Origin of the sequence: Nocardia sp. NRRL S-836, from assembly GCF_001279525.1 — a bacterium.
Classification (GTDB): Bacteria; Actinomycetota; Actinomycetes; order Mycobacteriales; family Pseudonocardiaceae; genus Lentzea.
In genome coordinates, this window is sequence record NZ_LGDY01000002.1 from 195,481 (window position 1) to 249,209 (window position 53,729).

Annotated in this window: 54 protein-coding genes (1 of these 54 running past the window's edge); 20 read left to right on the plus strand and 34 right to left on the minus strand. The window is 70.6% G+C overall.

Going from position 1 to position 53,729, the window contains the following annotated elements:
• From ADL03_RS02990 to ADL03_RS49330, 3 genes are all read left to right on the plus strand, one after another.
• Positions 1-418, plus strand: the final stretch of a protein-coding gene (locus ADL03_RS02990; RefSeq protein WP_082372831.1) for an ABC transporter ATP-binding protein. It extends 1,355 nt beyond the left edge of the window; the window shows 418 of its 1,773 coding nt (coding positions 1,356-1,773); its start codon lies beyond the left edge, outside the window; its stop codon occupies positions 416-418.
• Positions 415-2,256 (plus strand): ABC transporter ATP-binding protein, encoded by a 1,842-nt coding sequence (locus tag ADL03_RS02995; protein WP_053731794.1) that lies wholly within the window; start codon positions 415-417, stop codon positions 2,254-2,256. The genes ADL03_RS02990 and ADL03_RS02995 overlap by 4 nt, the downstream gene beginning before the upstream one ends.
• 555 nt (positions 2,257-2,811) lie before the next feature.
• Positions 2,812-3,426: a DUF2537 domain-containing protein gene (locus ADL03_RS49330; protein ID WP_053731795.1), complete on the plus strand. Its 615-nt coding sequence runs from the start codon at positions 2,812-2,814 to the stop codon at positions 3,424-3,426.
• A gap of 9 nt (positions 3,427-3,435) precedes the next feature.
• On the opposite strand, the gene ADL03_RS03005 is transcribed toward ADL03_RS49330, so the two are convergent.
• Entirely contained in the window at positions 3,436-4,227 is a 792-nt protein-coding gene (locus ADL03_RS03005; RefSeq protein ID WP_053731796.1) for an RNA methyltransferase, read from the minus strand.
• A 209-nt stretch (positions 4,228-4,436) separates the two neighbouring features.
• Between ADL03_RS03005 and ADL03_RS03010 the strand changes: the two genes are divergently transcribed.
• Positions 4,437-5,933, plus strand: coding sequence for a glutamate--cysteine ligase (locus ADL03_RS03010; RefSeq protein WP_053731797.1), 1,497 nt, complete (start codon positions 4,437-4,439; stop codon positions 5,931-5,933).
• Positions 5,934-6,014: 81 nt separating this feature from the next.
• On the opposite strand, the gene ADL03_RS03015 is transcribed toward ADL03_RS03010, so the two are convergent.
• Entirely contained in the window at positions 6,015-6,425 is a 411-nt protein-coding gene (locus tag ADL03_RS03015) for a hypothetical protein (RefSeq protein ID WP_030467775.1), read from the minus strand.
• Positions 6,426-6,429: 4 nt separating this feature from the next.
• Positions 6,430-8,073, minus strand: a complete 1,644-nt coding sequence (locus tag ADL03_RS03020) for an ABC-F family ATP-binding cassette domain-containing protein (protein ID WP_053731798.1) — start codon at positions 8,071-8,073, stop codon at positions 6,430-6,432.
• A gap of 91 nt (positions 8,074-8,164) precedes the next feature.
• Here ADL03_RS03020 and ADL03_RS03025 point away from each other — a divergent pair, with 91 nt between their 5' ends.
• A complete protein-coding gene (locus ADL03_RS03025) occupies positions 8,165-8,785 on the plus strand; it encodes a superoxide dismutase (RefSeq protein WP_053731799.1) in 621 nt (206 codons plus the stop codon).
• A 125-nt stretch (positions 8,786-8,910) separates the two neighbouring features.
• On the opposite strand, the gene ADL03_RS03030 is transcribed toward ADL03_RS03025, so the two are convergent.
• The 3 genes from ADL03_RS03030 to ADL03_RS03040 are packed head-to-tail and all read right to left on the minus strand — an operon-like array spanning position 8,911 to position 10,826.
• Positions 8,911-9,675 carry an ABC transporter permease gene (locus tag ADL03_RS03030; RefSeq protein ID WP_053731800.1) on the minus strand — a complete coding sequence of 255 codons (765 nt, stop codon included), beginning with the start codon at positions 9,673-9,675 and terminating at the stop codon, positions 8,911-8,913.
• Between the two features lie 9 nt (positions 9,676-9,684).
• Complete coding sequence (locus ADL03_RS03035) at positions 9,685-10,452, minus strand: oxidoreductase (RefSeq protein WP_053731801.1); 768 nt, start codon at positions 10,450-10,452, stop codon at positions 9,685-9,687.
• The gene (locus ADL03_RS03040) at positions 10,449-10,826 is read right to left on the minus strand and encodes a nuclear transport factor 2 family protein (RefSeq protein ID WP_053731802.1); all 378 of its coding nucleotides are present in this window, start codon (positions 10,824-10,826) and stop codon (positions 10,449-10,451) included. Before ADL03_RS03040 ends, ADL03_RS03035 begins: the two co-directional genes overlap by 4 nt.
• Positions 10,827-10,911: 85 nt before the next feature.
• Here ADL03_RS03040 and ADL03_RS03045 point away from each other — a divergent pair, with 85 nt between their 5' ends.
• Positions 10,912-11,502, plus strand: a complete 591-nt coding sequence (locus tag ADL03_RS03045) for a TetR/AcrR family transcriptional regulator (RefSeq protein WP_053731803.1) — start codon at positions 10,912-10,914, stop codon at positions 11,500-11,502.
• 9 nt (positions 11,503-11,511) lie between these two features.
• On the opposite strand, the gene ADL03_RS49335 is transcribed toward ADL03_RS03045, so the two are convergent.
• The gene (locus ADL03_RS49335; protein ID WP_053731804.1) at positions 11,512-11,775 is read right to left on the minus strand and encodes a DUF2530 domain-containing protein; all 264 of its coding nucleotides are present in this window, start codon (positions 11,773-11,775) and stop codon (positions 11,512-11,514) included.
• A 16-nt stretch (positions 11,776-11,791) separates the two neighbouring features.
• On the opposite strand from ADL03_RS49335, the gene ADL03_RS03055 reads away from it, so the two are divergent.
• From ADL03_RS03055 to ADL03_RS03065, 3 genes are read left to right on the plus strand one after another with little or no spacing between them, the layout of a single operon-like run.
• Positions 11,792-13,225: an NCS2 family permease gene (locus ADL03_RS03055; protein WP_053731805.1), complete on the plus strand. Its 1,434-nt coding sequence runs from the start codon at positions 11,792-11,794 to the stop codon at positions 13,223-13,225.
• A 39-nt stretch (positions 13,226-13,264) separates the two neighbouring features.
• Complete coding sequence (locus tag ADL03_RS03060) at positions 13,265-13,690, plus strand: MarR family winged helix-turn-helix transcriptional regulator (RefSeq protein ID WP_053731806.1); 426 nt, start codon at positions 13,265-13,267, stop codon at positions 13,688-13,690.
• Between the two features lie 58 nt (positions 13,691-13,748).
• Positions 13,749-14,999, plus strand: a complete 1,251-nt coding sequence (locus ADL03_RS03065; protein WP_063798445.1) for an MFS transporter — start codon at positions 13,749-13,751, stop codon at positions 14,997-14,999.
• 197 nt (positions 15,000-15,196) lie between these two features.
• Here ADL03_RS03065 and ADL03_RS03070 read toward each other — a convergent pair whose 3' ends face one another.
• From ADL03_RS03070 to ADL03_RS03080, 3 genes are all read right to left on the minus strand, one after another.
• Positions 15,197-15,487, minus strand: coding sequence for a DUF3349 domain-containing protein (locus ADL03_RS03070; RefSeq protein WP_197288029.1), 291 nt, complete (start codon positions 15,485-15,487; stop codon positions 15,197-15,199).
• A 77-nt stretch (positions 15,488-15,564) separates the two neighbouring features.
• A complete protein-coding gene (locus tag ADL03_RS03075) occupies positions 15,565-18,336 on the minus strand; it encodes a sacsin N-terminal ATP-binding-like domain-containing protein (protein ID WP_053731808.1) in 2,772 nt (923 codons plus the stop codon).
• Entirely contained in the window at positions 18,333-19,061 is a 729-nt protein-coding gene (locus ADL03_RS03080; protein WP_231641389.1) for a DUF3027 domain-containing protein, read from the minus strand. Before ADL03_RS03080 ends, ADL03_RS03075 begins: the two co-directional genes overlap by 4 nt.
• A 58-nt stretch (positions 19,062-19,119) precedes the next feature.
• On the opposite strand from ADL03_RS03080, the gene ADL03_RS03085 reads away from it, so the two are divergent.
• From ADL03_RS03085 to ADL03_RS03095, 3 genes are read left to right on the plus strand one after another with little or no spacing between them, the layout of a single operon-like run.
• On the plus strand, positions 19,120-19,872 hold the full coding sequence (locus ADL03_RS03085) for a glutaminyl-peptide cyclotransferase (RefSeq protein ID WP_053731809.1): 753 nt from the start codon (positions 19,120-19,122) through the stop codon (positions 19,870-19,872).
• Positions 19,873-19,876: 4 nt separating this feature from the next.
• Positions 19,877-21,391 (plus strand): MFS transporter, encoded by a 1,515-nt coding sequence (locus ADL03_RS03090; RefSeq protein WP_053731810.1) that lies wholly within the window; start codon positions 19,877-19,879, stop codon positions 21,389-21,391.
• Between the two features lie 10 nt (positions 21,392-21,401).
• The gene (locus ADL03_RS03095; RefSeq protein ID WP_063798446.1) at positions 21,402-21,857 is read left to right on the plus strand and encodes a DUF2771 family protein; all 456 of its coding nucleotides are present in this window, start codon (positions 21,402-21,404) and stop codon (positions 21,855-21,857) included.
• Here ADL03_RS03095 and ADL03_RS03100 read toward each other — a convergent pair.
• Together ADL03_RS03100 and ADL03_RS03105 are read right to left on the minus strand one after the other, a co-directional pair.
• Positions 21,854-22,438 carry an HD family hydrolase gene (locus ADL03_RS03100; RefSeq protein ID WP_053731812.1) on the minus strand — a complete coding sequence of 195 codons (585 nt, stop codon included), beginning with the start codon at positions 22,436-22,438 and terminating at the stop codon, positions 21,854-21,856. The two genes, ADL03_RS03095 and ADL03_RS03100, sit on opposite strands and share 4 nt — an antisense overlap.
• A gap of 13 nt (positions 22,439-22,451) precedes the next feature.
• On the minus strand, positions 22,452-22,841 hold the full coding sequence (locus ADL03_RS03105; protein ID WP_053731865.1) for a cold-shock protein: 390 nt from the start codon (positions 22,839-22,841) through the stop codon (positions 22,452-22,454).
• A gap of 124 nt (positions 22,842-22,965) precedes the next feature.
• On the opposite strand from ADL03_RS03105, the gene ADL03_RS03110 reads away from it, so the two are divergent.
• A complete protein-coding gene (locus ADL03_RS03110; protein WP_053731813.1) occupies positions 22,966-23,166 on the plus strand; it encodes a hypothetical protein in 201 nt (66 codons plus the stop codon).
• Here ADL03_RS03110 and ADL03_RS03115 read toward each other — a convergent pair.
• Entirely contained in the window at positions 23,141-23,755 is a 615-nt protein-coding gene (locus ADL03_RS03115) for an HAD family hydrolase (protein ID WP_157527874.1), read from the minus strand. The genes ADL03_RS03110 and ADL03_RS03115 overlap by 26 nt on opposite strands.
• A 52-nt stretch (positions 23,756-23,807) precedes the next feature.
• Between ADL03_RS03115 and ADL03_RS03120 the strand changes: the two genes are divergently transcribed.
• Positions 23,808-24,350 carry a TetR/AcrR family transcriptional regulator gene (locus ADL03_RS03120; RefSeq protein ID WP_053731814.1) on the plus strand — a complete coding sequence of 181 codons (543 nt, stop codon included), beginning with the start codon at positions 23,808-23,810 and terminating at the stop codon, positions 24,348-24,350.
• Positions 24,351-24,417: 67 nt separating this feature from the next.
• On the opposite strand, the gene ADL03_RS03125 is transcribed toward ADL03_RS03120, so the two are convergent.
• Positions 24,418-25,365: a Gfo/Idh/MocA family protein gene (locus ADL03_RS03125; RefSeq protein WP_053731815.1), complete on the minus strand. Its 948-nt coding sequence runs from the start codon at positions 25,363-25,365 to the stop codon at positions 24,418-24,420.
• Positions 25,366-25,387: 22 nt separating this feature from the next.
• On the opposite strand from ADL03_RS03125, the gene ADL03_RS03130 reads away from it, so the two are divergent.
• Positions 25,388-25,762, plus strand: a complete 375-nt coding sequence (locus tag ADL03_RS03130; protein WP_053731816.1) for a YccF domain-containing protein — start codon at positions 25,388-25,390, stop codon at positions 25,760-25,762.
• A gap of 12 nt (positions 25,763-25,774) precedes the next feature.
• Here the strand turns inward: ADL03_RS03130 and ADL03_RS03135 are convergent, their stop codons facing one another.
• From ADL03_RS03135 to ADL03_RS03150, 4 genes are read right to left on the minus strand one after another with little or no spacing between them, the layout of a single operon-like run.
• Positions 25,775-27,370, minus strand: coding sequence for an AMP-binding protein (locus ADL03_RS03135; RefSeq protein ID WP_053731817.1), 1,596 nt, complete (start codon positions 27,368-27,370; stop codon positions 25,775-25,777).
• Positions 27,371-27,384: 14 nt separating this feature from the next.
• Positions 27,385-28,191 carry a metallophosphoesterase gene (locus tag ADL03_RS03140; RefSeq protein ID WP_231641392.1) on the minus strand — a complete coding sequence of 269 codons (807 nt, stop codon included), beginning with the start codon at positions 28,189-28,191 and terminating at the stop codon, positions 27,385-27,387.
• Positions 28,192-28,223: 32 nt separating this feature from the next.
• Positions 28,224-29,015, minus strand: a complete 792-nt coding sequence (locus ADL03_RS03145; RefSeq protein ID WP_197288031.1) for an HAD-IIA family hydrolase — start codon at positions 29,013-29,015, stop codon at positions 28,224-28,226.
• A 4-nt stretch (positions 29,016-29,019) separates the two neighbouring features.
• Entirely contained in the window at positions 29,020-29,466 is a 447-nt protein-coding gene (locus tag ADL03_RS03150; RefSeq protein ID WP_053731868.1) for a MarR family winged helix-turn-helix transcriptional regulator, read from the minus strand.
• A 115-nt stretch (positions 29,467-29,581) separates the two neighbouring features.
• Between ADL03_RS03150 and moaA the strand changes: the two genes are divergently transcribed.
• Entirely contained in the window at positions 29,582-30,640 is a 1,059-nt protein-coding gene (gene moaA, locus ADL03_RS03155; protein WP_053731819.1) for a GTP 3',8-cyclase MoaA, read from the plus strand.
• Positions 30,641-30,648: 8 nt separating this feature from the next.
• Positions 30,649-30,906, plus strand: coding sequence for a MoaD/ThiS family protein (locus ADL03_RS03160; RefSeq protein WP_369808920.1), 258 nt, complete (start codon positions 30,649-30,651; stop codon positions 30,904-30,906).
• A 182-nt stretch (positions 30,907-31,088) separates the two neighbouring features.
• Here the strand turns inward: ADL03_RS03160 and ADL03_RS03165 are convergent, their stop codons facing one another.
• Positions 31,089-33,524, minus strand: coding sequence for a tetratricopeptide repeat protein (locus ADL03_RS03165; protein WP_053731821.1), 2,436 nt, complete (start codon positions 33,522-33,524; stop codon positions 31,089-31,091).
• Positions 33,521-35,953 (minus strand): tetratricopeptide repeat protein, encoded by a 2,433-nt coding sequence (locus ADL03_RS03170; RefSeq protein ID WP_053731822.1) that lies wholly within the window; start codon positions 35,951-35,953, stop codon positions 33,521-33,523. Before ADL03_RS03170 ends, ADL03_RS03165 begins: the two co-directional genes overlap by 4 nt.
• 412 nt (positions 35,954-36,365) lie before the next feature.
• On the opposite strand from ADL03_RS03170, the gene ADL03_RS03175 reads away from it, so the two are divergent.
• On the plus strand, positions 36,366-37,013 hold the full coding sequence (locus ADL03_RS03175) for a transglycosylase family protein (RefSeq protein WP_053731823.1): 648 nt from the start codon (positions 36,366-36,368) through the stop codon (positions 37,011-37,013).
• A gap of 140 nt (positions 37,014-37,153) precedes the next feature.
• On the opposite strand, the gene ADL03_RS03180 is transcribed toward ADL03_RS03175, so the two are convergent.
• From ADL03_RS03180 to ADL03_RS03205, 6 genes are all read right to left on the minus strand, one after another.
• The gene (locus ADL03_RS03180; RefSeq protein ID WP_053731824.1) at positions 37,154-38,629 is read right to left on the minus strand and encodes a DUF4185 domain-containing protein; all 1,476 of its coding nucleotides are present in this window, start codon (positions 38,627-38,629) and stop codon (positions 37,154-37,156) included.
• A gap of 119 nt (positions 38,630-38,748) precedes the next feature.
• The gene (locus tag ADL03_RS03185) at positions 38,749-39,174 is read right to left on the minus strand and encodes a molybdenum cofactor biosynthesis protein MoaE (RefSeq protein WP_053731825.1); all 426 of its coding nucleotides are present in this window, start codon (positions 39,172-39,174) and stop codon (positions 38,749-38,751) included.
• The gene (locus ADL03_RS03190) at positions 39,171-39,641 is read right to left on the minus strand and encodes a molybdenum cofactor biosynthesis protein B (protein ID WP_231641395.1); all 471 of its coding nucleotides are present in this window, start codon (positions 39,639-39,641) and stop codon (positions 39,171-39,173) included. The genes ADL03_RS03185 and ADL03_RS03190 overlap by 4 nt, the downstream gene beginning before the upstream one ends.
• On the minus strand, positions 39,638-40,111 hold the full coding sequence (gene moaC, locus ADL03_RS03195) for a cyclic pyranopterin monophosphate synthase MoaC (RefSeq protein ID WP_053731827.1): 474 nt from the start codon (positions 40,109-40,111) through the stop codon (positions 39,638-39,640). Before moaC ends, ADL03_RS03190 begins: the two co-directional genes overlap by 4 nt.
• A 48-nt stretch (positions 40,112-40,159) precedes the next feature.
• Complete coding sequence (locus ADL03_RS03200) at positions 40,160-41,542, minus strand: NAD-dependent malic enzyme (RefSeq protein ID WP_053731828.1); 1,383 nt, start codon at positions 41,540-41,542, stop codon at positions 40,160-40,162.
• A gap of 108 nt (positions 41,543-41,650) precedes the next feature.
• A complete protein-coding gene (locus ADL03_RS03205) occupies positions 41,651-41,836 on the minus strand; it encodes a hypothetical protein (protein WP_053731829.1) in 186 nt (61 codons plus the stop codon).
• An 85-nt stretch (positions 41,837-41,921) separates the two neighbouring features.
• On the opposite strand from ADL03_RS03205, the gene ADL03_RS03210 reads away from it, so the two are divergent.
• Positions 41,922-44,174 (plus strand): helicase-associated domain-containing protein, encoded by a 2,253-nt coding sequence (locus tag ADL03_RS03210; protein ID WP_053731830.1) that lies wholly within the window; start codon positions 41,922-41,924, stop codon positions 44,172-44,174.
• 99 nt (positions 44,175-44,273) lie between these two features.
• On the opposite strand, the gene ADL03_RS03215 is transcribed toward ADL03_RS03210, so the two are convergent.
• The 4 genes from ADL03_RS03215 to ADL03_RS03230 all read right to left on the minus strand — a co-directional run bounded on the left by ADL03_RS03215 (position 44,274) and on the right by ADL03_RS03230 (position 49,421).
• Entirely contained in the window at positions 44,274-44,879 is a 606-nt protein-coding gene (locus tag ADL03_RS03215) for an ATP/GTP-binding protein (RefSeq protein WP_030470877.1), read from the minus strand.
• Entirely contained in the window at positions 44,860-45,597 is a 738-nt protein-coding gene (locus tag ADL03_RS03220; RefSeq protein WP_231641400.1) for a DUF742 domain-containing protein, read from the minus strand. Before ADL03_RS03220 ends, ADL03_RS03215 begins: the two co-directional genes overlap by 20 nt.
• Positions 45,598-45,660: 63 nt before the next feature.
• Entirely contained in the window at positions 45,661-46,080 is a 420-nt protein-coding gene (locus ADL03_RS03225) for a roadblock/LC7 domain-containing protein (protein ID WP_030470879.1), read from the minus strand.
• On the minus strand, positions 46,077-49,421 hold the full coding sequence (locus tag ADL03_RS03230) for a nitrate- and nitrite sensing domain-containing protein (protein ID WP_197288032.1): 3,345 nt from the start codon (positions 49,419-49,421) through the stop codon (positions 46,077-46,079). The genes ADL03_RS03225 and ADL03_RS03230 overlap by 4 nt, the downstream gene beginning before the upstream one ends.
• 524 nt (positions 49,422-49,945) lie before the next feature.
• On the opposite strand from ADL03_RS03230, the gene ADL03_RS03235 reads away from it, so the two are divergent.
• The gene (locus ADL03_RS03235; RefSeq protein ID WP_197288033.1) at positions 49,946-50,881 is read left to right on the plus strand and encodes an ABC transporter substrate-binding protein; all 936 of its coding nucleotides are present in this window, start codon (positions 49,946-49,948) and stop codon (positions 50,879-50,881) included.
• Positions 50,882-50,935: 54 nt separating this feature from the next.
• On the opposite strand, the gene ADL03_RS46535 is transcribed toward ADL03_RS03235, so the two are convergent.
• From ADL03_RS46535 to ADL03_RS03255, 4 genes are all read right to left on the minus strand, one after another.
• Positions 50,936-51,802, minus strand: coding sequence for a hypothetical protein (locus ADL03_RS46535; RefSeq protein ID WP_157527882.1), 867 nt, complete (start codon positions 51,800-51,802; stop codon positions 50,936-50,938).
• A gap of 89 nt (positions 51,803-51,891) precedes the next feature.
• The gene (locus tag ADL03_RS03245) at positions 51,892-52,437 is read right to left on the minus strand and encodes a hypothetical protein (RefSeq protein ID WP_053731835.1); all 546 of its coding nucleotides are present in this window, start codon (positions 52,435-52,437) and stop codon (positions 51,892-51,894) included.
• 108 nt (positions 52,438-52,545) lie between these two features.
• Positions 52,546-53,022, minus strand: a complete 477-nt coding sequence (locus ADL03_RS03250; RefSeq protein ID WP_053731836.1) for a hypothetical protein — start codon at positions 53,020-53,022, stop codon at positions 52,546-52,548.
• A 43-nt stretch (positions 53,023-53,065) separates the two neighbouring features.
• Complete coding sequence (locus ADL03_RS03255; protein ID WP_053731837.1) at positions 53,066-53,647, minus strand: hypothetical protein; 582 nt, start codon at positions 53,645-53,647, stop codon at positions 53,066-53,068.
• Positions 53,648-53,729 lie beyond the last annotated feature (82 nt).

The following is a 53,729-nucleotide window of genomic DNA, read 5'->3' on the forward strand; positions in this document are numbered from 1 at the left end:
GGCGCTGCGGGTGGCGAAGGCCGAGGAGTTCGCGGACGCGCTGCCGTGGGGGCTCGCGACGCGCATCGGCGAGCAGGGCCTGTCGCTGTCCGGTGGCCAGCGGCAGCGGCTGGCGCTGGCCCGCGCGGTCGTCGGCAGGCCGGCGGTGCTGGTGCTGGACGACCCGCTGTCGGCGCTGGACGTGCACACCGAGGCCGAGGTCGAGGCGGCGTTGCGCCGGGTGCTGCACGGGGTGACGGCGCTGGTCGTCGCGCACCGGCCGTCGACGGTGCAGCTGGCCGACCGGGTCGCGATGCTGGTCGACGGCAAGATCGCCGCGGTCGGCCTGCACCGGGAGCTGCTGGAGACGAACGACGAATATCGGCGCCTGCTGTCCAGCACGGACGACGAACTGATCGAAGAGGAGGTGGCGTCGTGAGTGATGTTGCTGTTGCCGTGCAACAGGAAGAGGAGTGGCGCGGCGTCGCCGCCGAGGAGATCGAGGAGCTGTCGCACTCGACGGGCCTGCGCCTGCAGGCCCGGTCGCGCCGGCTGCTGGGGTCGTTGCTGCGCCCGCACGTGAAGCGCGCGTCGCTCGCGGTGGCGGCGGTGTTCGGCGGCAACCTCGCGAACCTGGCGGGTCCGCTGCTGATCGCCGCGGCGATCGACCAGGGCATCCCGGCCGCGATGGACGGTGGCGCGTCGATCCTGGTGTGGTGCGTCGCCGGGTACGCGGTCTGCGCGGTGCTGACGACGTTCCTGCGCTGGGCGTTCCTGCGGATCTCCGGCCGGGTCGGGCAGGACCTGCTGCTCGACCTGCGCGGGCGGATCTTCGAGCACTCGCAGCGGCTGTCGGTCGGCTTCCACGAGCGGTACACGTCCGGCAAGGTCATCTCCCGGCTGACCAGCGACGTCGACGCGATGCAGGACCTGCTGGAGGAGGGCCTCGACAGCCTCTTCAACGCCGCGCTGTCCGTGGTGGGCATCGCGGTGGTCCTGCTGTGGCTCGACGCCCCGCTGGCCACGGTCGTGCTGGCCGGCTTCCTGCCCGCGTACCTGATCTGGCGCTGGTTCCGCCGCCGCTCGATGGAGGCCTACCGCGGCACCCGCGGCGCCATCGCCAAGATCATCGTGCAGATCGTCGAGTCGATGAACGGCATCCGCGCGGTCCAGGCGTTCCGCCGCCAGCCGCGCAACGAGCAGATCATGACGGGCCTCAACGCCCAGTACCGCGACGCGAACACCGACGCGCTCGGCGTGATGGCGGCGTTCACCGCGACGATCCGCACGATCGGCAACGTGTCGCTGGCCGTGGTGCTGGCGTGGGGCGCGTACCGGGTGACGTCCGGCTCGCTGGAGCTCGGCGTGCTGGCCGCGTTCACCCTGTACCTGCGCCGCTTCTACGACCCGTTCGACGAGCTGGCGATGTTCGCGAACTCCTACTCGGCGGCCGCCGCGGCGCTGGAGAAGATCTCCGGCCTCCTGCAGGAGGAGCCGTCGGTGCCGGAGCCGGAGACCCCGGTCGCCCTCCCGCACGCGCGCGGCGCGATCCGGTTCGCCGGGGTGGAGTTCGCCTACCCGTCGACCTCGCGGGTGGTGCTGCCGAAGTTCACGCTGGACGTGCCCGCCGGCCAGACCGTGGCCCTCGTCGGCGCGACCGGCGCCGGCAAGACCACGCTCGCCAAACTGGTGGCCCGCTTCTACGACCCGTCCGCGGGCGCCGTGCTGCTCGACGGCGTCGACCTGCGCTCGGTCGCCGACGTGGACCTGCGTCGCGCCGTCACGATGGTGACCCAGGAGAACTTCCTGTTCTCCGGCTCGGTCGCCGACAACATCGCCCTGGGCCGCCCCGGCGCCACCCGCGCCGAGGTCGAAGCCGCCGCCGCCGAGGTCGGCGCCCACGAGTTCATCGCCGCCCTCCCCGAGGGCTACGACACCGACGTGCGCAAACGCGGCGGCCGCCTCTCCGCGGGCCAACGCCAGATGGTCGCCTTCGCGCGCGCCTTCCTGGCAAATCCCGCGGTCCTGGTCCTCGATGAGGCAACATCATCCCTCGACGTCCCCACCGAACGCGCCGTCCAAGCCGCCCTGGAAACCGTCCTGGCCGACCGAACGGCGTTCATCATCGCCCACCGCCTGTCCACGGTCCTGATCGCCGACCGCGTCCTGGTCCTGGATGGTGGCATTGTGGTGGAAGACGGCTCCCCCGCGGAGCTGATCGGTGAGCGGGGGCGGTTCGCCGCCCTGCACACGGCCTGGCGCGACTCGCTCGCGTAGGTCTGGGTCGCGTTCGCGCCAATGGGGATCTGGCGCGAACGCGATCCCACGACTGGGGGTCGCGTCGGGGGTTCGGTTTGGGTCCGTGGTCTGTCGCCTTAGGGGCGGGGTTGGGTTGCGTCCGTTGTCTGTCGCCTTGGCACCGTGGTTGATCAGGCAGGGACGGCGTTGTGGGTTCATCGCCGCTTCGCGACGATCGCGATTGGGGCTTGACTTCGAGCCTCTAGCGGGGCGATGAGTCGGCCTTAAAAAGCCGGGCATAAGGAGCCCGGCCGATCCCTACCAGGATATCGCCCCGCCCTCAAAGTCAAGCCCCAATCGCAAAACGAAGGCCTTGATACCGGTACCCGTCAAGGGAAGGTAGAAACGCCTCGCTTCGCTCGACGGGTGTTGAATGCCTGAGGTCAGGGAGGGTCGTCTCGCTTCGCTCGATCAGGGCCGTCGTCCGTGGCATCCCGCTCCTGAGGCCGAACGGCAAAGCTGCCGGGTGCAACTCGTTCTCCCTTCCCGGTCCTGTCCGATAGGTTTTGCGCCGAGACCACCGGAGGAGAATCAGTGGAGTTGCGAGTCCGGGATGGGCGCGCCGTGCTCGCCGGGGAGGACGAGACCGGCGAGCGTGAGGTCGATCCGCACACCCTTCCCCTTGGTGCTGACCTGGCTGAGGCCCTGCACGAGTGGGCGAAGGTCGCTGATGCCGTTGTGCGCAGCGAGACGCCTGCGGATGGGGTGGCCAGTGCGTTGGTCATGCGGCGGGGGAAGCAGCTTGCCGGGCGGCTTGCGGCGGTCATGAACGCGCCCGTGCGGTACCTCGATCCGGTGAGTGGTGAGCGGGTCAGCGTTGAGGCGCCGGAGGAGGAGCCGCGGGCGGAGGTCGAGGCGGAGGCCTCGGTCGAGGTGCCGGAGGAGGAGCCGGAGCCGACGCCCTGGGGGACTGGGCTCACGGTCAGCTTCATCACGGCGGCCATCGTCACCGTGACGGTCGTGTCGTTGTCGCTTGGCCTTGGGGAGACCAGCCGGTGGCTGGCGCTCGTCGCCAACGTGTTGGTGGTGGGCGGGCTTGCGCCGAGTGTGTGGCTTGGGCGCAAGGTGCCGGTGTGGCGGTGGGTGTCGTACGGCGTCGTCACCGGGGTGCTGGTGGCGTGGGTCGTGTTGATCTTGACCCTGCTCTGACGGCAACGGTTAGAGCAGGGCGTAGAAGGCCACGGCGCCCGCGGTCGCGACGTTCAGGGAGTCCACGCCGGACGACATCGGGATGCGCACGGCCAGGTCGGCGGCGGCGATGGCCTCGTCGGTCAGGCCGGGGCCTTCCGAGCCGAGGAGGACGGCCACGCGGCGGCCGCGCAAGTTGGCGTCTGCAAGATGCAGTGCGGAGGGGCGCGGGGTCAGGGCGGCAACTGTGAAACCCTTGTTCCGCAACATGTCCAGCGCCGTGGGCCACTCTTCCGTGGTAGCGAACGGCACGCGCAGGACGTGGCCCATCGACACGCGCACGCTGCGGCGGTACAGGGGGTCGCTGCAGCCTGGGCCGAGCAGGACGCCGTCGACGCCCAGGGCGGCGGCGTTGCGGAAGATCGAGCCGAGGTTCTCGTGGTCGCCGACGCCTTCGAGGACGGCGAGGCGCCGGGCGCCGGAGACCAGTGCGTCGAACGACACGGCCGGGGCGCGGTCGGCGGCGGCGAGGACGCCCCTGTTCAGGTGGAAGCCGACGACTGACGCCATGACCTCCGCTGACGTCACGTAGGCGGGAACGTCCAGGTCGGAGAGGTCGAGGGCCTCGACGCGGCGGCGGACGCCGAGCAGGCCGCGGACCGGGTACGGGGAGGTCAGCAGGCGTTCCACCACGACCACGCCCTCGGCGATCACGAGACCGCGTCCGCCCGGCCGGTCGGGCCTGCGGTCGGCCGTCGACAGGTCGCGGAAGTCGTCCAGCCGGGGGTCGGCGGGGTCGTTGATCTCGATCACTGTTGCCACGCCGGAAGTTTTGCACCCGGCCTGATGTGGAACAGGCCGGGTAGTCCGGAGGGCGGAACGCCACACGCCCGACCAGCGGATGATCGCTGGTTGTTACTCCGACGTGACAGAGAGCACCGATTTGGGCGATGTCAACCTGGTTACCGCTGTGTCACGTTGGGCGTTCCGCCTGGCCCGCGCCCACCGGCGCCGAGCGAAGGGGTAGCGGCATGGGAAGCGAAGTGTCCAGCCGCACGTTCACCAGAGACGATCGTCAGCGTTACCGCTCGAAGATGCAGCGGAGTCTGGACGCCTTGGCGACAATGCTCGCAGAAGACACGTTCTCGTTCCCCCGCAGGCAGATGGGGCTGGAGATCGAGCTGAACCTCGTCGACGACGCGATGCGGCCGGCCATGGCGAACTCCGAGGTGCTTGAGAAGATCGACGACCCCTCGTACACGCTGGAGCTGGGGCAGCAGAACCTGGAGATCAACGTCCCGCCGCGCGAGCTCGCCGGCGGTGAGATGCTCGGGCTGGAGGAGGAGCTGCGCTCGTCGCTCGACAGCGCGGACGCCAAGGCGCAGGACGTGGGCGCGAACCTCGCGATGATCGGGGTGCTGCCCACGTTGCGGCAGCGGCACTTCGACAAGAGGTGGCTTTCGGACAGCCCGCGGTACGCGCTGCTCAACGACACCATCTTCGCCGCGCGCGGCGAGGAGATGGTGCTGCACATGGAAGGCCCGGCGATGCCGGGCAAGGGTCCGGAGAAGCTGCTGAGCTACGCGGAGTCGATCCTCCCGGAGGCGGCGTGCACGTCGGTGCAGCTGCACCTGCAGGTCGAGCCGACGCACTTCGCCGCGCACTGGAACGCCGCGCAGTGCCTGGCCGGTGTGCAGGTCGCGATCGGCGCGAACTCCGCTTTCCTGCTGGGCAAGGCGCTCTGGCACGAGACGCGGATCCCGTTGTTCCAGCAGGCCACCGACACCCGCCCGGACGAGCTCAAGAACCAGGGCGTGCGGCCGCGGGTGTGGTTCGGTGAACGGTGGATCACGTCGATCTTCGACCTGTTCGAGGAGAACGTGCGCTACTTCCCCAGCCTGCTGCCGGAAACCGACGACGAGGACCCGATCGAGACCCTCGAAGCCGGTGGCGCGCCTCGGCTTTCCGAGCTGCGCCTGCACAACGGCACGATCTGGCGCTGGAACCGGCCCGTCTACGACGTCGTCGACGGCGTGCCGCACCTGCGGGTCGAGAACCGGGTCCTGCCCGCGGGTCCCACGGTGCTCGACACGATGGCGAACGCCGCGTTCTTCTACGGCACCCAGCGCGCGCTCACCGCACAGGAACGTCCACTGTGGACGCAGATGTCGTTCCAGGCGGCCGAGGAGAACTTCTACACCGGCGCGCGGCACGGCATGAACGCCCAGCTGTACTGGCCGGGCATCGGCTGGATCCCGCCGGACGAGCTGGTGCTGCGCCGGCTGCTGCCGATGGCGCACGAGGGCCTGCGCGACTGCGGTGTCTCCGACGAGGCCCGCGAACGCTACCTCGGCGTGATCGAGCAGCGCTGCCTCGCCCGGCGCACCGGGTCGTCGTGGCAGCGGGAAACCGTTGCGCTGCTGGAGGAACGCGGCATGTCCCGGGACGCGGCGCTGTCCGGGATGCTCAAGCGGTACATGGAGCTGATGCACGCGGGTGAGCCCGTGCACGCGTGGCACATCGGCTAGCAGCGCACGAAGCGGGCTTCCGGAGGGCCGGCGTCGGCAACGGCGCCGGCCACCTGATCGGTTCGCCGTGCGGCGGCTGGGCTAGCGGCGGCGGCCCGCCTTCAACGGCGCCACGTCGGCGCCGTCGTGCGAGATCCGGCACTCGTCCGGCGTCACGGCCTCGACGGCCAGCGTCAGCTCGCCCTTCACGCCCGTGTAGATCGACTCGCCGCGCGAGGCCAGTGAGGCGTGCACGCGGTTGGAGTCGGTGAAGTCGCGCTCGTCCTTCACCCGCTTCTTCCCGGTCTCCTCCGGGCGCGTGGCGCTGCGCAGGTTGACCTCGAGCCAGGCGGCGACCTCGGCGGGCGAGGTCAGCACCTCCTCGGGCGTGCGCTCCAGGCGGACCTGGCGAGGGGAGGCGTGGTCGAGCGAAGTGTGCTCCACATAGGCGTGCCAGTGGGTGTTGCGCATCGACCAGGTCTGTTCGACCGGCCAGTCCTCCTCGGTGGTCATGCTCCTATCTTCCACCCTTAGCGCGTGGAAACGTGAGGAGGTCACGCACGTTGATCTCGTGGTCCACCCGCACGGCCGAAGCGAGCCGCCGATCGTGGGTGACCAGCAGCAACGTGCCCGCGTAGGTGTCCAGCGCCTGTTCGAGCTGGTCGATAGCCGGCAAATCCAAGTGGTTCGTCGGTTCGTCGAGGACCAAACAGTTCGTGCCGCGCGCTTGCAGCAACGCCAAGCCCGCGCGGGTGCGTTCGCCGGGTGAGAGCTCGCGGGCGGGCCGCAGCACGGCGTCCGCGCCCACCCGGAACTTCGCGAGCAGCGTGCGCACCTCGACGTCCGGCAGTCCGGTCGCGTCGGCGACGATCCGCAACGCCGTCCGGTCGGCGGCGAACTCCGCGCGCAGCTGGTCGACCTCGCCGACCACGACACCGGGTCCCATCGAGCGTTCGCCGGAGTCGAGCGGGATGCGGCCGAGCAGGGCGCCCAGCAACGTCGACTTGCCCGACCCGTTCGGGCCGGTGATCCGCCACCGCTCCCCCGCGCCGATCGTGAGGTCGACCGGCCCGAGCGTCACGTCGCCGCGGCTGACGACGGCCCCGCGCAACGTGAACGTGTCGAGGCTGCCACGCCCGGCCGAGGGCAGCGACAGCCGCAGCTCCCACGCCTCGCGCGGCTCGTCGACCTCGTCCAGCCGCGCCAGCCGGCGGTCCACAACGGACGCTTTGGCGGTCAGGTTCTCGGCCGACTGCTTGCGGGCCTGGCGCAGCGGCTTGTCCGGTTCGTCGTTGCGCGCCTTGGCGCTGGTGGCGCGCCGCACGCCCTGCCGCGACCACTCCTTGACCTGCCGGCCGCGCTGCACGAGCGAGTCGCGCTGGGCGACGTAGGCCTCGTACTCCTCACGGGCGCGGCGTTGCGCGGTCGCCTTCTCCTCGACGTAGGCGTCCCAGCCGCCGCGGAACACGGTGAGGTGGTGGGTGAACTCGTCCAGCTCGGCGATCGCGGTCGTGGTGCGCGCGAGGAACTCCCGGTCGTGGCTCACGAGCACGATCGCGCCGGGGTGGCCGCGCACGTGCGACTCCAGGAGGTCGAGCCCGGCGGCGTCCAGGTCGTTGGTGGGCTCGTCGAGCAGCAGCACGTCGGCACGCGTGAGCAGCACCGCCGCCAGCCGCAGCCGCGCCTGCTGGCCGCCGGACAGCTCGTCGGGCGCACGGCCGTCGAGCAGGTCGGCGGGCAGGCCGAGGCGCTGGCAGACCGCCTCGGCGCGGTCGTCGAAGTCACCGGCACCGATGGCGGTCCAGTGGTCGAGCGCGTCCGGGTAGTCGGCGCCGCCACCGTCGGCCAGCTGCTCGGCGGCGCGCTGCAGCCAGGCTTCGGCGGCGGCGACACCGGTGCGGCGGGCGAGGTGGTCGCGCAACGACTCCCCGGCGTGGTGGAGGGTCTCCTGCGTCAGGTGCGCGACGGTCCCGGTGGCGGAGACGGTCCCGGTCTCCGGCGGGAGCTCGCCCGCGAGAACGCGCAGCAGCGTGGACTTGCCGACACCGTTCGGCGCGCTCAGGCCGACGCGGTCACCAGGCGAAACATCGAGATCGACCTCCGAGATCACGGTCCTCGGACCGAACGACAGCGACACGTTCCTGGCTGTCAGCACGGACACGCTTTCGACGGTACGGGCCCCCGCAACTGGTTAACTCGACCTTGTTGCTAGTAAGTTGCAAGAACCAATCGATTGCAATTGGGGAGATGTCATGGCCCAGTACGTGCTGCCGGATCTCGACTACGACTACGGCGACCTGGAGCCGGCGATCATCGGCGAGATCAACGAGCTGCACCACGGCAAGCACCACGCGGCCTACGTCAAGGGCGCGAACGACACGCTGGAGCAGATCGAGGAGGCCCGCGACAAGGAGAACTTCGGCGGGATCGTCGGCCTGGAGACCACGCTCGCGTTCCACCTGGCCGGGCACGCGCTGCACCAGGTGTGGTGGAAGAACCTGAGCCCGAACGGCGGCGACAAGCCGGTCGGCGAGCTGGCTGCCGCCATCGACGAGCACTTCGGCTCGTTCGACCGGTTCCGCGCTCAGCTCAACGCCGCCGCGTCGTCGATCCAGGGCTCCGGCTGGGGCATCCTCGCGTGGGAGCCGATCGGCCAGAAGCTGGTCACGCTGCAGCTCAAGGACCACCACTCGAACCTGTCGATCGCGACGACGCCGCTGCTCGCGTTCGACATCTGGGAGCACGCGTACTACCTGCAGTACCGCAACCTGAAGGCGGACTACATCAGTGCGCTGTGGAACGTCGTGAACTGGGAGGACGTCTCCGCCCGCTTCGAGGCCGCCCGCGCGGGCCAGAACGGCCTGCGGCTCTGAGGACTTCGGCGGTGGATGCTCCGACAAGCCCCGCTGCCGAACACGACGAGGCCCCCGCTCTGCCCAGAGCGGGGGCCTCGTCCGTTCCCGAACTGACTGCCGCTCCCACCACGAAGCGACGAGACTTAGGTTAGCCTAACTTCTTCTTCCTGGGAAGTCCTGCGCACCAGTCCCCTCGCGACCAGCTCGACCACGGTCGCGACGGCGGCCACCTCGACCGCGAGCAGGGCCAGGAGCACCAGCAGCTGCAACGCACCCGCCTGCCACACCGGCGCCCCGCCCAGGAGCATGCCGACGAACGCGCCCGGAAGGGTGACCAGTCCGACCGTCCTGGTCTGGTCGAGCGGCGGCAGCAACGCCTCGGCCGCCGGCTTGCGGATCAGGAACCGGACCGCCGTCGGCTCGATGAACCCGAGCGCCAGCGCCGCCTCGTACTCACCGTTGCGGTCCTTGAGGGTGTCGAGCGCCCGTCGCACGGACAGCGTGGTGGTGGTCATGGCGCCACCGATGAGGATTCCCCCGATCGGGACCAGCGCGATGCCCTTGACCGGCACCAGCCCCAGCCCGATCAGCAGGCCGAGCGCCGGCACCGTGCCGACCAGGACCGCTGCCCCCACCCAGATCCCCTGCCAGCCGGTCTTCGTGCGCGCGGCCGCCGTCGCCGTGGCCACGGTCGCCATCACCACCAGGAACGCGCCGGTGAGCCCCAGGTTGGTCAGGACGACCGTGATCACCGCGCTGACCGCGGCGAGCTGGACCACGGCGCGCAACGCCGCCTTGACGAAGGGCTTCGGCGTGGTGAGGCCGGTGGCCCAGGCGACCCCGGCGGCCGCGGCCGTGAAGACGACGCAGACGACCAGCAGCCGGACCCAGTCGGTGGTGATGACCATGCAGGGGATTTACCACCGGTCGCGGTGCGCGGCCACGAACGCCCCGAACGACCTGGGTGAACGCCCGGTGACGTCCTCGACCGTGCTGGTCACCCGGTCCTCGGCGCCGCCGGCGATGGCCTCGTCGAGCGCGGCGAGCATGACCGCGAACTCCGCCGGCACGACGCCCGCGAAGCGTTCGGCCATCTCGGCCGCGCTGACGGCGCGGTGGCGGACCGGGACGCCGGTGTGCCCGGTGATGATCGCGGCGGCGTCGGCGTAGCTGAGCGCCTCCGGGCCGGTGATCACGTGCTCGGTGTTGTGCGGGTCCCCGGTGAGCGCCGCGACGGCCACCGCGGCGATGTCATCGGCGTCCACGAACGCGACACGGCCGTCACCGGTGGCCGTGACGATCTCGCCGGCACGTACGCCGGTGGCCACCGGGTGGGTGTCGTCGACGAAGTTCTGCATGAACCACGACGGGCGCAGCACCGTCCACTCCGGCAGCTGCCTGACCAGGCGGGCGTTCGGGTCGTCCTGGACGGCGGAGGAGCTGAGCAGCACGACCCTGCGGTCGCCGGAGACGTCGAGGAAGCGCTCGACGTGCGGTGCCGGGTCGATCTCGCCGACCGGCGGGATGAGGTAGACGGCACGCGTCCCGTCGAGCACCGGCGCGTACGTCTCCGGGCGGTACCAGTCGAACCCGGTGCGACGCGAGGCGATGCGGGCCTCGGCGCCGAGCCGGTGCGCGACGCGGCTGCCGGTCGTGCCGGTGCCGCCGATGACGAGGACGGTCACGACAGCTCCGCCGCGGCCAGCGGGTTCCAGTAGTCGCGCCACTCGGCGATCCGGCCGTCGCGTTCGGTGATCACCACGACGTAGCGGTTGCGGAACGGCCTGCCGGTCGCGACGAGCTCGCCGGTCAGGTCGAACTCGGCCACCGTGACGTCCGGGTCGGCCGTCCGGTGAACGAGCCGCCAGGGGACCTCGTGGACGTCGATCATCAACGGGTAGTCGCGCAGGTAGTCGTGGACGGCCTCGCGGCCGTTGACCTCCTTCGGCCAGCCCTCGGGGGCGAACGGGAACTCCATCCGGCCGTCGTCGGCCCACAGGTCGGCGAACCCGGCCATGTCCTTCTTCAGCAGCAGGTCAAGCGCTTGGTCCAAGAGCATGTCAGGGACTTCCTCGGTCAGGACGATACGGTCACGTCTCGACCAGATTAGACGGGACGGGACCGTATCGTCCACACTTGGGTCCGTGACCAAACGCGCCCCGACCGGAGCCGCCGTCCTGCAACCGCACGTCACCGCCGCCATCTCGGAGGCGGTGCTGGACGAGCTGGCCGCGTGCGGCTACGGGCGGCTGTCGATGGAGGCCGTCGCAAAACGCGCGGGCGTCGGCAAGAGCGCGCTCTACCGGCGGTGGCCGTCCAAGCAGGACATGGTGATCGCCGTGCTGGCGGAGCTGAGCGTGCCCGCGGCGGAGGTCCCGCACACGGGATCGCTGCGGGCCGACCTGCGCGCGATGCTGCGGGCGGTGCACGACTGGCTGACGCACCACCGGATCGCGGCGATCCTGCCCGACCTGATCGCCGAGGGCGGGCGCAACCCGGCGCTGTCGGACGCGATCGCGACCGGGGTGGGGCAGCCGCGCAGGGACATCGCGTCGGAGACGCTGACGCGGGCGGTGGAGCGCGGGGAGCTGCGCGCCGACCTCAACGTGGACGTGGCGCTGGACGTGCTGGCGGGGCCGATCTACTGGCGGCTCGTGGTGCGGCACGCGCCGGTGGACGACCGGTACCTGGACGAGCTGGCGGAGTTCCTCCTGCGGGCGCTGGGCGCGGACTAGCCGCCCGGCTCAGACGTCGTCGAGGCCCTGCTGGGCGGTACGTGACCCTCGCCTCGCCGCGCGGCGTTGCCAGTAGAAGACTCCGTACCCGATGATCCCGAGCAGACCGCCGCACAGGGTCGTCCAGAGCAGGACGCCGTTCGAGCGGTCGGCGACGAGCACCACGAGAAAACCGAGGAACCACAGCGCCGTTCCCCCGAGCACAACGGGCACGGGGTCGGCCAGCCGGTGCGGCAGCGGCGGCGGGCTGGGGGCGGAGTCGCGTTCGGACACGGGGTTAGGAGACCAGATGCTGGACGGGTTCTTCAAGATTTCGGAGCGCGGCTCGACCGTGGCGCGCGAAGTGCGCGGCGGCGTCGTGACGTTCTTCACGATGGCGTACATCGTGGTGCTGAACCCGTTGATCATCGGCAGCTTCGCCCCGACGGGGCCCGGTGCGCACCCGGACGTGCTGGGCAACATCCTCCCGGTCGGCCAGGTGGCGGCGGTGACGGCGCTGGTCGCCGGCGTGATGACCATCCTGTTCGGACTGATCGCGAACTACCCGTTCGCACTGGCCACCGGCCTGGGCATCAACTCGTTCGTGGCGGTCAGCGTCGCGGCGAAGGTGTCGTGGCCGGAGGCGATGGGGCTCATCCTCGTCAACGGCGTGGTCGTGCTGCTGCTGGTCCTCACCGGCGTGCGGACCGCGGTGTTCAACGCCGTGCCGAACGAGCTCAAGGCCGCCATCGCCGTGGGCATCGGTCTCTTCATCACGTTCATCGGCCTCGTCGACGCCGGGTTCGTGCGCCGGCTGCCGGACGCCGCCAACACCACCGTGCCGGTCGGGCTGGGCATCAACGGGTCGATCGCGAGCTGGCCGACGCTGGTGTTCGTGGTCGGGCTCGTGGTCACCGGCGTGCTGTTCGCGCGCAAGGTCAAGGGCGCGATCCTGATCGGCATCGTCGGCACGGCGATCTTCGCGATCGTGCTGGAGGCGCTGGTCAAGGCGGGCCCGTCGGCCGGGACGAACGCCAAGGGCTGGAACCTCGGCTACCCCGCGCTGCCCGACAAGGTGTTCGGCGTCCCCGACCTGTCGCTGCTCGGTGACGTGTCGTTCGGCGCGTGGACGCGGCTCCCGGCGCTGGCCGCGGCGCTGATCGTCTTCACGCTGGTGCTCACGGACTTCTTCGACACCGTCGGCACGATGACCGGTCTGGGCAAGGAGGCGGACCTCATCGACGAGGACGGCCAGCTGCCGAACGTGAGCAAGGCGCTGTTCGTCGACGGCCTGGGCGCGGTGGCCGGTGGCGCGGCGTCGAGCTCGTCCAACACCGTCTTCATCGAGTCGGCGTCGGGCATCGCGGAGGGCGCGCGGACCGGTCTCGCGAACGTCGTGACGGGCGTGCTGTTCCTGCTGGCGATGTTCTTCACGCCGCTCTACGAGGTCGTTCCGATCGAGGCGGCCGCACCGGCGCTGGTGGTCGTCGGCGCGTTGATGATGATGCAGATCCGCGAGATCGACTTCGGCGACTTCACGGTGGCGCTGCCCGCGTTCCTCACGATCGTGGTCATGCCGTTCACCTACTCGATCGCGAACGGCATCGGCGCGGGCTTCGTCAGCTACGTGCTGATCAGGGCGCTGACCGGCCGGGCCCGCGGCGTGCACCCGCTGATGTGGGTCGTGGCGGCCGCGTTCATCGTCTACTTCGCACTCGGGCCGATCCAGGGCCTGCTCACCTGACGTTCGGCGTGAAACTATTTCGTGAGGTACGCTAACTACGTGGCGAACGAACAGCACGGTCTGGCGAGCAGGCTTCGGCTTGCCGTCGTGCGCCTCAACCGCCGGTTGCGGGCCCAGCGCACCAACTCGGCCGTGTCGCTGACCCAGGTGTCCGCGCTGTCCACACTGCACAAGTGCGGACCGCTGACGCCGGGCGAGCTGGCCGCCAAGGAAGGCGTGCAACCGCCGTCGATGACGCGCGTGATCGCCGCGCTGGAGGAGTTCGGCTTCGCCACGCGCAGCCCGCACCCCACCGACGGCCGTCAAGCCATCGTCGAGCTGACCGGCGAAGGCTTGTCGTACCTCGAAGACGAGATCACCGCCCGCGAGGCGTGGCTGGACAAGCGGCTGGCGGAGCTCCCCGCGGAAGAGCGGGAACTGCTCTCGAAGGCCGCCGAGATCATCGACAGGATGGCGGGGCAGTAAGGACGTGTCGGGCTACGCGGGTGGTGGAGCGGAGACTTCGTCACCTCGGCGTACCGGAATGTTCTCTTCGCTTCGCATCCACAACTACCGCCTCTACGCCTCCGGCCAGATCATCTCGCTGGTCGGCGTGTGGATGCAGCGCGTCGCCCAGGACTGGCTGGTCCTGGAGCTGACCGACGGCTCCCCCGTCGCACTCGGCTTCGCCGCGTCACTGCAGTTCCTGCCCGTCCTGCTGCTGTCCATGTGGGGCGGCGTCCTCGCCGACCGCCTGGACAAGCGCCGCCTGCTGCTGTGGCTGGAGTCCGCACTCGGCCTGTGCGCGCTGGCCCTGGGCCTGCTGGACGTGTCCGGCGTGGTCGCGCTGTGGCACGTCTACGTGCTGTGCTTCCTGCTCGGCTGCTTCTCCGCCGTGGAGACACCGGTGCGGCAGTCGTTCGTGGTCGAGATGGTCGGCCGGGAGTCGCTGACGAACGCCGTGGCCCTGAACTCGATGATGTTCAACCTGGCCCGGATCATCGGCCCCGCGATCGCGGGCCTGGCCGTGGTGGCCATCGGCACCGGCTGGGTCTTCATCGCCAACGCGGTCAGCTTCGTCGGTGTCGTGCTCGGCGTCTGGCTGATGCGGACGTCGGAACTGCAGCGGTCCGCTCCGGTACCGCGCTCCCGCGGCCAGCTGCTGTCCGGCCTGCGGTACGTGCGCAGCCGGCCGGACCTGATGACCGTGATGCTGCTGGTCTTCTTCATCTCGACGTTCGGGTTCAACTTCTACCTGACCCTGGCGATCCTGGCCCGCAACGTCTTCGGCGGCGACGCCGACGCCTACGGGTTGCTGTCGACGCTCATCGCGGTCGGAACCCTGGCCGGTGCGACGCTGGCCGCGCGCCGCAAGAAGCCGCGGATGTCGGTGTTCATCGGCTCCGGGGTGGTCTTCGGGGTGCTGGAGGTCGTGTCCGGGCTGATGCCGACGATGCTGCTGACCGGGTTGATGATGATCCCGGTCGGCGTCGCGATGATGACGTTCAACACCATCGCCAACGCGACCGTGCAGCTGGCCGTCGAGCCCGAGATGCGCGGGCGGGTGATGGGGATCTACATGCTGGTGTTCCTGGGAGGGAACCCGGTGGGCGGGCCGTTGATGGGCTGGCTCGGGGAGGTCAACGGGCGGGCGCCGGTCATCGTCGGCGGGGTGGTGTCGGTGGTGGTGACGGCGACCGCCTGGGTGATCCTGGTGCGGCGCGGGGACATCGGGCGGCCTCGGCTGCGGCGGGGGCGTGCGGAGGCGGCTGAGGGCGTGGACGTGGCCGCTTGAGTGGGTGGCCGCGACGGGGCGCTGTCGCCTGATCGGGTGAAGGTTGTCCGGAATGGGCGGGGTTGGCGTCTCTTTGAGGTCTTGAAGTAGTGGTCGTCTTCGCCCGCAGATGAGGAAACGCGTGGGGCGCCGACACGTGACGTGGATGACCCGCGACGGCACAGGCCAGGCAGGCGGTGCCGACGTCGGCCCGGTGATCAGGGTGCGTCGGGGTCCCAGCCGTGCTCGGCCAGCGCCGCGTGCACCCAGGCAACCCGCTGCCGTTCGCGTGAGGCGGTCCGCGCGGCCGCGACGACGTGGACGCCGTACGCCACGTGCCGGTCGACGCCGGTGAGGGTCTCGACGACCAGTGCGAAGTTGCGGTCGCTGCAGCCCTCCCACAACGCCGCCAGCACCACGTCGAGGTCGCCGTCCGGGATGCCGCCGGGATAGGCCGCCCGCACCTGGGCGAGCGTCTCCCGCAGCCACTGCGGTTCGAGGGCAGGCACGGTCGGCAAAGCCTTTCGAAGGTCGGCACGCGAACCCGCAGACCGACACGCTGGCCGGTGACCTGGGAGCGGTCACGTCAGCCCAGCAACGTCGCCGCCGTCGGCTCGGTGATCAGGGCGGCGAACGTGTGGCGGTCCGCCCAGCGGCCGGTCACCCACGCCAGGGCTCTCGCGAGGCCTTCCGGGGTGTCGGTGGCGTGGGGGACGTCGGCCATCCACCAGTCGACGGCCACGCCGTCGACCAGGAGGGCGTCGTGCACCACGACCACGCCGTCCGGGAGGGGGACCTCCAGCAGCTCGCAGGCCATGCGGACCGCGGCGAGGTCGTGCCACCCGACGATCTCGCCGATGTGGTCGGGCGAGCCCTCGAACTCCTCGGAGGCGAGAGCCAGGTCGAGGAGGTCGGCGAGGTCTTCCGACCCGTCGGCGAGCAGGACGCGGGACGGGGGGACGACGCCGAGGAGCCAGGGGTGGTCGAGGACCACCACGTCGTCGGCGGGGACCACGGCGCCGGAGAGGACCCGGACGTGGGTGGGTGGGGCGAAGTCGCCGTCGGGGAGGGCGGCGTGGGCGCGCAGGACCACGGCGTCGGCGATGGTGCGGGCCGGGTCGGCCAGGCGGTCCAGGACCAGTTCGGCGTCGTCGTCGTCCGCGATGTCCAGGGTGGCGCGGACGCCGGCGGCGCGCAGGACGTGCTCGGGGAGCCCGAGGTCCGGTGCCGGGTCGAAGAGGCCTTCGAGGAGGGTGGCGTCGGGGAGGCGGTACTCGCGCGGGGGCTTGCCGGCCAGGGAGGCGTGGCGGGCGATCCACCAGCCGGTGTAGCCGTCGGGTTCGGTGACGGCGCGCCAGGTCAGCGGGTCGGCGGCGAGCAGGCGCAGGGCCGCGGGCCAGTCGGCGACCAGGTCGAGGTCGCGGACGGCGAGCACGCGGGCAGGTTCGTCCGGTGCGGACGACCACCAGGCCGGTTCGTCGGCGAGGTCGTGGTCGGGGCCGGCCGGTTCGTCGTCGACCACCAGGGAGAAGCCGTCGACCACGCCGAGCGCGACCAGGGCGGTGCGCGGGTAGGTGTCGGCGACGTCCTTGGACAGCACCGGGAACGCGTCGGGCTCCAGGACGCCGACCAGCGGCGAGTCCGGGAGCAGGAGCTCGTCGGCGCGGTGCCACTCGCCGGAGGCGTCGGGCAGGGCCAGTGCGCCGAGCCACGGTTCCTCGCCCGCGCGCAGGGCGGCGCGGTCGACCAGGCGCAGGACGGTGTCGATCAGGTCGTCGGCGTCGAGGCCCGCTTCGGCGTCCTCCAGGGAGCGGGCCACGTTCTCGCGCAGCGACGGGTCGGCGAGCAGCTCGGCGGCGCCTGCCTCGACGGCGCCCAGGCGGACCAGCAGCGGGTGGACGGCGTCCGGGTGGACGACGCGCAGGCCGGGCAGGGGGTCGTCGGCGATCAGGGTGGTGCGCGGGCCGGTCACCGTGCGGCCGTCGGCCAACGGCACGGGCAGCGACTGGAGGGCCTCGCGGACGTCCGGGTCGACCTCGGCCAACGGGGCGAACGCCGCGTAGACGTCGTGCCACCAGCCGGGGTCGCCGTCGACGCCCGCCAGCGCGGACACCACCTCGGTGATCGAGACGCGCGGGACCTCCAGCGCCGCCAGGGCTTTCGCGTGCACGGGCGCGGACAGCTCGGCGTCCAGCAGGCCGGGCAGCGCGTCCTCGACGAGCTCGACCAGCTCCTCGGAGCCGACGTCCAGGACGCGGGCGCGGGCGGGTGCGATCCACTCACCGGACGCCAGCGGCAGCCATTCGGCCTCCCGCAACGCGCGCAGCACGGCGGTGCGCAGCCGGTCGTCCACTTCGGACAGCGGGAAACCGGGCAGCGGCACCAGCGCCGTGCGCTCGATGGCGGGAACGCGGGCGACCAGGGCCGGGTAGAGCGCCGCGGCCGACTCCAGCACCGACCACGCGGCGGCACCGGGCAGCACGCGGCGGCGCGAGGGTTCGACGGGCACGGTCGCGATCAGGCGGGCGGGCAGCGAGAGGCGCTCGTCGGTCGGCGTCGGGGCGTGCAGCACGTCCTCGCCGAGCCCGGTGTCGAGCGGGTACGCCCAGGTCGCGGTCCACTGCGGACGGTGTTCGACGCCCTGCACCAGTGCCGGCGGCAGCTCGCCGGAGGCCTGTTCGACCAGCCAGCGCGCCGAGCCGACGGTCACCACGCCGTCGGCGGTGACGAAGCGCTCCCACGACTGGGAGCCGATCTCGATGCGGCGCAGGCCGGGCAACGCCAGCAGCAGGTCCGGCACCTCGGCGGCGAGGTCGTCCAGGGACAGCTCGACGGTCAGCGGCAGCCGGACCTCGGTCGTGAACCCGTCCGGCACCGGCTCGGCGCACGGCCACACCAGGCGCAGCACCGGCACGTCGCCGCCGCGTTCGGCGGCCAGCTCGGGGACCTCCAGGCGGGTCCGGGCGGCGGAGAACTCCACGCCGCCGGACGTCGAGACGACCCGCGGTGCGTCGGTCACGGCCAGCACGGCCGCGAACCCGACGCCGAACTGCCCGACACCTGACTCCTTGGCCGACGCCCGCAGCGACGCCAGCGCGGCCACGCCCGCGGCGGTCAGCGGCGCGCCGGTGTTCGCGGCCCGCAGCTCACCGTCCACCAGCGTGATCCGCAACACACCCGGCGTCGCACCGGCCGCGTCGGCGGCGTTCTGGGCAAGCTCGACCAGCAGGCGGTCACGGTAGCCGCCGATGCGGAGGTCCTCCTCCGCGTTCGCGTCCTCGCGGAAGCGGGTGGGCGAACCACGCCACGCGGCGAGGACCGAGGTGCGCAGGGCCTCGGTCCCGAACGGGTCGGTCACTCCGAGACGTCCAGCTGCGCGTCGTCGTAGACCAGGTCGGCGACCGGGACCATCGGGCTCATGTCGACCTCGACCTGGGAGTGCGCGCCGCAGCCGTACTCGACGTGCACGACGTGGCCGTCGGCCGGCGCGATCTCGTTCGCGCAGACACCGAACGCGGCGCCGAACGCACCGGCCACGCGGGTGTAGAAGCCGCAGGTGCCGCAGTGCGCGGGGGCGGAGCGGGCCATGTCGGACCTCGGGCCGAAGTCGGAGGCCAGCCAGCGTTCGGCGGCGTCGAGGCGGCCCTCGCGGGACAGCACGCGCTCACGGCCGAGGCCGATCTCCAGCGCCACCTCCTCGACGGCCGGGTCGTCGGACCGGACGTGGCCGGAGACCAGGCGCGGGTCGTCCTCGCGGGCCGGGAACAGGTCGCCGACACCGAGGTCACCGGCGCGGACCCGTTCGCTCCAGGGCACCCACTCCGGCGCGACCAGCGCGTCCTGGCCGGGCAGCAGCACGACCTCGCTGACCGACACCGGGGAACCCTCGCCCGCGTAGGCGACGGTCACGGCCCAGTTCCAGCCGCGGTAGCCCGCGTGCTCGGCTTCGAAGAGGTGCGTCACCGAGAACTCGTCCTCGGCGGACACCCCGACATGTGCGCCGACGCGTTCCAACCCGGCTTCCTCCTGCGCGGCGGCGCGGGCGAGGTCAACGGCGTCGGCGAGCAGTTGCGTGGCGTTCACGAACTGAATTGTGCCGCAGGACTTCGCGCGGACGAAAACTCGTGCCACCCTCCGTGGGGTGCGCTCACCCGTCTGGCTGGTCCTCGTCGCGGTTCTCGCCGCCTGTTCGGCCCAACAGGAACCAAAACCGCAGGTAGAAGTTCTGCAAAAGATTCCGCACGACACGTCGGCGTTCACCCAGGGGTTGGAACTGGTCGACGGTGTCCTCTACGAGGGCACGGGCCTGGAGGGTCAGTCGACGATGCGGGCGCTCGACCCGGCGACCGGCGAGGTGCGCAAGAAGGTCGACCTGCCGCAGGAGCTGTTCGGCGAGGGCATCACGGTCGTCGGCGACACCGTCTGGCAGATCACCTGGCGCAACGGCGTGGCGATCGAACGCGACCGCCGGACGCTCGACGAGGTCCGGCGCGTGTCCTACGACGGCGAGGGCTGGGGCATCTGCCGTGACCAGTCACGGCTGGTGATGAGCGACGGCAGCGCGAAGCTGACGTTCCGCGACCCGAAGACGTTCGCGGCGACCGGAAGCGTGCAGGTCACGCGGGACGGCAAGCCGCTCACGCAGCTCAACGAGCTGGAGTGCGTGGGCGGCAAGGTGTGGGCCAACGTCTGGAAGACCGACGAGGTCGTGCGCATCGACCCCGCCGACGGGAAGGTCACGAACACCTACGACCTGTCGTCGCTGAAACCGCAGGGGGACGTGGACGTCCTCAACGGCATCGCGCACGTCCCGGGAACCGACGAGTTCCTGGTCACAGGCAAGAACTGGCCCACCATCTTCCGGGTGCGGTTCAACGGGATGGGGCAGGATTGACGGTGTGACGGGCGACCGCGGGTGGAGTGACGAACCGGCTCCGAAGCGCTACCCGTGGCAGGACGACGAGTACCAGCCGCGGCCGCGCCGCGGGGCGCCGTCCACGCAGGGGTCCGAGCACGGGTTCGAGCCCCCGCCGCGCCCGCAGAGCACCCGGCCGCTGCCGAACTCCGACCAGCAGACCACCCCGACGCCCAAGCCGCCGAAGAAGCTCACCGTCACCCGCGTCGCGTGGTTCCGGTCCAAGCAGCTCTCGCAGCAGGCGGTGGCGGCGTTCCGGCGCGCGGCCCACGCCGACGGCGCCGGGAAGTCCGGGATGTCGTCGGTCACCTACGCGGTGATGCTGAACTACGCGGCCGACGCGGCGATGGCCGTGGCGCTCGCGAACACGCTGTTCTTCTCCGCCGCGTCCGCGGAGTCCAAGACCAAGGTCGCGCTCTACCTGCTGATCACGGTGGCGCCGTTCGCGTTGATCGCGCCGGTGATCGGCCCGCTGCTGGACAAGGTGCAGCGCGGCCGGCGGCTCGCCCTGGCCGCGTCCTGCGTGCTGCGGATCGGGCTGGCGGTCGTGATGGCGCTGAACTTCGACAACTGGCTGCTGTACCCGGCGGCGCTGGGCAGCATGGTGCTGTCCAAGTCGTTCACGGTGCTCAAGTCCGCGATCACGCCGCGGGTGCTGCCGCCGGAGATCACGCTGTCGAAGACCAACGCGCGCATGACCGTCTTCGGGCTCGCGGCGGGTGCGGTGTTCGGTGCGTTCGCCGCGGGGTTCGCGAAGGTCTTCGGCTCGCCGGGCGCGCTGTGGTTCACCGCGGTGCTGTGCCTGGCCAACGCGTGGCTGTGCATGCGGATCCCGTCGTGGGTCGAGGTGACCGAGGGCGAGGTGCCCGCGGCGCTGCGGTCGCGCAACCCCGCCAGGCGGCCGATGTCGCGGCACATCGTGGTGTCGTTGTGGGGCAACGGTTCCATCCGGGTGCTGACGGGTTTCCTGACGTTGTTCGCCGCGTTCGTGGTGCGGGAGCAGACCGAGGGCGACGCGGTGCGGCAGCTGCTGCTCCTGGGCGTGATCGCCGGTGCCGCGGGCGTCGGCAGCTTCCTGGGCAACGCGATCGGCGCGCGCCAGCAGTTCGGCAAGCCGGACGAGGTGGTGCTCGGCTGCGTCGGCACGGCGCTGGCGGCCACGGTCGTCGCCGCGGCGCTGCCGGGCCTGGTGACCGCCGCGATCGTGGGGCTGCTCGGTGCCACGGCCTCCTCGCTGGCCAAGATCAGCCTGGACGCGGTGATCCAGGACGACCTGCCGGAGGAGTCGCGCGCGTCGGCGTTCGGCCGGTCCGAGACGATCCTGCAGCTGGCGTGGGTCTTCGGCGGTGCGCTCGGGGTGCTGCTGCCGCCGACGTTCTGGATCGGGTTCCTGGTGGTGGCGACGCTGCTGGCGCTCGGTCTGACCCAGACCTGGATGCACCGCAACGGCACGTCGTTGCTCAGGCTCGTCCGCAGGCCGGCCCCGGCCACCCCGTAGGCTGCCTGACGTGCGTCGACTTGCTTCCGTCCTGGCCGCCAGCGTTCTCGTGCTGACGGGGTGTGCGCTCCCCCGGCACTACCCGGAGGTCACCTTCCACGCGAACGGCAAGACCATCCAGGTGGAGCCCGCCGTCTACTGCGATCTGGGCGGCGAGAACTGCGCCGAGCGGGCCCAGCCCGCGAAGCTGCGGGTCCCCGCGGGCAAGGTCGTGCAGATCTCGGTGGACGGCCAGCTCGCCGACGGGCTGTGGGAGGCCGTGTTCCTGTACCGCGACGCGGCGGGCAAGGAGCAGACCACGGGCACCGGGCTGCTGGGCAAGGGCGAGAACTTCACCTACACGCTGTCGCTGCCGAACAAGACCGACCAGCTGCTGGGCATCGAGGTGCACGAGGCGGCCGCGGCGGTGCTGGAGACCGGTCAGCCGCTGCTGCGCGGGTACTGGGCGGTCGAGATCACGGCCTAACGGCGGCCGAACGCCTCCCACCACTCGCTGGGCGCGATCCGCAGGGCGCTGTCGAGCAGCGCCTTGCCCGTGTCGGTGACCACGGCCGCCTGCATGGTCTGGATGAAGCGCTCCATCTTCGACACGCCCGCGGCCTGGTACTCCCGGGCCTGCAACAGCAGTTCGAGCTTGTCGGCGTCACGGGAGCAGCGCGCTTCCGGCGTGTGGCCGATGTCCTTCGCGGCCTCGTGCTCGGCGACCAACGCCTCGATGTGCGCGGCCAGCGGCGCGGGCAGGTGCTGGACCTGGTCGCGCGCAACGGCTTCCGGCGGCACCTTCACGTCGAGGTAGAGCTTGCCGACGTACGGGATGTCGCCGGTGCGCGCCTCCGGCACGTCGTGGAACAGGCCCAGCGTCGCCGCCCGGTCCGGGTTCGCACCCTCCTGGACGGCGATCGCGTACGCCAGCACGCCCACCCGGAACGAGTGGGCGGCCACCGACTCGGGGTGCTGCACCCCGGCGAAGAGCCATCCCGCTCTGGGCAGGCGTTTGAGCTGGCCGACCTCGTAGCCGAACTCGACGATCCGATCCGCGTCAGACATGACGCCGATCCTTTTACGGATCGAGGTCCCGCGCCACCGCCCGGACGACCTCGGCGACGAGCTTCACGGTCTTCTTGTCCGACGGGTAGCGGCCGCGCCGCAGGTCGGGCTGCACCTTGTTCTCCAGCAGCTTGATCATGTCCTCGATCACGCCGTGCAGCTCCTCGGCGGGACGGCGGCGCGCCTCGGCGACGGACGGCGCCGGGTCGACCAGGCGCACGGACAGCGCCTGCGGTCCGCGGCGGCCCTCGGCCATGCCGAACTCGATGCGCTGGCCGGCTTTGAGGCCGTCGACGCCGGGGGGCAGTGCGGACTTGCGGACGTAGACGTCCTCGCCACCGTCCTGCGTGACGAACCCGAAGCCCTTCTCCGTGTCGTACCACTTGACCTTGCCGGTCGGCACCGCGCTCACCATTCCCTTGCTCTTGCACAACGAACGCGCCCCAGGCGTACCCGAGACGCGTCCCACCAGAGTAGCCAGAAGACCAGGGCGAAGGCACCTCCGTTAGCGCGACTAGGCTCAGACCATGACCGCTCCGAAGCTGCTGCCGCTGGCCATCGGCCTGTTCGCCGTCGGCGTACTGGCGATCATCGCGGTCTTCGTGCTCTTCGCCACGGGCCACAGCGACCTGCCCGTGTGGCTGAACGTCGCCGCCACCTACCTGCCCGCGCTCGGCCTCGCGCTGGGGATCATCGCCGTGGTCAGGAAGTCACGCCGGAGGTCCTGAGCCAGTCAGGGAACTCGCGCAGGTCCTCCAGCACTACCGCGGCACCCGCCTCGACCAGCTCGGCACGGCTGCACGGCCCGGTCACCACGCCCACGCCCAGCGCTCCCGCCGCCTCGGCCCCGCGCATGTCGCCGACGTGGTCGCCCACGTAGACGGCGGCGCCGTGCAGCTTGAGCGACTCGGCCTTGCCGGTGGACCACAGCTCGCCGTAGAGGTGGTCGACCTCCCAGCCCAGCGCGTCGAGGTGCAGCGCGGCGTTCTTGCGGTACTTGCCGGTGACGACCATGGTCTGGCCGCCGAGCTCGCGCACGCACGCCAGCGCCGCCGCGGCACCGGGCAGCGCGACGGTCGCGGGGATCACGACGTCCGGGTAGAGCGCGCGGAACAGCGTGATCAGGTCCGGGATCTCCTCCTCGGGCACGCCCATGTCGCGGTAGATCATGTCGAGGGGCGGGCCGAGGTTGGCGGCGAAGTGCTCGCCGTCGAGGTCGTGGCCGGTGCGGACGCCGACCTCCGTCAGCACCGCGGCCATGCCGGGTCTGGGGTCGATGAGGGTCATGTCCAGGTCGAAACCCACGGTGAGCGGCACAGAACCCGACTCTACGTCTATACAAAATCCGCAACTGTGTAAAGCTGTCCGTGTGAGTGACATCACCGAGCTCCTGATCGAGGCAGGCGCTGAACTGCTGGCGGCGCACGGTTTCCACGGGCTGCGCATGATCGAGGTGGCCAGCCGCGCGGGGGTGAGCAGGCAGACCGTCTACAACGAGTTCGGCAACAAGGAAGGGCTCGTGCAAGCGGTTGCCGCGCACCACACCGAGGAGTACCTGACCGGCATCGCGCACCGGCTCAGGCAGGACCCGGACCCGTGGGAGGCGATGCGGTCGGCGTTCCGCTTCACGTTCGAGCAGACCGAGCGGGACCGGCTCGTCTCCGCCGTGCTGACCGGGCAGGACGCCGAGGACCTGTTGCCGTTCCTCACGATCCGCGGCCACCCGGTGCTGTTCCAGGCGACCGAGGTGATCGAGCGGCACCTCAGCGAGCACTTCCCCGGCAAGCACGTGCGGTTCACCGCCGAGACGACGGTGCGGCTGGCGCTGAGCCACCTGCTGATGCCCAGCGGTGACCTCGACAGCGCGATGGACGCCGTGGTGACCGTCGCACGCACCACCATGGAGGCCTGACCTGGGTGTCACGCGGGGGCCCCGCGTGACCTCCCGGGGAACGCGGGGCCCCGCGTGACGCGGCGGGTTACGCGGTGTAGCTCACGCCGAGCTGGCGCAACGCCTCCTGGAGCGTGCGCATGACCTCCAGCGTGTTCTGCCAGGTGATCAGCGGGCTTTCGGTCAGCCCGGCCGCGACGCACTCCTCGACCGCGCGGATCTGGTGCGTGTAGCCCTCGTTCTCGATGGTGTGCACGACGCCGTTGATGGTCGCGCTCTGCGCGTTGAACATCGGGTCGGCGATCTCGATCGTGCCCTTCGTGCCCGCGATCTGCGCCTCACAGCCGATGTTCGCGACCAGCGAGCAGCTCAGCAACGCGTGCGCGCCACCGGGGTAGCCGAGCAGCAGGCCGGCGTCGGAGTCCACATCGGACGGCGCCTTGCCGCCCCACGCGTGGACCTCCTGCGGCACGCCGAGCAGCATGTGCGCGAACGCGACCGGGTAGACACCGAGGTCGAGCAACGCCCCGCCGCCCGCCTGTTTGGCCCACAGCCGGTCGGCCGGGTCGAAGGCGTGCGCGAAGCCGAAGCTCGCGCGCAGCGAACGGATCTCGCCGATCTCGCCGTTGGTCACCGCCTCGTGCACCTTGCGGATCAACGGGTTGAACCGGGTCCACATGGCCTCCATGAGGAACAGGTTCCTCGACCGCGCCCGTTCGACCATCTCCTCGGCGTCCGCGACCGTCAGCGCGAACGCCTTCTCGCACAGCACGTGCTTGCCCGCGTCGAGCGCGGCGAGCGTGACCTCGTGGTGCTGGCCGTGCGGGGTGGCGACGTAGACGACGTCGACGTCGGGGTCGGCGAGCAGGTCGTGGTAGTCGCCGTAGGCGCGTTCGATGCCGAACCGGTCGGCAAACGCTTGCGCCCTGGTGACGTCGCGGGAGGACACCGCGAGAACTGTGACGCCCTCGACTTTCAGCATGTCGGCGGTCACGGCTTGCGCGATCCCGCCCGTTGCGATCACACCCCACTTCATGGGGTGAGCTTAGATTGGAGGCATGCGCCTCATCCTGAACGTGATCTGGCTGGTGCTCGCCGGGTTCTGGATGGCCGTCGGCTACGCGGTCGCCGGCCTGATCTGCTGCATCCTGATCATCACGATCCCGTGGGGCATCGCGTCGTTCCGGATCGCGAACTACGCCCTGTGGCCGTTCGGCCGCGAGGTGGTCGACAAGCCCGGTGCCGGCACCGGATCGTTGCTGGGCAACGTCATCTGGATCGTCGTCGCGGGGCTGTGGCTCGCCATCGGGCACATCGTCACCGGCATCGCGCTCTGCGTCACGATCGTCGGCATCCCGCTGGGCATCGCGAACTTCAAGCTCGTCAAGGTCTCGCTGGTGCCGCTGGGCAAGGAGATCGTCGAGGTGCCGTGAGACGGGATCGCGCTAGGCGTGCTGGACGCCGTCGTCCAACCCGAGCAGCTCCACCGACCTCGTGCGCATCTCCACCTTGCGCACCTTGCCGGTGACCGTCATCGGGAACTCGTCCACCACGTGCACGTAGCGCGGGATCTTGTAGTGGGCGAGCTTCCCGGCGCAGAACTCCCGCACCGCCGCGGCCGTCAGCGGCTCGGCGCCCTCACGCATCCGCACCCACGCCATGAGCTCCTCGCCGTACTTCGGGTCCGGCACGCCGACCACCTGGGCGTCGAGCACGTCCGGGTGCGTGTAGAGGTACTCCTCGACCTCGCGCGGGTAGACGTTCTCGCCACCGCGGATCACCATGTCCTTGATGCGGCCGGTGATGTTGACGTACGAGTCGTCGTCCATCACGGCCAGGTCGCCGGTGTGCATCCAGCCGGCGGCGTCGACGGCCTCCGCGGTCTTCTCCGGCTCGTCCCAGTAGCCGAGCATGACGGAGTAGCCGCGGGTGCAGAGCTCCCCCGGTGTGCCGCGGGGAACTGTCGCGCCGGTGACCGGGTCGACGATCTTGACCTCGAGGTGCGGGCCGACCCGGCCGACGGTGCCGACGCGGCGGTCGAGGGAGTCGTCGACGCGGGTCTGCGTCGACACGGGCGAGGTCTCGGTCATGCCGTAGCAGATGGAGACCTCGCGCATGCCCATCCGGTCGACCACCTGCTTCATCACCTCGACCGGGCACGGGGAGCCGGCCATGATCCCGGTGCGCAGCGAGGAGAGGTCGTAGGAGTCGGCCAGGTCGAGCATGGCGATGAACATCGTGGGCACGCCGTAGAGCGACGTGCACCGCTCCTCCTGCACGGCGGCCAGGGTCGCGGCCGGGTCGAAGGCCGGCGCGGGGATCACGACGCACGCGCCGTGGCTGGTGGCGGCGAGGTTGCCCATGACCATGCCGAAGCAGTGGTAGAACGGCGGCACCACGCAGATGCGGTCGTCCTCGGTGTAGCTCAGCAGCTCGCCGACGAAGTAGCCGTTGTTGAGGATGTTGTGGTGCGACAGGGTCGCGCCCTTGGGGAAACCGGTCGTGCCGGACGTGTACTGGATGTTGATCGGGTCGTCCCGGTCCAGCGCGACGTCCGGGAGCTCCGCGCCGGTCCACTGTGGATCGTCGAGGAACACCACGTGCCGCAGCGCGGTGCAGCGCGGCCGGACCTCGTCGATCATGCCCGCGTAGTCGGAGGTCTTGAACGACCGCGCGGACACCAGCGTGTGGACGCCCGCCTGGTTCAGCACGTACTCCAGCTCGTGCACGCGGTAGGCCGGGTTGACGTTGACCAGGATCGCGCCGATCCGTGCGGTGGCGTACTGCACGAAGACCCACTCCGCGCAGTTCGGTGCCCAGATGCCCACCCGGTCGCCCTTGCGCACGCCCAGCGCCGTGAGCCCGGCGGCCACGCGGGAGACCTCGGCCGCCAGCTCGGTGTAGGTCCACCGGCGATCAGTCGCCTTGTCGACAAGTGCCTCGCGGTCGCCGAAGCGCGCGACGGTCGCGGCGAGGTTGTCGCCGATGGTGTCGCCCAGCAGCGGGGCGGCCGACGTGCCCGAGGAGTAGCTGGCGGTCATTCATGCCACCGTAGTCAGGCCTGCGGGTAGGGCAAGGGGACGACGAGGCACGGCCCGCCGCTGTAGAGGCCGGCGTCGATCGCCAGCACCTTGTCGTCCGCGTACACCAGCGGCCCGTCGATCTGCTCCGGCGTGACCCCGAGCTGGTCGGCGATGACGCTGTGCCCGTGCACGATCGTGTTGCCGCCCAGGGTGGCCAGCAGCTCGTCGGCGATCTCCGAGCCCTGCGGGCCGCGGAAGGCGTACCTGGTCGTCATCTTGCGCCAGCACTCCCACCACTCGACCAGGTCGTCGCCCTTGAGCACCTGCCGGACTGCGTCGTTGACCTCCTCGATCGAGGACCCCCATTCGAGGTAGGCCACCGTGTCGGAGTGCATCAGCAGGTGGTCGTCGCGCAGCTGCAGCACCGGCCGGGTCGTCAGCCACTCGACGTGGGCGTCGGTCAGCCGGTCCTGGTCGCTGCGCAGCCCGCCGTTGAGCAGCCAGCTGCGCGCGAACGACCGCGGCCCCATGCTGTCGGGCACCTGCTCGTCGCCGAACCGGTACATGCCCAGCAGCAGCACCTCGTGGTTGCCGATCAACGAGTTGACCGCGCCACCCGCCTGCGCCGCCTCCTCGCCGAGGCGCATGACCAGGTCGATCACGCCGACGCCGTCGGGGCCGCGGTCCACGAAGTCGCCGAGGAACCACAGCTCGGCCGCACCACCGGCCCAGTGCCCCTCCTCGTCGCACAGCTCGGCGGCGTGCAGGGCCCTGATCAGTTCGGCGAGGTGCCCGTGCACGTCACCCACGACGTACATCGGACGGCGATCCTTGTCCACCTCCGCGACGATAGGTGATGAACCCTCGCGCGTCAGTGGTCAGTCCAGTCGCCGAACGGGTCCTGAGAGTGACCGACCAGCTCGGCGATCGACTTGAGCACGCGCGTCGGCCGGTACGGGTACATCTCGGCGTGCTCGGAGGTGAAGATCCCGGACAGCACCAGGATCGTGGACAGGCCCGCCTCCAGGCCCGAGCGCACGTCGGTGTCCATCCGGTCGCCGATCATGAGAGCGTTCTCCGAGTGCGAGCCCAGCGCGCGCAGGGCCGACCGCATCATCAACGGGTTCGGCTTGCCCACGTAGTACGGCGCACGCCCGGTGGCGCGCTCGATCAACGCCGCCACCGCGCCGGTCGCGGGCAGCGAGCCCTCGCGGGACGGGCCGGTCGCGTCCGGGTTGGTCGCGATGAACTTCGCGCCCTCCTCGACCAGGCGGATGGCCTTGGTGATCGCCGTGAAGCTGTAGGTGCGGGTCTCGCCGAGCACCACGTAGTCCGGGTCGCGGTCGGTCAGCACGTAGCCGATCTCGTGCAGCGCGGTGGTGAGGCCGGCCTCGCCGATGACGAACGCCGAGCCGTTCGGGCGCTGCGAGTCGAGGAACCGGGCGGTGGCCAGCGCGGAGGTCCAGATCGAGGACTCGGGGATGTCGAGGCCGGTGCGCAGCAGCCGCGCGCGCAGGTCGCGTGGCGTGTAGATGGAGTTGTTCGTCAGCACGAGGAACGGGGTCTCGGAGGCGCGCAGCTCTCCCACGAACTCGTCAGCACCGGGGATCAGGTGCTCTTCGTGCACCAGAACGCCGTCCATGTCCATCAAGTAGTGCCACATGGGTCTAAGTATCGATCACGCGCTTGCGGAACGTCTCGATCTGGAGCTTGAGATAACGCTCGATCACGTCGAGCTCGTCGGCGTCGAAGTGGTCGAGCACCTCGACCAGGCTCAGCCGGGCCTTCTCGAACGGGGCACCGAACTTCTCCAGGTCACCCGGTGTGACCTCGACCAGGACCTTGCGGCGGTCGTGCGGGTCGCGGACCCGGCGGACGTAGCCGGCCCGTTCGAGGCGGTCGATCACGCCGGTGACGGCGCCGGTGGACAGGCCGGACAGCTCGGCGATGCGACCGGCGGTGAGCGGTCCGTCCGCCCGCAGCGCGAGGTCGAGGCACTTCTCGTCGGTCGGCGACAGACCCATCTGCGCGGCCACCTTCGTGTGGAACATGACGGTGAGCGCGCTTTGCTCCCGCATGTACCAGGTGAACCTCTCCAGCGCCTCCGGTTCCATGTCGAACATCTTAGCCGCTAAGACAATTCCTTGTGACCGTGCTCCAAACGGGCGGAACGTGATAAAGCCTTCTTGTGTCGTCATCAACGAGAGGTTCTTCATTACCCTTGATGAGGTGACAGCAGTCGAACTGGGACTACCCGTCGTTCGCGGCACGCCGGACGCGTCCACGCGGCCGGACACGCCGCGGCTCGTCGACCGGTTCGGGCGGGTCGCGAAGGACCTGCGGGTCTCGCTCACCGACCGCTGCAACCTGCGGTGCACGTACTGCATGCCGGCCGAGGGCCTCGACTGGCTGCAGAAGGACGAGCTGCTCACCGACGCCGAACTGGTCCGGCTGCTGCGGATCGCGGTGGTCGACCTGGGCGTCACCGACATCCGGTTCACCGGCGGCGAGCCGTTGCTGCGCCGCGGCCTGGAGAACGTGATCGCCGCGACCGCCGAGCTGGAACCCCGGCCGCGGATGTCGATGACCACGAACGGCATCGGCCTGTCCCGGCGGGCGAAGTCGCTGAAGGCCGCCGGACTGAACCGCATCAACGTCTCGCTCGACACCCTCGACCCCGACCGCTTCGCGACCCTGACCAGGCGCGACCGCATCACCGACGTGCTCGACGGCCTCGACGCCGCACGCGAGGCCGGCCTGGAACCGGTGAAGGTCAACTCCGTGCTGCTGCGCGGCGTGAACGACGACGAGGCCGTCCCGCTGCTGCGGTTCTGCGTGGAGAACGGCTACCAGCTGCGGTTCATCGAGCAGATGCCGCTCGACCCGCAGCACGGCTGGACCCGCACGAACATGGTCACCGCCGACGAGATCCTCGCGATGTTGTCCACCGCCTACACGCTCACACCCTCCGAGGTCCCGCGCGGCGGCGCCCCAGCCGAACGCTGGCTGGTCGACGGCGGCCCCGCGGTGGTCGGCGTGATCGCGTCGGTGACCAGGCCGTTCTGCGCCGCCTGCGACCGCACCCGGCTCACCTCCGACGGCCAGATCCGCAACTGCCTGTTCAGCCAGTCGGAGACGGACCTGCGCGCCCTGCTGCGCGACGGCTCCCCCGACTCGGCCGTCGCCGACGCCTGGCGCGCCACGATGTGGGCGAAGGCGGCCGGGCACGGCATCAACGACGCGGGCTTCAGCCAGCCCGACCGCCCCATGAGCGCGATCGGAGGATGACGGTGCCTGTGACGACCGCCGTGAGGATCCGCTACTTCGCGGGCGCGCGCGCCGCGGCCGGGGTCGCGGACGAGGACCTGGTGCTCGACGGCGACCCCACGGTCGCGGTCGTGGTCAGCGCCATCGGGCAACGGCACGGTGACCGGCTCGGGAAGGTGCTCGCGGCGTCGAGCTTCCTGCTGGACGGGGTCGCGGTGCGGGACACGTCGGTGCGGGTGCCGGCCGGGGCCCAGCTGGACGTGCTGCCGCCGTTCGCGGGCGGCTGAGCAGGGCGGCTGAGCAGGGCGGCCGGGGTTCGGACCGGCCGGAGCGCGGGCGGCCGGATCGCGGGCGGCTGAGCCCGAGCGGTCGGATCGCGGGCGGCTGGGCGCGGGCCGTTGAGCCCGAGCGGTCGGATCGCGAGCCGTTGAACGCAAGCTCTTGAGCACGGGCCGTTGAGCCTCGGCGGCTAGCTCGCGGGCGGTTCGCCCACGGACAGCTCGGCCAGGCGCCGTTCCCACACCCTGCGCCCGGTCGCCCGAGCCAGCTCCATCCCGCGCAGCCGCAACCGCTCGGCCTCCTCGAACTCCCCCATCGCCCGCCGGATCTCCACGAGCTCGGCCACCACCTGCACCTGCCGCACCCGCAGCTGGCCGCGTTCGGCGCGGTCGTCGGCCTCGGTGGCGTAGCGCAGTGCCAGGTCGAGGTGGCCGGCCACGCGGTGGTCGGCGGCCAGAGCGGCGAGTGCCTGGACCTCTCCCCTGGCGAACCCCGCCTTGCGGGAGATCGCCAGCGACTGCTCGTGCTCGACGACGGCCTCCTCGACGCGGCCCTGCCGTTCCAGTGCCGTGCCGAGGCTGATGCGGCCGTCGGCCTCGTGCGTGTCGTCGCCGCTCGCCACGGCCAGCTCGACGGCGCGGCGGGCGTCCTGCTCCGCCTCGGCGTGGCGGCCCTGTTCGAGGCGGAGGAACGCGCGGGTCTCCATGCTGCGGCTCGGGAAGTGCGGGCCCAGCTCCGGGGTGGTGAGGGTGGCGACCTCGGCCAGGTAGCGCTCCGAGGTGTCGAAGTCGCCGGGGAAGAGGTAGACCGAGGCGAGGCCCTGCAGGCAGTAGGCGACACCGGCGGTGAGGCCGGCGGCGCGGGAGATCCGCAGGGCCTCCTCGCCGTAGGAGACGGCCAGGTCGAGCGGGCCCAGGTCGACCAGGATGCTGCTGAGGTTGTAGAGGGCGTTCGGGCTGCGTTCGATGGTCAGCGACTCCTGCATCGCCGCGACCGCCTCTGCGAGGTCGCCGAGCTCCCAGTGGATGATGCCGAGGTTGGTCAGCAGTGAGCCCAGGACCTGCCGGTCGCCGTGGTCGCGGGCCAGCGCCACGGCGCGGGTGTACTCGGGCAGGGCCTCGGCGAACTCGCCGGAACGCCAGTGCGCGAGGCCGAGCGAGCCGTGCATGGTCGCCTCGGCGCCCACGTCGCCGCGGGCACGGGCGGCGCGCAGGCCGGCGCGGGCGCTGGTCTGCCACTCGACGACGTTCGCCGCGTGGTGCAGGAAGTGGGCGCGCATCGCGTCGGTCAGCTGCCAGGCGACGGGCTGGTCGCCGGCGGCGAGGATCGCGGCGACGACGTTCTGGCGTTCGGTGTCGAGCCAGGCCAGCGCGCCGGTCATGGTGGCCAGGTCGTGGACGGGCAGGTCGGGCGGCAGCTCCGGCAACGGCAGGCGGTGCAGCTCCGGGTTCAGCGTGCGGCCCGCGCGGTCGGCGTTGAGCAGGTAGTAGGAGAACAGGCGGGCCGGTGACGCGTCGCCCAGCCGCAGTGCGTACGCGCGCAGCAGGTCGTGGAGGCTGTGGCGGTCTTGCGCGCGTTGCACCAGGTTCGCCGCGACGAGCTGGTCCAGCGGTTCGGCGGCGGGTGCGCCGAGCAGCGCGGTCGCGGCCTCGACGCCGAAGTCCGGGCCGGGGATCTGACCGAGCAGCCGGAACAAGCGTTGCGCGCGGTCGGGCAGTGCGAGGTAGGACAGTTCGAACGTGGCGCGCACGGCCGTGTCGCCCTCGATCTCCAGCGCGTCCAGCCTGCCCTCGCCGCGCAGGTCGGCGAGGTAGTCGGTGAGGTGGCGGTCGGTCAGGTGCGCCGCGGCGATCCGCAGGGCGAGCGGCAGGTGGGCGCACCAGCCGACGAGCTCGGCGCGGTCGGGCAGCGCGCCGTCGATGCGCATGTTGGTGAGCAGCTCGTCGGCCTCGGCGTCGTCGAACACGCCCAGCCGGAGCTGCTCGTGGTCCGGCAGGTCGGTGCGGCTGGTGACGATCACCCGGCTGCCCGGACCGGCCGGCAGCAGCGGGGCGACCAGGTCGGCGGTGGCGTTGTCGATCACCACGAGCAGGCGCAGCCCGGCGGTCAGCTGCCCGTACAGGTCGGTCTGCGCGTCGAGCGAGGCCGGGACCTGGTCGGCGCCCAGTGCGCGCAGGAACCGGGAGAGCGCCTGCTCGGCGGTCACCGGCTCGCTCTCGGAGAACGCGCGGAGGTTCACGTGCAGCTGGCCGTCGGGGTGGGCGTCGCTCAGCCGGTGGGCGACGTGGACGGCGAGCGAGGTCTTGCCGACGCCGGGCGGGCCGGTGATCGCGAGCACCGGCGCCCGCGAGCGCAGCGCGGCCTCGATCTCCTCGGCGCGGCCGACGAAGTCGGGCAGGTCGGCCGGCAGCTGGCGCGGGCCGGGCCTGCGCACGACCAGGCGGTAGCCGTGCGGCTCGGTGATCACGGTGTCGGTGGCGCGCAGCCGTTGGACGAGGTTGCGCAGCGCGGCCTTCGGGTTCGCCGGCCGGCCGTCCGCCCAGACGGCGTCGATCAGCTCGTCGAACGAGACGGGCTGACCGGGACGGGCGGCGAGCGCGGTGCGGAGCAGGTCGATCCTGGTCATGCGGTGTCCAGCTCCTCCTGCCAGAACCGGCACCCGGTCTCGGCCACGAGGGCGAGGCCGGCGCGTTTCACCTCGTCGGCGGCCCGGTCGTCGCCCATGGCCCGGTGCACCCCGGCCAGCACGGCGAGCACGCGGGTGCCGCGGACGCGCATCTCCCCGGCGCGGGCACGGTCGCGGGCGTGCAGGGCGAGCCGCAGCGCCTCGGCGTGCTCGCCGGCCGCGAGGTGGTCGGCCGCGAGACCGGCCAGGGCGTTGACCTCGCCGCGCAGGTAACCGGACTTGAGGCTCATGGCGAGCGCCTCGTTGTGGGCGTGCATCGCGAGGTCGATCTCACCGCGGGCGCGGTGCACCTCGCCGAGCGTGTCGTGGCCGTCGCCCTCGTCCTTGGCGCTGTGTGCCTCCTGCGCCTGCTCGATGGCCTTCATCCCGCTCACCATCGCATCGTGGAGGCGGCCACGCGCGAGCGCGAGCTGAGCGTGCGAGTCGAACCCCGGCACCCGGCGCACGAGGCCGGGCGGTGCGGCGGCGCGCAGGGCGTCGGCCCTGGCGAGGAACTCCTCCGCGCCGTCGTGGTCGCCCATCAGCTGCAGGACCTCGACGATCGCGTTGACCGCGAGGATGCGGCCGACGAGCAGGTCCTGGGCCTCGGCGATCTCCAGCGCGCGGGTCACGTGCGCCAGCGAGACCGACAGCGGACCGAGGTCGAGGTGGACGCCACCGAGGTTGAACAGCACGGCCGGGTTGTCCGGCGACATCTCCAGCGCCTCGCCGAGCAGGTCGGCGGCGACGCGCAGCCGGCCGAGCTCCCAGTTCACGATGCCGCTGTTGATCAGCAACGACGCCCTGACCCGGTCGTCGCGGTGCTCGCGCAGGATGGCGAGCGCCTTGCCGTAGTGCTCGACGGCGTCGGCGAGCTGGCCGCCGACGCTCCAGTGCGCGAGACCGAGGCTGCCGTGCATGACGGCCTTCGCGATCTCGTCGCCCGCCTGCGTGGCCGCCGCGAGACCGGCGCGGGCGGCGGCGAACCAGTCGACGTGGTGGGCCTGGAAGTGGAAGTGGCCGCGCAGCAGGTCGACGAGCAGCCACGCGATGGGGACCGGACCGGCCTGGCGGACGGCGGCGACGATGTTGACGCGTTCGGCGTCGAGCCACGCCACGGCGGCGGCTTCGGTCGTGAGGTCGTGCCGTGGCAGGTCTTGCGCCAACGGCGGCAGGTCCAGCCGGAAGAACTCCTTGTTGAGCGTGCGCGCCGCCTGCTCGGCGTTCACCAGGTAGTAGTCGAGGAGCCTTGTGCGAGCGCTCTCATCGGCTCCGAGGTGCACCGAGTACACGCGGAGCAGGTCGTGGAGGCTGTAGCGGTCGTGCGAGCGGTGCACGAGGTTCGCGGCGACGAGCTGGTCGAGCACGTCGGCGGCGTCCTCGTGCAGCAGCGCCGTGGCAGCGCCGACGCCGAAGTCCTGGCCGGGGACCAGCCCGAGCAGCCGGAACAACCGTTGCGCCGCAGCGGGTTGCGCCCGGTAGGAGAGGTCGAACGTGGCGTTGACGGCGGCGTCGCCCTCGATCTGCAACGCGTCGAGCCGGTCGTCGCCGCGCAGCTCGCTCACGTAGTCGGGCAGGTAGCGGCCGGCGAGGTTCGCGCCCGCGATGCGCAGCGCCAGCGGGAGGTTGGCGCACAACCTGATCAGCTCGGCGCGGTCGTGGTCTCCGCCCTCGACGCGCATGTTGTCGAGCAGCGCGTGCGCCTCGTCCGCGTCGAACACGCCGAGGCGGACCTGGTGGTGCTCCGGCAGGTCCGTGCGGCTGGAGACGAGCACCCGCGCGTGCCCGGCGACGGGCAGCAGCGGGTCGAGCAGCTCGCGGGTGGCGTTGTCGACCACGAACAGCACCCGGCGGTTCCTGAGCAGGTTCGCGAGCAACGCGTGCTGCGCGGCGAGGTCGACCGGAACCTGCTCGGCGCCGAGCGCGCGCAGGAACCGGGCGAGCGCCTGTTCCGGCCTGACGGGTTCGCCGGGCGAGAACGCGCGGAGGTCCGCGTACAGCTGGCCGTCCGGGAAGTCCGCGCGCAGGCGGTGGGCGAGGTGGACGGCGAAGGAGGTCTTGCCGACGCCGGGCGGCCCGGTGACGGCCAGGACGGCGGCCTCGCTCGCGAGTGCTCGCTCGAGCTCACGCGCGCGGCCGACGAAGTCCGGGAGGTCGGCCGGCAGCTGGCTCGGACCGGGCGGGCGGCGCACGAGCCGGTAGCCCAGCGGCTCGGTGACGACCTGCTCGGTGCGGCGCAGGCGCTGCACGAGGTTGCGCAACGCCGCCCGCGGGTTGCCCGGTGGATCAGCCGGCCAGACGGCGGCCACGAGGTCGTCGAAGGGGACCGGTTCGCCCTGGCTCGCCGCGAGTGCTTCGAGGAGTGCGCGCAGCCTGCTTGCCTCCGCCATACCTTGATCGTAGGGACGTCCCCCGACCGGGAGGAGGCTGTCTCCGATGGCCTAGTCGCCGTGAGCCACGACTCACTTTGAGTGATAGTTCTCGGCCGATCTCAGTATGGAAACAGACCGATAACGGCGTCTTTGAGCTGCGATTTTAGGCGTACTACCCAACTTCCCTGATCGTTACCGTGATTTGGATCACAGGGTGATACGTTTGGTGCGGGTCCTCCCGGTTACGTACCGTCGCTTCTCGGTCGGCCCCGAACCGGCCAAGAGCACCACCGGAAGACCGAACACCGAGCCCAGTCCAGGGGTCTTCCGGAACAACCCCGAGCGAGAGAAGCCGCCGGACTGGGACGCAGGAGCACACCGGGCACCCGAGCCCGAGTTCCTGCCGCAGGTGTGGTGGAACGAGAGGCACATGGCTTTCAACCGTGGCACGCAGGGCAAGCAGTCTTCCGCCGCTCGCACTATCGCCAAGGTCGCGGTCGCCGGCATCATCGCCGGCGCCCCTCTGGGCCTGGCCGTTGGCACCGCCAGCGCCGCCCCCTCGATGGACTGGGACGCCGTCGCCAAGTGCGAGAGCGGCAACAACTGGTCCATCAACACCGGAAACGGCTACTACGGTGGCCTCCAGTTCTCGATGCAGACCTGGCAAGGCCACGGAGGCCAGGGCAACCCGGCCGCCGCCTCCCGCGAGGAGCAGATCCGCGTCGCAGAGCGCGTGCTGCAGACCCAGGGGTACAAGGCCTGGCCGACCTGCGGTGTGAAGGGCCTCGGCGGCCAGACCGCCCCCGCCCCGGCTCGCAAGGCCGCCCCCGCGCCCGCCCAGCAGCAGCAGCGCCAGGCGCAGCCTCAGCAGCGCCAGGCCGCCGCAGTGCCGGTCGCGCCGGTCGCGGGTTCGCTGACGAACCCGAACGGCAACTACGAGATCAAGGCCGGCGACACGCTGTCGAAGATCGCTACCGAGCAGAAGGTCGCCGGTGGCTGGCAGGCGATCGTGGAGAAGAACAAGGGGTTCCTGACGAACCCCGACCTGATCTTCCCCGGGCACAAGATCGCGATCTGACGCGTGGTCACTGACGCTTAGTCAGCAGGACTGTCGGCCCTTCGGGCTGATGCAAGTTGCAGGGACCTCACCGCTACCCCCCGGCGGTGAGGTCCCTGTTCGCGTTGGGTCGAGTCGCGTCCCGTGGCCGGCACGATGTCCTAGTCGGTCGGCGCCATCGCCCCCGCCCGGTGGCGTGCCGCCGACACCCCGGTGTTGGCGCTCGCCGCGGACCTGGTCACCGCCGCGATGTCGGCTCTGCTCACGCGGTTGTCGGTGTTGTCGCCGAGCACCGCGATCTGCTCGGCCAGCGGCAGCTCCTGCCACTGCGGCGACACCGGCCCGACGTGCCCGGGAAGTGCGGGCTCGTCCTTCGTCACCGCCAGCGTGGCGCCGACCGAGCCACGCGCCGCGACGGTGCCGTACAGGTTGCCGGTCCACTGGCGGACGCCGTAGTACTCCGACCCGACCCATTGCGACAACAGGATGTGGGAGTTCGCCAACGTCGAGTACGGATGCACGATCGGCGCGTAGATGTTCTGGGCCTGCGCGTAGGTCACCTGGGTCTTCGGGGCGGTCCACAGGCCTGTCGGGTACGTCGCCGTCTGGGTGACCGCGCCGCGGCCGCCGTTGAGGAACGACAACACGACCCGTCCCTCGATGACCTGTGCCGACAACTCGCCGATGGCTTCGGTGCGACTCGGTGCGTTGATGATCGGCGTGATCGGCCCGTACTGGCGCCAGTCCCAGCGACCGGAGCCGTCGACACCCCAGAAGCGGTATTGGCTGTAGTTCCACATCTTGTCCCACGGCACCCGCATGAGGTGGATGCCACCGCCGTTCCAGCGGCCCTCGTTGGTCCCGTAGACGTAGACGAAGTTCTCACCCGGCCACATGATCATGGTGTTGTTCTGGAACAGGCTCATGTCGCCGCTGTTCCAGTAGTCCATGTTCTCCCGGTTGGTCTCCAGGTTCCACGTGGTGGTCCAGTTCTCCGCGTGGGTGTCGGTGGACGTCCACAGCCGGGAGTACCAGGTGCGCCAGCTGCCACCGGCACTCGGGATGCCGCCCTGCTCGGGGATCGCCCAGTCGCGCACACCGAACGTGGACATGATGTAGCGGCCATCGGGCAGGTGGATCAGGTCGTTGGGGATCTCGGTGACGACCTGCCCCGGCGTGTTCCTGGCGTAGTTGGGATCGTTGTGCCGGTAGGGGATCATTTCCTTGGCCCGTGAGCCACCGATGGCGTTGTCCCAGCGGATACCGTTCTGCAGGTCGGTGTTCGACTGGCGCAGCCCGACGGGCGAACGCCACCCGGTGACGTTGACCGGCACCGGCTGGTCGAAGGTGTCGCCGAAGATCGAGATGCAGTAACCGTGGTTGGTCCGTGCCGTGAACCCGAGGTCGGTGCCCCGGAAGCCGAACCGGGCCGTCTCGTCGCCCGTGAGGTCCTTGAGGTAGCCGGCCCGCGGAGTACCGGCTGCGCCGGCCGTCGCGGCGCCAAGGCCGCCGAGCCCGCCACCGGCGCCGAGCAGTGCGCCGGCGGCACCCTTGAGGAACGTCGCACGGCTGATGCCGCGACCCGTCCGTGCTGTCGGATCGGTGCCATCGCCGCTGGTGTGGTCGTCGCGTCGCATTCCGCTCCTCAGGGGTGCTCGCTGTGTGACCACGACGCTACCCACTGTTGCGGAAGACCGGAATGAGCAGATTTTGCCAGTGCCGGTACGTCAGTCCCGAAAACCGGGCAGCAGGTCGGCTAGGGGCAGTTGACCCACTCGTCGGTGTTGTCGGAGAAGACCTGGCGTTTCCACACCGGGAGGCGGGCCTTCACCTCGTCCACGAGGTCCGCGCACAGCGAGAAGGCCTCTTTGCGGTGTTCTGCCGCCACGGCGCAGGCGAGGGCGACGTCGCCGATCTTCAGCGGGCCCACCCGGTGGGAGACCGCGATGCCGTGGACGCCGTCGTAGCGGTTCGCCAGGGAGGCGACCACCTCCGTCACCACGTCCTGTGCGGAGGGGTGGGAGTGGTATTCGAGTTCGAGGACCGAGCGGCCGCCGTCGTGGTCGCGGACCACGCCCGAGAACGTGACGACTGCCCCCGCTCGGTCGGAGGTGACCAGGGCCGCGTGTTCCTCCACCGAGAGGGGGGCCTCGGTCACGGCGGCGCGCAGTACGACGCTCACTTGTGGTCTCCTCCGCGGAGTTGGTCCAGGGCGTGGGTCACGACCTTGGCGAGGACGTTCAGGCCGTCGCGGACTCCGCCGGTGGAGCCGGGCAGGTTCACGACCAGGGTGCGGGCGGCGACGCCTGCCACGCCCCTGGAGAGGACCGAGCCGGGGACCTCCGGCCAGCCTGACATGCGGATGGCGTCGGCCAGGCCCGGGATCTCGTAGTCCAGGACGGCTCTCGTGGCTTCCGGGGTGCGGTCGGTCGGGGCGATGCCGGTGCCGCCGGTGGTGATGACCAGGTCCGCGCCCGCGGTGATGGCCGCGGTGAGGGCTTCCTGGACCGGATCGCCGTCGGGGACCACCACCGGCTGGCCGACCTCGAAGCCTTGATCGGTGAGCCAGGTGGTGATCAGGGGACCGCTGCGGTCCGCGTAGACGCCTGCGGCGGCGCGGTTGGAGGCGGTGATGACCACTGCTTTCACGGGCGCTCCCACAGGCCGGACTTGCCGCCTTCCTTGCGTTCCACGCGCACCGCGTTCAGGGTGGCGGCCGGGTCCACGGATTTCACCATGTCGTGCAACGTCAAGCCGGCCACGGAGACGGCGGTCAGGGCCTCCATCTCCACACCGGTGCGGTCGGTGGTGCGGACCGTGGCGGTGATGAGGACCGAGGTGTCGGCCAGTGCCAGGTCGACCACCACCGCGGACAGGGCGATCGGGTGGCAGAGCGGGACCAGTTCCCAGGTGCGTTTCGCGGCCATGATGCCCGCGATGCGGGCCGTGGCCAGTGCGTCGCCCTTGGGCAGGCCGTCGGAGCCCAGCAGTGCTACCACCTCGGCGGTCGTCTGCAGGACGCCCGTGGCGACGGCCGTGCGGGTGGTCTGCTCCTTGCCGGACACGTCGACCATGCGGGCCGCGCCTTGTGAGTCCAGGTGGGTGAACTGCTTGGTCATACCGCGATCGTATGCCTGCCCACGGTGCGCGGCCCCGTGCCGGAAGGCCTAGGAGGTGGCTGCCTTGCGCACGGCCTCGGCCACGGCCGGGGCGACGGTGTTGTCGAAGACCGACGGGACGATGAACGAGGCGTTCAGGCGGTCGCCGTCCACCACGTCCGCGATGGCCTGGGCTGCGGCCAGCAGCATCGCGTCGGTGATGGTGCGGGCGTGCGCGTCCAGCAGGCCGCGGAAGACGCCGGGGAACGCCAGGACGTTGTTGATCTGGTTCGGGAAGTCCGAGCGGCCGGTCGCGACGACGGCGGCGTGCTGCTGGGCCTCCATCGGGTCGATCTCGGGGTCCGGGTTGGCCAGCGCGAACACGATGGCGTCCTTGGCCATCGTGGCGACCTGCTCGGCGCCGAAGAGGTTCGGGGCCGAGACGCCGATGAACACGTCCGAGCCGACCAGCGCGTCGTGCAGGCGGCCGGACTGGTTGTCCTTGTTCGTCGAGGCGGCGATGGACTTCAGGTTCGCGTCCAGGCCGGGGCGGTCGCGGTGCACGATGCCGTCGACGTCCACGGCGATGATGTCGCCGGGCTCCTGGGCCTGCAGCAGGCGGATGATCGCGGAACCGGCCGCGCCGACACCGCAGACGGTGATGCGGCAGTCCTTGATGTCCTTGTTCACGACGCGCAGGGCGTTGCGCAGGGCGGCCACGACCACGATCGCGGTGCCGTGCTGGTCGTCGTGGAAGACCGGGATGTCGAGCTTCTCGCGCAGGCGGGCCTCGATCTCGAAGCAGCGCGGCGCGGAGATGTCTTCGAGGTTGATGCCGCCGTACACGGGAGCGATGAGCTCGACCGCGCGGATGATCTCCTCGGTGTCCTGGGTGTCCAGGCAGACCGGCCAGGCGTCGACGCCGGCGAACTTCTTGAACAGCGCCGCCTTGCCCTCCATCACCGGCAGCGCGGCGGCGGGGCCGAGGTTGCCCAGGCCCAGCACGGCGGAGCCGTCGGTGACCACGGCGACGGTGTTGCGCTTGATGGTCAGGCGGCGCGCGTCGTCCGGGTTCTTGGCGATCGCCTCGCACACGCGGGCCACGCCCGGCGTGTACGCGCGGGAGAGGTCGTCGCGGTTGCGCAGCGGCACCTTCGACGCGATCTCGATCTTGCCGCCGAGGTGCACGAGGAACGTGCGGTCCGACACCTTGCGGACGACGATGCCGGGCAGCGTCTCCAGCGTGTCGGTGATGTCCTTGGCGTGGTTCGCCGAGAGGGCGTTGCAGGTGAGGTCGATGACGACGCGGTCGTTGTGCGACTCCACGACGTCGAACGCCGTGATCACGCCGCCCGCGCGGCCGACGGCCGTAGTCAGGTCACCCGCGGCGCTCGCTGACGGCGGCGCCTCCAGACGAACGGTGATCGAGTAACCAGGGCCGGGGACCGGCATCGTTCTTCCTCCCACGAATTGCTGCTCACGCGGGAAGTGAGCCTATCCCCGGCCCCAATGCGGAACGCACGCGACTCGGCCAGTCTTAAGACCGGCCTGACAATCCACTCAGGACCGGTTGATCTCGGTCACCGGGTGGGTGTACGGGAGCTGGTCCACCGGCAGCGGGAACGTCACCGTGCCGAACGGCGAGAGCGCACCCTGCAGGTCACTGGTCAGTTCGGTGACGGGGTGACCGCCTTCCGGACCTTCCGGCCAGTGCGGGTCGACCCGTCCAGGGCGTCCTTTCGCCACGATCTCCTCCTCGGTGGTGCCTGCTGACCCGACAAGTGTGACAGAGCACGACGAGTTCACCAGCGGCCCATATACCGTGGTGAGAATGTCCGGCATCACTCTCGCCGACTGGCTGCGCGCCCAGGACGACACCGCGCTCGTGGCTCTGCTGCGCGCCCGTCCCGACCTGGCAACGCCCCCACCAGCCGATATGTCCGTGCTCGCGACACGGGTGGGCACCAGGGCGTCGATCGCGCGCGCCTGCGAGGACCTCGACACGTTCACGCTGGCGGTGCTCGAAGGCCTGGTCGTCGCGGGTGCGGACAGCACGCCCGTGGCGTTGGCCACACTCGCGGCGCTGCTCGGGCCGGACGTGAAGCCGAAACCGCTCCGGCAGGCGCTCACCCGGCTGCGGTCGCTGGCACTGCTGTGGGGTGACGACGAGGCGATGTCGGTGCCCCCGGTGACCAGGGAGGCGTTCGGCTCGTACCCCGCCGGGCTCGGTCGCTCGACCGGGCAGACCTACGACCTGAGCGGTATCACCGAGGGTGAGCAGCGGGTGCTGCAGAAGCTCGCCGCCGGACCGCCGATCGGTGACACGAAGGACGCCTCACGGGTCGTGCCGCTGGAGAAGGCCGAGACGCCGGTGCAACGGCTGCTCGCCCGCGGCCTGCTGCTGCGCCGCGACCCCGGCACGGTGGAGCTGCCCCGCGAGATCGCGCTCCAGCTGCGCGGCACCCGCCCGTTGGGCCCGGTCCAGGTCGCCGAGCCCAAGCCGAGGACCGGCGCGGTCAGGCAGGAGAACGTCGACGCGACCGGTGGCGGTGAGGCGCTGGAGCTCGTCCGGCACGCCGAGAAGCTGATCGCGGGCTGGTCGGCCGAGCCGCCGCCGGTGCTGCGCACGGGCGGGCTGGGCGTGCGGGAGCTGCGCAAGGCCGCGAAGGACCTGGGCGTGGACGAACAGCGCGCCGCCCTGCTGATCGAGCTGGTGGTCGGTGCCGACCTGGTCGCGAACACCGAGGCCGCCGAACCGGAGTGGGTGCCGACGACCAAGGCCGACGTGTGGCTCGCCGCGACCGCCGAGGTCCGCTGGGCCACGCTCGCGCACGCCTGGCTGGAGCTGCCCCGGCTGCCCGCGCTGATCGGCCGCCGCGACGAGAAGGACCGGCTGTTCAACCCGCTCGCCGACGAGATCCGCCGCGCGCAGGCGCCGCGTGACCGCCGCTGGGTCCTCGACACGATCGCCGCGCTGCCGGCGGGCACGGCGATCGGCGGTGCCGCGGAGCTGGCTGGGCTGCTCGCCTGGCGGGCGCCGCGCCGTGGCGGGCGGCAGCGCGACGAGCTGGTGCGCTGGACCGTCGAGGAGGGCACCGCCGTCGGCGTGCTCGCGCTCGGCGCCGTCACCACCGCGGGCCGGGCGCTGCTCGACGACGGTGCCGGGAACGCGGCCAAGGCCCTCGCGGACGCGTTGCCCGACCCGCTCGACCACGTGCTGGTCCAGGCCGACCTCACCGTCGTGGCGCCCGGCCGGCTCGAACCCGAGCTGGCCGACGAGATGGCGCTCGTCGCGGACGTCGAGTCGGCGGGCAGCGCCACGGTCTACCGGATCAGCGAGGGCACGGTCCGCCGCGCGCTCGACTCCGGCCGCACGGCCGACGAGCTGCACGAGCTGTTCAAGCTCCGGTCGCGGACACCGGTGCCGCAGTCGCTGACCTACCTGATCGACGACGCGGCACGTCGGCACGGGCGGCTGCGCGGTGGCGCGGCCGGGTCGTTCCTGCGCTGCGACGACCCGGTGCTGGTCAGCGAGGTGCTGGCGCACCCGGAGGCGACCAGGCTGGAGCTGCGCCGGATCGCGCCGACGGTCGTGGTGAGCCCGTTGCCGCTGGCCGAGGTGCTGGACGGGTTGCGCTCGGCCGGGTTCGCCCCGGCCGCGGAGGGTCCCGACGGCCAGGTGCTGGACCTGCGGCCGGGTGGCCGGCGCACCACGCCGAGGCAGCGTTCCGCGCGCAAACCCGCGGCACCGGCCGTGCCCGCCGACGAACGGCTGGGCGAGTTCGTCCGGCTGGTGCGGGCCGGCGACCGGGCCGCGGCGACACCGCGGGGTGAACGCGTCTCCGTCCCCGGTCACCTCGGCGCGGGCCCGTCGGCCACCCTGTCGTTGCTGCAGGAGGCCGCGCGGGCACGCCGCAGCGTGCTGGTCGGGTTCGTCGACTCGCACGGCACGGCGGCGCAGCGCGTGATCGAGCCGCACATCGTGGGCGGCGGGGTGCTGGAGGGCTACGACCACAGCTACGGGGAGGTGCTGCGGTTCCCGCTGCACCGCATCACGTCCGCGGCACTGGTCGACGAGGCCTGACCCAGGCACGACGACCCCGGACACGACGAAGAGGCGAGCGCCGCACCCGGAGGTGGCGCCCGCCTCGTTCGACGTCGAGCAGGTGTGCGGCGGCGGAGATCAGCCGGCGCGGACGGACATCCACTGGCGCATCGCGTGCTCCACCAGCGTGATGAGCGTCTGCTTCGTCGACTGCCGGTTCCGCGCGTCGCACGTCACGATCGGCACCGACTCGTCGATCGTCAACGCCTCGCGCACGTCCTCCAGCCTGTGGTGCAGGAGGCCGTCGAAGCAGTTGACGCCCACGACGTACGGCAGCTGCCGGTCGTCGAAGAAGTCGATCGACGCGAACGCGTCCGCGAGCCTGCGGGTGTCGACCAGGACGATGGCGCCGATGGCACCCCGCACCAGGTCGTCCCACATGAACCAGAACCGGTGCTGACCCGGTGTACCGAAGAGGTACAGGATCAGGTCGCTGTCGAGCGACACGCGGCCGAAGTCCATCGCGACCGTCGTGGTGACCTTGTTCGGCGTGGCGGAGAGGTCGTCCACCCCCGCGCTGGCCTCGGTCATCACCGCCTCGGTGGTCAACGGGACGATCTCGGACACCGAGCCGACGAACGTCGTCTTGCCAACACCGAAGCCACCCGCCACGACGATCTTGGCGGAGGTAGTCGGCTTCCGTGCGCCCTCGGCGCCCTGGGGACTAGAGCCTGCGAAGCCCACTGAGCACCCTCTCCAGGAATTCCATGGAAGGCCGGTCCCCCACGACCAGACCGCCCTGGTGAATCAAAACCAATCCCATGCTTGCCATGTCGCCGATCAACACCCGCACGACGCCAAGAGGCAAGCGTAGGAGTGCCGCGACCTCGGCCACCGACCGCGTGTCCACACACAGCCCGCAGATCGACCTGTGCTCAGGAAGAACCGCGGCATCGCGTTCGAGGCCCCGTTCGCTGGTGGAGATCAGCGCCTCGATCGCAAGGTCGTAGTCAGGTCGTGTGCGTCCACCGGTGCGTGTGTACGGCCGCACCAGTGAACCCGAGTCCGCAGAAGCATTGTCCTCCGGCCGCACAGCAGGCTGTGCACCGGTGCTGTACGCCGGTTGTCCACCGGTGCTGTACACCGGCTGCGGCCCGGTGGTGTACGGCAGTTGTTCGGGCACCGCTTCCGGCATCTCGTGCTGGCCGAACAGGTCCGCGCCGGGGCCACCGAACAACCCGGTGCCGTACCCGTCGATGTCGAACCGGTTCGGCACGTCGTCGTACGGATACGACGACGAGTCATCCACCTCACGCTGAGACATATCGCCTAGCCCTTGCCCTGTAACCCGCTCATCGTGGGGTGCGTCCTCGGCTTCCTCTGGTTCTGGGGGAGGTGCGTCCGGCTCCTCGAACTGAAAGCCACCAGCCGCCCACTCCTGGTAGTTGAAGTTCCTACCCAAGCGGCGACCACCGGCGCCAGATCTCCGAGCCATCTCATCTCACCCCTGTGCTACCAGTGAGGTCTAGCGGCGGACCACACCCTGGAGCTGCGCGCGCAGCTCCGGGGTGAGTTGTTGACCGACTCTCTCCACCAACAGCGTCATCTCGTAGGCCACGAGGCCGATGTCGCAGTTGGGTGCCGCCAGAACGGCAAGGCAAGAGCCGTCACTGATGGACATGAGGAACAGGTAACCCCGCTCCATCTCGACGACGGTCTGGTTGACCCCGCCTGCCTCGAAGCAGCGGGCAGCACCCTGTGTGAGGCTGACCAGCCCGGACGCGACGGCGGAGAGCTGCTCTGCACGGTCCCGGGGCAAGCCCTGGGACCCCGCGAGCAACAGCCCGTCCGCGGACACCACGACGGAATGTGCCACTCCGGGCACCCTCCGCACGAAGTCGGTGATAAGCCAACCAAAGCTGCCTGGCTGCGCTGCGGTCGTCACTCCTGCTCCTCGTTCTGCCGGCTCGACTGGTCACCAGCGTATGCCTCGATCAATGCGTGCCGGCCTCGCCGGACACCACTTTGCAGACTCGACATGCGCCCGCGCACCGCATCGGCGGAACGGGGCGGCAGCGGCGGGCGCTGCGCTGTCTGTGACACGTCCTGCGGTTTGGGTGCCGCAGATCCTGGCACGAGCTGAGCCTTCGGTGTCCGTTTCGGCAATCCTGCCGCTGTCTTCGACTCCGGCGTCTTGTTCAACAACGCCTGAGCCGCCTGCCATCCCTCGTCGGCAGGCGATTGCCAAGCCGACTCGGAAGTGGGTGCCGCCGCTGGAGTCTCCTCCACAACGGGCTCCGGTTCCACAACTCGCTCCTGCTCGGCGGGTGCGACTACGGCTTCCTCGGCGACGGGCTGCACCTTCGCGCGAGGCTTGCGCACGGGCAGACCGGCAGCCGACGTGGTGGGCGCCACCGCCGGAACGGGCTTGGGCTTGCGGGTCGGCAGCTCCGGCTCAGGACCGTCCGAGAGCGGCGGGGCCGTCGGCGGTTCGTCGATGTACTCGACACCGCCGGCGCGGGAGCCGTTGAGCTTCGACTCCACCCTGCTCGCGGGCGCGGCCGGTTCGTCCGCCGCCGGCGGAACCGGCTGGGCGCTGCCCGCGGACGTCTCGCTGCCCACGGCCTGGAACCACTGGGAGAGCACCGCCTCGTAGATCGGCAGGCGCTCGGTCGGGGCGTCCAGGTCGTGCTGGAGGTCCCTGCGGCCGAGCTCGGTCGTGCCGTTGCGGTGCGCGGCCGGCGGCTCGGAGTGGCCGTTGTCGACAGCCGCGCGCGCGACGCCGTTGCTCGACGCCGGCTCCTCCGCCGTCGGCGGGATCGGCACGAACTGGGTGGTCTCGTAGCCCGGCTCGAACGAGATGGCGCTGTCGTCCTCGTCGCGGTCCTCGTAGGCCGTGAAGAGCGTCGGCTCGCCGAAGGAGCCCTCCGGCTCCACCGCCGCGAGCTGGTCGCGCCGCCAGCGCTCCGACGGCGTGGGGTCCTCGGCGGGGGGCGGGTCCTGGTAGACCGGCACCGCCGTGGCACCCGCACCGGTGTCGGTGAACGGGCTGGGCACGAAGCTGACCGGGATCGAGGGGCTCGACTCGTCCACCCTCGGCATGGCACCGGTGGCACCGCCGAACGCACCCGCGATGCCGCTGGCCCTGCTGGCCGTGGTCGGCGCGGGCAACGGGGTCTGGCCGAAGTCGGCGGGCGCGGTGTGCGCTGTGCCGCCGAACTCGGTGGTGAGCTCCGCCTGCGGCTGCATGCCGAACGCGGAGGCCAGCGAGCCCGAGCCGGACGGCGGCGTCGAGACCGCGGCTCCCGGCGACGCGATGAGCGTCTCCGGGACGATCACCAGGGCCGTGGTGCCGCCCTCGATGTCCTCGTTGCCGCGCAGGCGGACCTTGATGTCGTGGCGCTTGGCGAGCCGCGCGACCACGTACAGGCCCATCCGGCGGGAGACGGCGACGTCGACGTCCGGCGGGTCCGCGAGGCGCTCGTTGGCGTCGATGATCTCCTGGTCGCCCATGCCGACGCCGCGGTCCTGGATCTCGATCGCCAGCTCGCCCTTGCGGGTCTTGGCCGTGCGGACGGTGACCTTGGTGACCGGGTCGGAGAACGCCGTGGCGTTGTCCAGCAGCTCGGCGACGAGGTGCACGAGGTCGTTGACGGCGCGGCCCTGGACGGTGAGGTCCGGGGTCTGGCCGACCTGCACGCGGGCGTACTGCTCGACCTCGGAGACCGCCGCACCGAGCACCTCGGCCGCGGGGACCGGGCGGGTGAGCCGCCGCGAGAGGTCGGTGCCGGAGAGGACCAGCAGGTTCTCCGAGTTGCGCCGCATGCGGGTGGCGAGGTGGTCCAGCTCGAACAGCGAGGCCAGCTGGTCCGGGTCCTGCTCGTCCTGCTCCAGGCGGTCGATCAGGTTCAGCTGGCGTTCGACCAGCGCCTGCGAGCGGCGGGACAGGTTGACGAACATCGCGTTGACGTTGTCGCGCAGGAGGGCCTGCTGGGCGGCCAGTCGCACCGCTTCACCGTGCACCGCGTCGAACGCGCGCGCCACCTGGCCGACCTCTTCACGGGTGTGCACCGGCACCGGCTCGACGGCCGTGCGGGCCGCGTTCTCCGGGTTCGGGTCCGCGAGGATCCGCTCGACCGCGTCCGGCAGGCCGTGGTCGGCGACGTCGAGCGCGGTGCGGCGCAGCGTGCGCAGCGGGTTGAGGATCGAGCGCGCGACGAACAGCGCCATCAGCAGCGCGAGCGCGAGGACCGCCAGCACGACACCGGACTCGATGTAGGCACGGGTGCGTGCGGCACCCGTGAGCTCGTCGGTGCGGTTCTGCAGCTGTTCGAGGAGCAGGTTCTCGACGTCGCGGGTCAGGTTGACCGTCAGCGTGGCGGCGATGTCCCACTTCTCGGACGTCAGCGTGCTGAAGTCCTTGCTGCCGGCCTGCTGGTTGATGGCCGATTCCTGCATGTCGTTCGCGGTGTCGACGATCAGGCCGGTGACGGTGTCGTCGTAGATCTTGGCCTGTTCGGGCGTCGCGGACTTGCGGAAGTCGTTCCTGGCGGCTTCGAGCTCGGCGTCGGCGGCCTGCAGCGAGCGGATCTGCGCCGGGCTGAACGCCTTGCGCTGGAACACGTCGAGCAGGATGGCCCGCTTGAGCGACTCCTGCTCCTTGATGCGCGCGATGGCGTTCGTCGTCAGGTGCAGCCGCACCAGCTCGGAGTCGTTGATCTCGGAGATCGTCTGCTCACCGAGGTTGATCAGGGTCTCGATGGACTCCGAGTAGGTCCGCTGGACGGCTTCCGCGGGGTACTGCGTGTCCCGCACCGAGGCGCGGAGGCTGTTGAGGCGGTCCAGCTGCTTGGACGCGACCTTGAAGCGCTCGACGGCCGCGGGGCTGAGGTCGGAGCTGAGGTCGGAGATCTTGTTGCTGAACGCCTGGCTGGTGTCGTTGACCCGGCGGAGCTGGCGCTCCAGCACGACCCGGTCGAGCTTCTTGTTCGAGGCGACGAAGCTGACCGACAGGTCGCGCTCGCGCTGGAGCTGCTGCACCAGGTCGGCGACCGCCGTCTCGAGGCGGATCTGGTTCGCGAGGTTGTTGAACTCCGTCGCGGCCTGAAGATCCGTGCGCACTCGCAGACCACCCAGGGCGAGCGCACAGATCGTCGGGATGAGCAGAACGGCGAGCAGCTTGGTGCGCAGCCGCCAGTTGCGCAGGCGCCAGCCCGCGGATCGGGCAGGTCCTGAACCGGGTCCGGCCCCCGTGTCCTGCTTCACCGGGTTCGGTGTCGCGGTCATCAGGTCGTCACCCAGCGCAGCCAGTCCGTCACCCGATTCGGGCCTTTCGGAGCGTGTGGTGTCACCCACGCCAAACTGGCTGGGACCTCTCTCACGTCGGGCCACTCTGGGCTTCCTCTTCCAGCAGCAGTGTCCCGGTCTCTCCCCAGGACCGAGCATGGACTCGTCAAACGGGCCGAATTGCAGCACAGAGGTCGTTCACCCGGTTAGGCGCCCTACCCCGTCCACAGACACGTAGGTCTACTACGACCTGTGCCACCCGGCGGGGAGCGTAATGGCCAGCCCCTACTCGGGGGAAGTCTCCAGAAGCACTCACCGTATCGAGATGGGGTGTCGTTTCATACGTTCAGGTGGTTAACATCCCCGGTTGTCGGCATGCCTCAAGCCCGTCCGAACGCCCTGTTGGGGGTGTGGACGGCCTGGTCTGTGGCGACACTCACTGATCATCTGATGCTACTCAAGGCCCACCGGCGAGAGGTGCCATGGCTACCCGAGCCAACGCTCTGCGGCTTGTCGCAGTGCTCATGACATGCGTTCTGACCGCGAGCTGCAGCCTCTTCGGAAGTTCGTCAGGCGGCGGCAACGCGGACCTGGAACGCACCATCCTGCGCATCGGCGTCGCGCAGGTGGTGGATGTGGCCCCGTTGCGGATCGCACTGACCGACAAGCTGTTCGAGAAGCACGGCCTGCAGGTCAACCTGGTCTCGCAGACCAACGAGTCCGACGCCATCAACCAGCTCGACACCACGCTCGACATCACGTGGGCGACGCACGTCAGCTTCTTCCGCGCGGTCGCCGGCGGCAAGGAGCTGCAGCTGCAGGGCGAGGCCTACCAGGCGGGCCCGAACTCGATGGCGCTGGTCACCAACGCCACGTCGGACTACGACGACCCGGGCAAGCGGCCGGCGCCGAGCATCGCGGTGAACAGCGACACCGACATCGGCTCGCTGACCACGAAGGCCGTGCTCGACACCGCGGCGGTCGAGAAGAACAAGATCAAGTTCCGCCCGATGCCGTTCGGCGAGATGGAGAACGCGCTGAAGTCCGGCTCGGTCGACGCGGCGTTCATGATCGAGCCGTTCATCACGAAGGCGCAGCGCAACATCGGTGCGAAGATCCTCACCGACACCGCGCGCGGCCCGACACTGGACTTCCCCATGTCCGGTTACGCCTCTTCGAAGAAGTTCGCCGACGCGAACCCGAAGACCCTGAAGGCCTTCCGCGACGTGCTCCGCGAGGCCCAGCAGCGCGCGCAGGCCAACAAGCTCGCCGTGCAGGACTCGCTGACCAGCTACGCCGACGTGGACGCGCCGACCGCGGCACTCGTGTCGGTGGGCACGTTCCCGCTGTCGCTGAACCCGATCCGGCTCCAGCGGGTCGCGGACATGATGGACACCGAGGACGTGCTGTCCGGTCGTCTGGACGTGCAGCAGCTGCTGCCACCGGGCACGACGAACTAGCGTCCGTGCGGCGAAGGGCGGGTCACGCGCTGTGGCCCGCCCTTCGCCGTGCGGTCACTTCTCCTCGAGCGCGCTGAGGCAGTAGGTGATGCCCGGCGCCGGCTCCGCGTAGGAGTTGGCGGTGCTGTCACCGCAGTCGGCGGACGCCTGCCGGACCACCTTGTCGACCTTGTAGGACTTCTGGACCGAGTACTTGTTCTGCCCCTTGGAGCAGTCGATCACCTTCGGGCCCGCCAGGCTGATGCCCGCCATCGGGTCCTCGTAGCACTTGCCCTCTTCGAGCTTCTCCACCAGGCAGAGCTTCAGCGACTCCTTGCGCCGGCCGGACTGGTGGTAGGAGGCGTACTCCTTGCTCGGGCAGGCGTCAGAGGTGTCCTTCGAGGCCTTGGCGATGATGTAGTTCGCCTCCGGCGAGCCGCAGTCGACCTTCTTGTAGGTCGGGTTGACCGTCGTGCCGGTCATGCTCGCGCAGTCACCCGGTTTGGCCGACGGTTCGCTGCTGCCGAAGACGCCGCGCAGGATCATGAAGCCGCCGACCAGCACGATCACCACGAAGATCGCGCCGATCACCTTGCCCGCGGCCCCGCCGGACTTGGGCGGAGGGGCGTACGGCATCGGCTGACCAGGCATGCCCGGCGGGAACTGGCCGGGTGGCATCTGACCGGGTGGCATCTGACCGGGTGGCATCTGACCGGGTGGCATCTGACCGGGTGGCATCTGACCGGGCGGGAACTGGCCGGGTGGCGGGCCGTACGGGTTGGGCTGGGCGTACGGGTCGCCGGGATGGCCCTGGCCCTGCGGCGGGCCGTAGGGCGGGGGTTGCTGACCGTAGGGCTGCTGGCCGTACGGCTGCTGGGGCTGGCCACCACCGGGAGGCGGGCCGTAGGGCCCCGGCTGCTGCGGGTAGTTGGGGGTCGACACTGGGTTCCTCTCCGATGGGACACGCGAAGAAAAGTGAAACCGGAGCCGCGTGGGTCGCGTCTCCGGTTTCGCTGTGCTGTGACCAGGTGTTACGCGGGAGCGCCGAGGCAGTAGTTGAGCTTCGCCTCGGGGAAGGTGAAGGCCTCCTCACCCTCCGCGCACTGCGGGGCGGCGGCGTCCTTGACGGCCTTGGTCACCTTGAACGTGGCGGTCTCCGTGCACCCGACGACCTTGGGGTTCACGTTGTCGCCGTCCTCGCCGTAGCAGGTGCCCTCGACGAGCACCGGCGCCAGGCACAGCTTCGTCTTGGGGCCGCGGCGCTGCGAGTAGGTGTACTCGACGTACTTGTCCTTGCAGGTCTCCGACAGCGACCCGAACGCCTGGCCGACGACGTAGTTCGCCTCGGCGGACGTGCAGTCGACCGCCTTGTAGTTCGGGTTGTTGGACGTGCCCGTGATGTGCGCGCAGTCCCCCGCCTTCGCCTGCGCCTCATCGCTGGTGAAGTAGTTGAACGCGTAGATCACGCCGGCGGCGACGATCAGGCCGACGATGTAGCCGAGGATCTTCTTGAGGACGCTCGGCTTCTTCGCCTCGGGCTGCGGCGCAGGTGCGGGCGCAACCGATTCCGTGCTCATGCTCTTGTCATCTCGCTTCCGATAAACCCGAGTGGCCTCTGCCCCCCGACAAGGCCGGGGCAGAGGTTGCCAGGCGGAAGCGGACAGCGCTCGCGCTTTACGAAAACGTTACTGCTGCTTGTCCCCGCGTTCGAGGCAGAACGTGGTCGCGGGCTCCGGGAACACGGCGGGCCGCGCGTCACCGCAGGCGGTGCGGTCGGTCTTGCCGGTGAGCACCTTGACGACCTTGACCGAGTCCTTCGTGGTGCAGGCGACCAGGGCGATGCCCGCCTCCTGGTCCTGCCCGTAGCAGGCGCCCTCGCGGAAGTTCGGCATCAGGCAGTAGGAGACGCTGCCCGTGTACACCGAGTACGCCATGCCGCCGGTCGGGCACCTGTCCTCGTTCCGCGCCAGGACCTTCGCGACCTTGACGTTCGCGGCGCCCTCGTCACAGCCGAGCGCCTGGTAGGTCGGGTTGTCCTGGGTGCCGGAGATCCGGGCGCAGTCACCGACCTGCACGCCACCGCCGGACCGGACCTGGTCCAGCACCAGCACACCACCGACGACCAGGAAGACAACGCCGATACCCAGGCCGACCTTCTTCATGGCCTGGGTATCGGCCGCCGCGGACGGTCAACTGTTCACCGGATCAGGGGTTCTCGTGCACACCCATGCAGTAGACGGAGGCCGGCTCGCTGAACCGCAGCTCACTCGACCCCTCCGGGCACACCGTGCCCTCCTCCGGCAGCCCGTCGACCTTCTTGACGATCTTCACCGGCGACTCGACGGTGCAGGCCTCCTTCTTGAAGGCCCCGTCGTCGCTGGAGGTGTAGCAGTTGCCCTCAGCCAGGTTCGGCATGAGGCACATCGAGTCCCCACCGGTCTTGACCGGCTCGTAGATGCCCTCGTCCGGACAAGCGTCCTCCGGGTTGGCGAGCATCTTCGCCACCTTGTGCGTGGCCGCCTGTTCACCACACCCCTGCGAACTTACGTTCCACTCCCCGTCCGGCTTGTCCACGTCCCGCGGCGCCGCACTCACGCAGTCGCCGACGCTCAGGCCGCCCATCTGCGTGAACACGAACACGCCACCGCCGACCAGCACCACCGCCAGCACACCGACGATGACGAACTTCAGCCAGTTGTTCTTGCCCTTGGGCGACTCGTCGGACTCCGCCTCCACCGCGGGAACCTGCGCGGGGGGCTCGACGGGATCAGTCGACTCGGTGCTCATGCGCGAGAACGTACGACACCGCGTGTTGGCTGCGTGTGTCGACTCACAGTTGCCGGTGGGGAGGTGGGGGTGACGGGTGGGT

Excerpts from the sequence above, each read along its gene's own strand:
- ADL03_RS03235 (WP_197288033.1), top strand. The coding sequence starts at position 49,946 with ATGACATGCGTTCTGACCGCGAGCTGCAGCCTCTTCGGAAGTTCGTCA.
- ADL03_RS03230 (WP_197288032.1), bottom strand. The coding sequence starts at position 49,421 with ATGACCGCGACACCGAACCCGGTGAAGCAGGACACGGGGGCCGGACCC.
- ADL03_RS03150 (WP_053731868.1), bottom strand. The coding sequence starts at position 29,466 with ATGGAACCGGAGGCGCTGGAGAGGTTCACCTGGTACATGCGGGAGCAA.
- ADL03_RS03065 (WP_063798445.1), top strand. The coding sequence starts at position 13,749 with ATGTTCTCTTCGCTTCGCATCCACAACTACCGCCTCTACGCCTCCGGC.
- ADL03_RS03040 (WP_053731802.1), bottom strand. The coding sequence starts at position 10,826 with ATGCTCTTGGACCAAGCGCTTGACCTGCTGCTGAAGAAGGACATGGCC.
- moaC (WP_053731827.1), bottom strand. The coding sequence starts at position 40,111 with ATGACCAAGCAGTTCACCCACCTGGACTCACAAGGCGCGGCCCGCATG.
- ADL03_RS03055 (WP_053731805.1), top strand. The coding sequence starts at position 11,792 with ATGCTGGACGGGTTCTTCAAGATTTCGGAGCGCGGCTCGACCGTGGCG.
- ADL03_RS03145 (WP_197288031.1), bottom strand. The coding sequence starts at position 29,015 with ATGTGGCACTACTTGATGGACATGGACGGCGTTCTGGTGCACGAAGAG.
- ADL03_RS03010 (WP_053731797.1), top strand. The coding sequence starts at position 4,437 with ATGGGAAGCGAAGTGTCCAGCCGCACGTTCACCAGAGACGATCGTCAG.
- ADL03_RS03130 (WP_053731816.1), top strand. The coding sequence starts at position 25,388 with ATGCGCCTCATCCTGAACGTGATCTGGCTGGTGCTCGCCGGGTTCTGG.
- ADL03_RS03165 (WP_053731821.1), bottom strand. The coding sequence starts at position 33,524 with ATGACCAGGATCGACCTGCTCCGCACCGCGCTCGCCGCCCGTCCCGGT.
- ADL03_RS03125 (WP_053731815.1), bottom strand. The coding sequence starts at position 25,365 with ATGAAGTGGGGTGTGATCGCAACGGGCGGGATCGCGCAAGCCGTGACC.
- ADL03_RS03245 (WP_053731835.1), bottom strand. The coding sequence starts at position 52,437 with ATGAGCACGGAATCGGTTGCGCCCGCACCTGCGCCGCAGCCCGAGGCG.
- ADL03_RS03255 (WP_053731837.1), bottom strand. The coding sequence starts at position 53,647 with ATGAGCACCGAGTCGACTGATCCCGTCGAGCCCCCCGCGCAGGTTCCC.
- ADL03_RS03170 (WP_053731822.1), bottom strand. The coding sequence starts at position 35,953 with ATGGCGGAGGCAAGCAGGCTGCGCGCACTCCTCGAAGCACTCGCGGCG.
- ADL03_RS03025 (WP_053731799.1), top strand. The coding sequence starts at position 8,165 with ATGGCCCAGTACGTGCTGCCGGATCTCGACTACGACTACGGCGACCTG.
- ADL03_RS03175 (WP_053731823.1), top strand. The coding sequence starts at position 36,366 with ATGGCTTTCAACCGTGGCACGCAGGGCAAGCAGTCTTCCGCCGCTCGC.
- ADL03_RS03015 (WP_030467775.1), bottom strand. The coding sequence starts at position 6,425 with ATGACCACCGAGGAGGACTGGCCGGTCGAACAGACCTGGTCGATGCGC.
- ADL03_RS03180 (WP_053731824.1), bottom strand. The coding sequence starts at position 38,629 with ATGCGACGCGACGACCACACCAGCGGCGATGGCACCGATCCGACAGCA.
- ADL03_RS03200 (WP_053731828.1), bottom strand. The coding sequence starts at position 41,542 with ATGCCGGTCCCCGGCCCTGGTTACTCGATCACCGTTCGTCTGGAGGCG.
- ADL03_RS03250 (WP_053731836.1), bottom strand. The coding sequence starts at position 53,022 with ATGAAGAAGGTCGGCCTGGGTATCGGCGTTGTCTTCCTGGTCGTCGGT.
- ADL03_RS03110 (WP_053731813.1), top strand. The coding sequence starts at position 22,966 with ATGACCGCTCCGAAGCTGCTGCCGCTGGCCATCGGCCTGTTCGCCGTC.
- ADL03_RS03030 (WP_053731800.1), bottom strand. The coding sequence starts at position 9,675 with ATGGTCATCACCACCGACTGGGTCCGGCTGCTGGTCGTCTGCGTCGTC.
- ADL03_RS03100 (WP_053731812.1), bottom strand. The coding sequence starts at position 22,438 with ATGTCTGACGCGGATCGGATCGTCGAGTTCGGCTACGAGGTCGGCCAG.
- ADL03_RS03210 (WP_053731830.1), top strand. The coding sequence starts at position 41,922 with ATGTCCGGCATCACTCTCGCCGACTGGCTGCGCGCCCAGGACGACACC.
- ADL03_RS03135 (WP_053731817.1), bottom strand. The coding sequence starts at position 27,370 with ATGACCGCCAGCTACTCCTCGGGCACGTCGGCCGCCCCGCTGCTGGGC.